This window comes from Pleomorphochaeta sp. (assembly GCF_050031695.1).
In the GTDB taxonomy this organism is placed as follows: domain Bacteria; phylum Spirochaetota; class Spirochaetia; order Sphaerochaetales; family Sphaerochaetaceae; genus Pleomorphochaeta.
Map to the genome: position 1 here is coordinate 1 of NZ_JBNAIC010000020.1, position 57,671 is coordinate 57,671.

The following is a 57,671-nucleotide window of genomic DNA, read 5'->3' on the forward strand; positions in this document are numbered from 1 at the left end:
TCATACTCATGCTTGTTGAATTTTCACTGTCTCTCATTATTTTACGAGATTTTTCATCATATAAATTTTTCATTTATTCCTCTGTTAGTTTGTTAAATTTAGATATTGTTAGTATAGACTAATAAATAACAAGGTACAATAAGGTATATTAATTAGATTATCAATTAATCTATTTTTATATAATATTTCTAATAATAATGATTGTGAATATAAGTATAAGGCTTTAAACTAAGTATCATATTTTTTAGTGAAAGGAGGGTAATAATTAATGAATTTAATAGGTCTAGATATTGGAACGACTTCTATTAGTGGAGTTTTATATTCAACAAAAAAGCATGAAATTTTAAAGATTTCTTTTATCGATAACGAATTTTTAATAAGTGGTGAAGGTGAATATATACAAGATCCTAATTTAATATTAGATAAGATAGAAAATATAATTAATGAATTAATAGATTTTTCTTTAGATAATATTATGGCAATGTCATTAAGCTCTCAGATGCATGGAATATTATATGTAGATGATAAAGGCGATGCTGTATCTCCTTTATATACTTGGCAAAACCAAAGAGGCTTAAAAATTATTGAAAATGAAAAGTTAGAAACTTATCTTTCAAATATATTAGGTTATCCAGTTTATACAGGTTATGGGATAACTACTCATTATTCCTTATTGTTAGAAAATAATATTTCTAAGTATGCTAATAAATTTTGTACAATAGGGGATTATGTATGTATGAAGCTTTCTAATTCTACAGTTCCCCTTACAGATATTACTTTGGCTCATAGCATGGGTATATGTGATATTAAAACTGGGAAAAGATCAAAAAGCTTAGAGAAATTAGGAGATGCTTGTATAAAATATATTCCAGAAATTAGTACTAAAATAGAAAAATTAGGAGAATATAAAACAATAGCAGTAATTCAAGCTATAGGGGATAATCAAGCAAGTTTTTTAGGGTCTGTAAAGAATAAAGATAATAGTATTTTATTAAATTATGGTACTTCAGGACAAATTTCTTTCTTTGATAAAGATTATAAAAATTATTTGGGTTATGAGATAAGACCTTTAGGAATTAATGAAGGTTTTATCAATGTTGCTTTTTCGCTCTGTGGTGGTAATTCTTATAAGATACTATCTTCTTTTTTTGAAGAAGTAGTTTTAACTTTTTCTGGCAATGATAATATAAATAGTATGAAAGTTATGGATAATATGGATTTGGATTTTTCTAAAAAAGAAATAAATTGTATGCCATTTTTCTTAGGACAAAGAGGGAAAGAAAGCTCTAATGCTTATTTTACGAATATAACAGAAGCTAATTTCAATTCACATAATATTGTAAAAAGTTTGGTTATGGGTATGGCTAAAGAGCTTTTTACTTTTTACACTAATTTGCCAAATTCTAAAATAAAAAAATTAAAATATCTTGTAGGATCTGGAAATGGAATTAGGAAAAACTTTCACCTACAAAAAGCTGTTGAGTCACTTTATATGAAAAAATTATATTTATTTGAATTACAAGAAGAGAGTTGTTTAGGCTCTATTATCCATGCAGGAAAAGGTATAGGTTTTTATAAAGATTATAAAGAAGGCTCTAAGGATATTGTTAAATATTAAAAACTCATTGTCTTGTTAAATAACTTATAGAAGTATATAAAATATATTATGAGTGATATAGAAAACAAAAGTAGATTCACATCTAGAGTTGAAAATTATGTAAAGTATAGACCTAGTTATCCACAAGATGCCATAAATTACTTGTTTCTAAATGGAATAAATAAAAAAAGTGTAGTAGGTGATATAGGATCTGGTACCGGTATTTTAAGTAAATTGTTAATTGATAGAGTTGAAAAATTATATTGTGTTGAACCAAATTTAGCTATGAGAGACTATGCTAATAAAATGTTATCAAATAATAATAATTTTTATTCTATTGATGCTAGCGCTGAAAATACTACTTTATCAGATAATCAATTAGATGTTATAACCGTTGCACAAGCTTTCCATTGGTTTGATTTAGAAAAATGTAAAAGTGAATTTAATAGGATATTGAAGCCTAATTCTAAAACTTTTCTTCTCTTCAATAATAGACTATCAAATACTTCATTTTTAGAAAAATATGATGATATATTAATTAATTTTTCAAAAGATTATAAAAAAGTTAATCATCAAAATTTAGGGAAGGATGAATTTAATTTCTTTTTTGATAAGAAATGGGAAAAGGTATCTTATAATAATTTCCAAATTTTTAATTTAGAACAATTTATAGGACGGGTTGCTTCTTCTTCTTATACTCCTGAAAAAGGCGATACGAATTATGAAATTTTTTATAGTGAAATAAAAAGAATTTTTGAAGAAGAAAATGTTGATGGTTTTGTGCGATTTAATTATAAAACTGAAATAATTTCATCAACATAAAAAGATAGTCTTTGCTATAAATTAATATAGCAAAGACTAAATATAGTATTAACTCATTTGAGGTTGTAATTTGATTTCAGATTGTTTATGTAATTTAATTGTGCTTTTAGATTTATTGTAATTTATTAATAACGATATTATTGAAATAATTATTGCTAATCCATCAGATAGAGGAACAGCTGCCCAAACACCCATTAATCCGAATAAATTTTGTAATATTAAAATAAACGGTATTAAGAATAAAAATTGTCTTAGTATTCCAAGAATTAATGCTTGTGTACTTTTTGCAATGGATTGATAAAATCCTATTGCATAAATATTAACACATAACAAAGGGAGCATTAACATATAAATTCTAAGCCCAGTTACTGCGATATTAATAGTAGAAGAAGTTGGATCTATGAACATACTAATAAAAGTAGTTGGAAATAGTTCCATTAATAAAAATACTAATGTTGAGAAAGCTATACCTACAATTAATCCTATTTTTAGTGTTTTATATGATCTATCTAGTCTATTAGCTCCATGATTATATCCTATAATTGGTTGCATTCCTTGTTGTATTCCCATAATTGGCATGATAAATAATGTAAATAAACTATTTATTGCTCCCATAGCTGTAATAGCTGCTGTACCACCATATTGTCCTAATCCTCTATTCATAAAACTCATAGCTATACTTGAGCCAAGTGTTGTGATAAATGTTGTAATACCTATAGAAACTATTGAAGTAAAAATATTTAGGTTTGGTATAAAATCCTTAAATGAAAGATGTAAAATACTTTTTCCTCTAATATAGAATGATAAAAGTAGTACTAATCCAACAAGTTGCCCTGAAATAGTAGCTAATGCTGCACCTTCAACGCCCATGTTTAATTTAGCAATAAATATATAATCTAAAATAATATTGGTAATAGCTGAAAGCATCATTGCCATCATTGATAATATAGGTTGATTTTCTGTTCTAACAGCACTATTTAAGTTAAATGAAATCATTTGGAATATAAAACCATATATAATGATGGTAATATAACTTGAAGCATATTCAATTGTATCTAAAGATGCCCCAAACAAATAAAGAAGTTCATCTAAGTTTATTTTCATAATAATTTAAATGATTACTGAAATTAATACCCCAATACTTAACATATTTCCAAAAACATTGCTTGTTTTCTTAAGATCTTTTTTGCCTAAATTAATTGACATTAAAGATGCACCACCAATACCAATAAGAGATGCAAATGCAAAAATAATCATCATAATAGGAAAAGCTATTGTAAGTCCTGCTAAAGCTTCTTCTCCTGCAAAATTACCAATAAATATTCTATCGACTACGTTGTATATTGCATTTACAATCATAGCAATTACTGCGGGGATAGAATATTGTGCTAATAATTTTCCTATCGGTAAAGTTTCTAATTCTTTTGTCTTGTCGTTTTTCAAGTAATTTCTCCAAAAGTGCTAAATAGTTGTTAGAATTAGATATTTTTGAAGAATTTTTATTATTATATTTTATTATAAATTGAATCTAGAGTTTTAAGAGCTATTTCTAAATCTTTTATATCTTTAGAATCTAAATTATTTAAAAGAGAATTAAAATGAATATTTAATTCATCAATCATTTGCTTTGCAATTTCATATCCAAATTCAGATAAACAGAGAGTTGTTTTTCTTTTATCTTCTAAAGATGTTTTTTTTAATATAATATTTTTCTTTACTAATTTATCAGTTAAATAAGTAAAAGAACCACTTTTCATATCAACAGCATCAATATAATAATTCATGGTTTTATTTGGAGTGTGATAAATTTCCATTATTGCTTTAACTTCATTTTTTTTAATTGGTATTTCAGAATTAGGTTTAAATGAACTTAATACTTTGTGTAAAAATCTAGGTAATGTATTAATTGACATACCAAGGTTTTTTAAATCTAGTGTTTGAGGCATAATAATCTCCAAAAAATATCTTGAATTCTAACTAATATATAAAGTAATTGTATAAACAATATAAGTCAATAGAAAATTGTTAGAATTCAAGATATTTTATAATTTAAAAAGCAACTATGTAAATAGTTGCTACTATAACAAGATGAAAGTAAATATTAAATTATTCAACGTAATAATTTATAATGTTTGTACTTGTATAATCACCTGCGTCTAAATCAGATTCACCATTCCAAGAGAAATAAAAAGTACAAAGTGTTTTTGGATTATTCAAATGGTTACCATTATCCAAACCAACAGAATATGGGAAACTTATATTACCTTGACCAATAACGCTAGGAGTAATTCCAGAATCATTTCCATTTTCATCATTATTTATAAATTCACCAGGTTCAATGTTTACTTTTAAAGTTAAATCATTTCTCTTGTTATATCTTGCATCAATAGTATAATCCCCAGTTGTTCCGTCATTTGTAATATCAACAACTACTGTGTCTTCTCCAGCATCTGCTATTTCAACTCCTGAACTATTTTTAAGGGATAATTCAACGGATTCAGAAGCAACACTAGTTGATAATATTACTTTACCAGTTTTTGCAAATAATCCTACACTTGCTATTAGAATAATAGCTAGAATTGTTAATAGTTTTTTCATAAAACACCTCCAATAACAATTACAAATACATATAAATACGTAAGAAACACATGTAAATATATGTAAAATACACATAAACACATAATAAGCACACTAACAATAATAAATCCTTAGTATTCTACTTGTCAAATTGAAAAAGGTAAATTTTTGCAAAAAAGATGTATTTTTAATTAGGAAACATTGTCTATTTAAATAATAGTATGGTTATTATTATTTTTTAGAATTTATTATTAGACCTGTGAAGATAAGTATAATTCCTATAATAGTATTAATTGTATATGCTTCGTGTAGGAAAAGAATTCCTAATAAAGAAGCACTTAGTGGTTCTGCTAAAGTATAAGTAACAGTTTTTGCTGCAGAAGTTTTTTTAATTCCTAATGCAAAAAGAGTGTAAGCTAAACTTGTTGCTATTATTCCAAGATATAAAAGAGGTATAATTTCATTAGATGTGATAACAAAATCATTTCTATAAATCAATAATATTGGAGATAGACAAATTGCCCCAAAGAAGAAGATTATACCATTTGTTTTTATTCTTGAATTATTAGCATATGCTTTTTTAGAATTAATTACAAAAAGAGCATAACTAAAACCTGCAGAAAGAGCACATATTATTCCAAGTATATCTGTTTGTGTTTGATTATTATTATAGAAAATAAATATACAACCTAAAATTGATATTAAAGTTGCAAGTACCCACTGTTTACTTAATTTGACTTTAAATATTTTATTTATAATGCCAGTAAAAATAGGGGCACTTGATATTGCTAGAATTGTTCCAAGGGCTACCCCTAATCTAGAAACACCAATAAAGAAAAAAGGCTGATATATAGAAATACAAATAGATGAAATAAATATTGATTTTTTGTTAACTAAATTCTTAAAAGTTGATTTCTTTTCTAAAAAAGAAGTAAAGAATAAAAAGCTTCCTCCAATAATCATTCGAAAGGTAGCAACAACTAATGGTGGCATAGCTGAAGATAAAAAAGTTTGAGAAGTTCCAGTTGTTCCCCACAATATGGCACCTAAAAGAATTAAAAAAGGATAATAGTTCATAAGTAATTCATATTACTATATATGATATAAAAAAACCATATAAAATCTTAAATTGATTATTTGCCCTTTAGTTTTATTTTTTTGCTAGGTATGTTATAATAATTATTTGAAAAATAACTTTTTAATTATTTGGGGGATAAATGAAAGTTAATACTTATCATGGGGCTGGAATGCTATTATGGCACAAAGAAGAAGATGGTAATATATCTGTACTATTAGGCAGAAGAAGCTTTAATCCTTGCAAAAATCTTTGGAATATCCCTGGGGGAGGGTTTGAAGATAAAAAAGATGGATATGATAATAATTTGAGAGCCTATTATAAAACTGCAATAAGAGAAACTTATGAAGAATTTGGAATAGAAGTTGATAATTTAGATAAAAGACCATTGTGGAAAATGCATGTTCCATTTTTTAATTGGGAAGTTTATGAATCTGAAATAAAATCAAAAATAAACCCGTCTTTTAATATGGAATTTTCAACTGTTAATTGGTTTGATATTGAAGATTTACCATCAGATTTAGGACTTTTTGTTAAATCTCAAATTAGAAATTTAAAAAAGAAGATTAGTAGTTAAGGATTATTTCTTTAGTAACTATGAAACTAATCCATTCATCACTTGGTTTTTTATCTGTAATAACATAATTAATTGGATCATAGTTAGAAATTTTAGTTAAGCAAGATTTTCCCAATTTAGTATGGTCAACAATTAAAAAATTAGTATCACTATTTTTTATCATCTTTTTTAATATTTGAGCTGCAGCTTCATTATCATGACTAAGGCCAAAATCAGTAGATATTGCAGTAGGACTTATAAAAGCTTTATCAGCATGTAAATTGTCTAAATTAGATAATGTCGTATTTCCCCTAAATGCATTAGAGTTTGAAATTAATGTTCCACCTAAACTTATTAGCTTTATAAATGGTGAAGAAGATACTATATTCATAATAGAAAGTGAATTAGTAATAACTGTAGATTTTACTTTGTTTTGTTTTAATAATTTAGCAATGCAAAAACTAGTTGAACTAGAATCTAACATTAATACATCTCCATCATGAATGTACTTTATAGCAATTTTAGCTAAGGATTCCTTTTCTTTTACCATAACTTGTTCTCTAAGTTTAATTGGTATAGATTTATCAAACGTATCAATTTTGTAAGCTCCACCATGAACTTTTATAATACCAATATTTTTCCTAGATAAATAATCTAAATCACTTCTTATTGTTTCCATTGTTACATTAAGTTTTTGCGCTAATACTTTTACTGTAATAGTCTTTTCTTTATCTAAAATCTTTTTTATTTGGTTTCTTCTTTCATTAGCAAGCATTTTTTACCTCAAAACAAAATTTAATATCTTTTTTATTAAACTAACACTAATAGTATGTTATGTAAAGAAATATATAGAGATAATTTTGTTTTATTTTTCTTGACTTTTGGTTTTTTTCGTGTTTATATGATAAAAACAAGTGAAAACAAAATAAAAAAAGGTGTTGTATGAAAAGATTAGATGATTCTTTAGCTTTTATATTAAAGCATGAGAATATTGCCTGGTATAGTGAAGGTAAAGTTAGAATTCTTGATAGAAGAATTTATCCTATGGAAGTTAAATTTGTTGAATGCACGTCTCATAAAGAAGTAGCAAAAGCTATTACTGATATGGTAACTCAAAGCTGGGGGCCTTATTTTGCTGCTGGTATGGGTATGGCATTAGCTGCTTATGAAGCAGATAAACAAAATGAAAAAGATTTTATAAGTTTTATGCATAATGCTGGTATAGCATTATATACTGCAAGACCTACTACTTCAGCTTTTATGAAAGAAATTGTTGAAAAATGTGAAAATGCAGCTATAAAAGCAAAAGTAAAAGGCGAAAGTGCTATTGATGCAGCATTTAATACAACTCTTGAATATTATGAAGAAATTTATTCTTCATGCCAAATAATGGGCAGACATTTAGTTGATAATTTTCCACAAAAGGGAACTGTAATGACTCAATGTTGGGCAGAAACAGTTGTTGGAATGATGCTTAAAGCTATTAGAGAAGATAATAAAGATATAAAATTTATATGTCCTGAAACTCGACCTTATTTACAAGGAGGAAGATTAACAGCTAGTTGTATTAAAGACATGGGTTTTGATGTAACTGTAATTACTGATAATATGCCAGGATATGTTTTAGAAAAGAAAAAAGTTGATGTATTTACATCTGCTGCTGATGTAATTTGTATGGATGGTCATATTGTAAATAAGGTTGGAACATTTCAAATTGCTTTAGCTTGTAATTATTTTGATATTCCTTATTATGTAACGGGGAAACCAAATTTATCTCATCCTGATAAAGCTTCAATTGTTATAGAAGAGAGAGATCCAGAATTAGTGTTACATGCTCTTGATAAGAAATTTACATATGAAGGAGTTAAAGGTTACTATCCTGCATTTGATATTACTCCTCCATCTCTTTGCGCTGGTGTTATTACAGATAAAGGTAAATTAGATCCAGATAAATTAGAAGATTATTATAAATAAAAATAAGGAAATATAGAGAAATGGATAAGTTTTTAAAAGAAAGAGAAGAAGTTGCTCAAACCATGAATAGATTATTTGCAAGAGGTTTAACAACAGTATCAGGTGGAAATATTAGTTTAAGAATAAATGATGAATTATTTTGTATTACTCCATCAGCACTAGATAAAAGTTGTTTAACAGCAGATAAAATTGCTATTGTTGGTTTTGATGGTACTAACCATACTCCTGAATTTAAATTAAGTATTGAAAGTGAAATTCATAGATTATTATTAATTAATAGACCTGAAATGAATGCTGTAGTTCATTCTCACCCAATTTATGCATCAACATTTAGTGCAATTGAAGGGGAGAAATGTAATATTTTAACTAAATTAACTGCTGAAGCTTATTATTTTATGGGTGATGTTATTAATGTACCATATCATTTAATGGGAACAGAACCGTTAGCTCATGAAGTTGCAAAATATGCAAAAGATTATGATGTAATGTTAATGAGAAATCATGGTGCTATTGTTTTAGCAAAAGATTTATTAGGTGGATTTGATAAAATGGACCTTTTAGAAAGAGCTGCAAAAATGACTGTAATTGCAAAACAATTAGAATCTTGTGGTGTAAAATTAAGTGAATTAAATGAAGCTCAATCTAAAGAGATTGAAGCTTTATGGTAAGGTAGAGTTTATTTATGTCTGAGTTAAATTTTTTAGAAAAGGTTAATGCAAGTGCTGCCTATATAAATGAGAAAATTAATTGTGATATCGAAATTGCTTTAGTTTTAGGTAGTGGATTAGGTGAATTAGCAAATGAAATAGAAAATCCAACTATTATTGATTACAAAGATATACCATTTTTTCCAAGTTCTACAGCTCCAGGTCATTATGGAAGATTAGTAATCGGAAAATTAGGTGATAAAAATGTTGTTTGCATGCAAGGTAGATTTCATTATTATGAAGGCTATGATACAAAAACAATTTGCTATCCAATTTTTGTGTTCAATCAGTTAAAAATTAAAAAATTAATTTTAACAAATGCAAGTGGTTGTTTACATGATGAATGGAATGTAGGTGATTTAATGATTATTAAAGATCAAATTAAATTGATTGCTGAAAATCCATTAAGAGGTGAGAACTTTGAAGAATTAGGCCAAAGATTTTTCGATATGTCTAACACTTATTCTTCAAAAATGGTACAATTAGCGAAAAATTGTGCAAAAGAAATAGATTTGCCAATTAGAGAAGGAGTATATCAATTTGCCAGTGGTCCAAGTTTTGAAACTGCTGCAGAAGTACAACTATATAAAAAATTAGGTGCTGATGCTGTTGGAATGTCTACAGTATTTGAAGCAATAACTGCAAGTTATTTTAATATGGAACTTTTAGGTATAAGCTGTTTGACTAATATGGCAACAGGAATAAGTAAAACTTTATTAGATCAACAAGAAGTAATTGATGCAGGTAAAAAGGTAAAACCTCAATTTATTAAATTATTAAAAAAAATAATTAATAAATGGGATTAATATAAGAATTTCTAAGGAGAAAAAGTTATGAAAAAATTGTTGTTAATCGTAATGTGCATGTTTAGTGTAACATCATTAGTTTTTGCTGGTGGTAGTAGTGAAGAAGTTGCTCAAGAAGAAGGCTTAAATATTACTATCGTTACTACTCCATCAGGTGTTGATGATGGTTCTTTTAACGAAGAAAACTATAACGGTATTTTATCATTTATTGAAAAAAACCCAGGTGCTAGTGTAAAACCTTTAAGAGAACCTAGTGGTGATGTTGCAAAAGCTTTAAAAGTAGCTTCTGATGTTGTAGCTGATTATGATGTTGAAGTATGTACTGGTTTCCAATTCGCAGGTATTTCTCAATTAGCTATTGATAATCCTGATACAAAATTTATCTTAGTTGATACTTTCCCATCAGATCCTAATGATCCTTTTAGTACTGTTGTTTTAGATAACGTTTATGCTATGCAATTTGCAGAACAAGAATCTGGTTTCTTTGCTGGTGTAGCAGCTGCTTTAGAAACAAAAACTAACAAAGTAGCAGTAATCAATGGTGTAGCTTATCCTTCAAATGTTAACTACCAATGGGGTTTTGAATGTGGTGTTTTATATGCTAATGCAAAATATGGTACTGATGTAGAATGTGTTGAATTAGCTTCTCAAGCTGGTACTGATGTAACAGGTGCTAATGTTGGTGGTAACTATGTTGGTTCATTTGCTGATGAAGCTACTGGTAAAATCGTTGCTAATCAATTAATTGCAAAAGATTGTGATATCTTATTTGTAGCTGCAGGTGGTTCTGGTAATGGTGTATTTACAGCTGCTAAAGAATCTAACGGTAGTGTAAAAGTTATCGGTTGTGATGTTGACCAATGGGATGATGGTACAGTAGGTGATGATAACATTATTTTAACAAGTGTATTAAAAGTAATGGGTGTAAATGTTGATAAACAATTACAAAAAATCAACGATGGTACTTTTGTTGGTATGAACGAAGTATTAAACGCAACTACAGATTCAACAGGATTCGTAAAAGCTGATGGTCGTCAACAATTAAGTGCTGATACTATCGCTAAAGTAGATCAAGCTTATGAAGCTGTAAAAGCTGGTACAATTGTTCCTGCTTCAAACTTCGGTGGATTTACACCTGAAGGTTTTGTAATTAAATAATTAATTTATTCTAGTTCATTACTCTTAATTGAGTAATGAACTATTTGGGGAAAATAAATGAATAATAACTTTGTTGAGCTTAAACATATTAGCAAAGTTTTTCCTAATATTGTAGCAAATGATGATGTTTCATTAGATGTAAAAAAAGGCGAAATATATGCAATTTTAGGTGAAAACGGTGCTGGTAAATCAACATTAATGAGTGTGCTTTTTGGTTTGTATGAGCCAAGTGCAGGTGAAATATTTATTAAAGGAGAAAAAGTAAATATTACTTCTCCTCTTGATGCTAATAAACTTCATATTGGTATGGTACACCAACATTTTAAACTTGTTGATAACCAAACAATTGCTGAAAATATAATATTAGGTATTGAGCCTATAAAAAAGAAATTTGGTTTTATTAGAAAAGTTGATATTAAAAAAGCGAACGAAGATGTAGCTTTATTATCAAAGAAATATCATTTGGAAGTAAATCCTACCGATTTAATTCAGGATATAGCAGTTTCTACAAGACAAAGAGTAGAAATATTAAAAATGTTATATCGTAATGCTGAATTATTAATTTTTGATGAACCTACTGCAGTTTTAACACCACAAGAAATTGAATCTTTATTAGAAATAATAAAATCATTAAGAGATAGTGGTAAAACTATAATTATTATTACACATAAATTAGATGAAATTAAAAAAGTCGCTGATAGATGTGCAATTTTAAGAAAAGGTAAATTAGTTGATGTATTAGATGTAAAATCTACAACAACTAAAGAAATGTCATCATTAATGGTTGGTCATGATATTTCTTTGGAAATAAAGAAAGAAGATATTGCTTATGGTGATACTGTTCTTTCAGTAAAAGATATTAGCAGTATAAATAAAGATGGCGTTCAAGTATTAAAAAAAGTTTCTTTTGATGTAAGAAGTGGAGAAATTTTAGCTGTTGCCGGTGTATCTGGTAATGGACAAGTTGAAATTGCTGATGCAATTACTGGCTTAATAGATATTAGTGAAGGAACAATTTCTGTAAATGGTAAAGAGTTAAACAATTTATCAATTAGAGAAAGAAGTGAATTAGGTATTTCTTATATTCCTGAAGATAGACATAATGTAGGACTATTATTAGATTTTACATTATCTGAAAATTTATGTCTAAAACAATATTATAAAGAGCCATATTGCTCAAAACATGGTGTATTAGATTTTTCAAAATTTGATTCCATTAGTAGTGATTTAATTGATACTTTTGATATTAGATGTGGTGAAGAAAGAGAGAAAACTATAGTAAGAAGCATGAGTGGAGGAAACCAGCAAAAAGCAATTATTGCTAGAGAAATCCATAGTGACGGTGAATTAGTTATATTTGTTCAACCTACTAGAGGTTTAGATGTTGGTGCTATTGAAATTATACATAACCGTATTGCTCAATTAAAAAATCAAGGGAAAGCTATTTTATTGATTTCACTTGAATTAGATGAAGTAATGTCTTTAGCTGATACAATTCTTGTTATCTATAATGGTGAAGTTCAAACTATTGAAGATGCAAAAGGATTAACTAAAGAAAAAGTCGGGGAATATATGATGGGAGTTCACCATGCTTAAAAAACAAAATTTATTTAAAAGAGCTTATGTGGGCTTTTGTGGTCCGGGCAAACATCAATTACTTAGAGTATCTTTATTTTGTCTTTTATTAAGTTTATTAGGTGGAGCTATATTATTATTATTATTAGGTAAGGATCCACTTGTAGCATACAGAAGCTTATTACAAGGTTCAGGTATTTTGCCAAAAGCTAAATATCCAGGTAAAAAATCACAACTTACTGATTTTTTAACACTATTAAATTATACAGTTCCTATGATTTTTGCATCTCTTTCAGTAGCCGTTGCCTTAAAATGTGGATTATTCAATATTTGTGTTTCAGGTATTATGGTTTTATCAGGATTTATAGCAACAGTATTAGTTGGTTATAGTGATATAACATCAATAGTTGCAAAGATTCTTGTTATACTAATTGGAATAGGTGTTGGTGCTTTAATGGGAGCATTAATTGGTTTTCTAAAATATAAATTCAATATGAATGAAGTTGTTGTTGCAATCATGTTTAACTATATAATTAGCTATGTTGCAAGCTTTTTTATTCAAACAAAATTTGTTGACCCTGTTACTAGACAGAGTGTTGAGATTAATGAAAATGCAAGATTAACTTTAGTAGATGTTGAAATGTTTAATCTAAGAATGAATATTACAACAGTTTTTATTTTAGCTTTAATTTTTGTATTTGTAATTAAATTTATGCTAGATAAAACAAAATTTGGTTTTGAATTAAAATCTGTTGGTGCAAATCAAAAAGCTTCTAGATATTGTGGTATTAAGGTTGGAAGTACAATAATTAAAACAATGATAATTTCTGGATCTTTAGCAGGTCTTGCAGGTGTAACTTATTATTTAGGTGCTTATGCATCTATTCAACCAAGAGTAGTTCCATCCTTAGGATTTGATGCTATTGCTGTAGCTTTACTTGGAAATATGACTCCAATTGGTTGTTTTTTAGCTTCTATATTAGTAATGATTTTTGAAACTGGAACAGCATATTTATCATCAAGAATTGGTGTATTAAGAGAAATTGCAGCATTAATAACAAGTATATTATTATTATTTAGTGCAAGTAGTGGTTATTTTAGATTAATTGCAAACAGATATAAACTCGAATTATTAGATAATGGAGGTAAAAATGAATAATATTATAATTGATTCAATGGCTTTTACTTTGCCTTTATTTATTATTTCTATTGGTGGTATTTTCTGTGAAGGTAGTGGAGTTACTAACTTAGCTTTAGAGGGTTTACTTGGAATGGGTGCTTTCTTTGGTGGTTTATTTGTAGCTTTATTAACTACTTCTTTTGTTGACTCTCAATCTTCATTAGTTTATTTATCCCTTTTTGCTGCTATGGCTGGAGGTGCTTTATTCGCAATGCTTTTTGCTCTAATGGCACTTAAACTTAAAGCAAATCAAGTTATCAGTGGTGTTGTAATTAATATGTTATCAGTATCCTTAACTGCATTTTTAACTAACCAATTAAATATTTCAATTTTCGGAGAATCCTCAAATAAGTTTATGTTATTTGTTTTTCCTAAAATTACAGTTCCTTTTTTAAGTAAGATTCCATTTCTTGGTGCATTCTTTACTGATGCTTATGGATTTGAATTTGTAATAGTAATTGTTGCATTAATAATGGCATACATATTATATAAAACACCTTTTGGTATGAGACTTAGAGCTTGTGGTGATAATCCTCACTCTGTTGCAGCAGCTGGTGGAAATGTATTAAAAATTAGATTTATTGCTATATTAATTAGTGGAGCAATGTCTGGTCTTGGTGGTATGTGTTTTGCATATTCTATTTCAACAAATTTTTCACCAAGTATTTATGTTGGTTATGGATATTTAGCTATTGCCGCATATATATTCGGTAACTGGAAAATTTCTAATACTTTATTAGCTTGTTTAATTTTCGGATTCGCAAGAAGTACAGGTTATTTCTTTATTCAAAAATTAGGCTTGCCAAGTAGTTTTAGTGATTTAGTATTAACTTTCCCATATATTTTAACTTTACTCTTATTGTTGTTCTTCTCTAAAACAACAAAAGCTCCTAGAGCTTTAGGTGAAGTTTATGATAAAGGAAAGAGATAAATAGATAAGGTAAATCTTTAAGATTTAATTATATAAGAAGAATAAATGAAAATTTATGGAGAGAAATTATGAAAAAAAGTAAATTAATTTTAACTGTATCATTAATTGCAGTATTATTAAGTTCTTGTGCAACTCAAGAGGTGATGATTGAGAGTGATGTTATCTCTGATAGTCTTTATTTGTCTACAACTTTAGATGTAAACATTGAAGATTCAATTTCAGAAGATCAATTAATTGATGAAATTGCAACTATTAGTGAAATGGATTTATCAACTGTTAGTGATGTTTTTGTTGCTTTAGTAAAAGCTGGTGAATTTGAAGAATTAGCATTAACTTATACTGAAGAAAAAGCTCAAGCTAGATTAGACTATTATGGTATTTCTGATGTAAAAACTTCAGATGCTAAATACGTAGCATGTGCTTTAGATGCACATATGATAGATATAGATTGTGCAAAAAGTGTATTAGCTGATTCAATTTCTAGTGATGTAGCAAATACTTTAGTTATGAATGTTGCTCAAGTTTTAGGTGTTGCAAGACATTATGTTGGTAAAGTATCAGATAGTGATATTATGAATAAAATTGCAACTACATTTGATTCATACTATATCTTTAGTGATAATAATTTAGATATAGTTGGTAAAGAATTAGTTAAAGCAAAAGCATCTACAGGTTATAATTTAAAGAAAGAAGGTGAAAATGCTAATTTCATTTCAGATTTAACTATTAAATATGGCCATTGTGAAGAAAAACATTTAAAACAATTAGTAGCTTTATTAAACAGTGAAGGTATTGATGCAAAATTACAAATCGAACCTAAAGTGTCTGTTTATCAATATATGTTAGAATGGGGCCCAATTCCTGAACCATCATATTCATATTTTGTAGAACAATACAGTGATGATTTTTATTTAGTAAATGCTTTAGAATATGATGCATTATTTGAATTTGAAAATGAAGCAGATTTATTAGATTTTGATAGAATTATTAATCAATATTCTAAGAAAAATAGTGAAAACCAAGCTGAAGGAAGTGATGTTAAATTAATTTCTGGTGCATGGTGGCAACCACTATATAGCACAGAAGATATGCATGATGAAGATGCTTATCAAGCAATTTATGATTGTGTAGCATTAGATGGTGGATATTCAATTCACCCATTTACTTTAGTAGAAACTAAAGATCAATTAGCAAGTGATATGAGAATATTAACTGATGCAACAATTGATTTAAGAGAATTCTATGTAAATAATGCATTCTATCGCTATTTAACAGGTGAATCTTGGGAATAAGAGATATAGATTAACAACTTTTGGGATTATTGATTTTCAATAATCCCATTTTATTTTTTATTTATTATTAATTATGTGCTATCATTAGTTATTAAATGAGGAGATAATTGTGGATAGATTTGTTAATGAAAATTATAGTTTTAGATTTGCAACAATTAATGATATGGATTTAATTATTGATTTTATTACAAAATTAGCTAAATCTAAAGATAAGATGCATAAATTAGATTTAAATGAAGAAACTTTAAAGTATTGGATTTTTGATAGACATTTAGCAAATGTTTTTTTCCTCATAAATGATAATAAAGAAGTTGGTTTTGCTCTTTATTCCTTTAACTTTTCCATATTCAAAGGCAAAGGTAGTATATTTTTAGAAGATATTTATATTCTAAAAGATTATAGAAATCAAGGATATGGCAAAATTATGCTACAGAAATTATGTCAAATAGCAAAAAGGAATAAGCTTAATAAAATTGAATGGACATGCCCAAAAAATAATGAAGAATGTGTAAAGTTTTTTAAATCTATAGGTGCTAGAGAAATTAATAAAAAAAGAATCTTTAGATTAGAAGATCAAAATTTAGAAGCCTTGATGCTTTAATAATTATTTTTTATTTTTATTAATTATTGTATCTGCAGCATATTTTCCTGTTAATATAGAAGTTGGTATTCCAGCTGGGCTATAAGCCCATTGGCCTGCTTGATATATATCATTTATTGGAGTAATAACTGCTTTCCCTATTTTAAATAATTTATTTACAACAGGTGTCTCCCTTTCATATGTCCAGCCTGTTATTGCACCTTGTGAAGTGTTAACACGTTTTTGGATTGTTAATGGGGTGTAGGAAAATTTAAATAATATATGATTATTTAAACCTAGATATATAGAGGATGATAAAACTTCAATTATTTTATCTTCCATAATTGCTTTAAATTCATCATACCAATTAGCTTCTTCTATTTTTTTTATGAAATCATATTCAAATAAAACACTTGCAATTAATCCTGTTTTTCCATTAGGAGATAACTTTTCATTTCTTATAGAGGGAATTGATATTTCAAATGTGTTGAATTCAAAGAATTGATCAATCCAATTAATAATTTGCTCTTTACTATAACTTTCAAAATTAATAATTATATCATTGAGTTTTGATGTGTGGATATTGTTTAATCCTTTTTTATTAGGAGTATAGAAAAAATGTCCATTAGAAATGTCTGAAAAATAGGATACAGGTTTATCAATGCCTAAATAAATTGAGAAAACAGAATCACCACCACGGCTTTTTAATAATTTTTCTTTGGTAATTGTGAATTTATTATATACCTTTTTATTTAGTTTTTTCGTATTCATTAGTGAATATAAATCATTTAAATTTGATGCCCATATCAAATTTGAATATGAATATATATTACCTTTATCATCAATTACATTGTGATCTATTGGGTTAATTTTGACTATTGTAGTATTATTTTTAATTATTAAACCATCTATAAGTGCTTTTTCTTTTAATTTTTTTGTTACTTCTCCTGTTCCGTTTTTTGGATAGATGTAATCTTGATATACATAAAAGTAACCTAAAGCAAAAAATGTAGATGTGTTTTTAAAAAAATGTTGGCTTATCATATCGATTAATGATTGATTTTTTGTATATTTTTGTAAAAAAAGTTCAACAGGTTTATTTAATCTATTCATATGTAATACAGATTTAACAAATTTAGGGAACCATGGAAGTAGTTCATGAATTAAATATTCTTTATCTTTTGTAAAATCTTTCTTAAATATTGGATTGTCAAACCCATACATTATTTCCATACTTTTTGTAATTTTGTATATTTGCTTAAAAATTATATCAATATCATTAATATTATTAGGAAATGTTGTAATTAATAAATCTTTAAATGATTTTATAGATTCTAAATTTGTAAAAGAAATTACATTATCTTCTATTCCTATAGAAACAAGACTATCTTCAAACTCGATATCAATTCCCAAATCTTTGAAAAGTGGTTTAACAATACCTGAGTTTTCAATTGATCTTGCGCCTACATCAAAAATAAAATCTCTATAATTAAAAGAATTTAGGAGGCCACCACAGTCTTCATTTTTCTCAATTAGTGTAACTTCATATCCTTCTTTTGTAAGGTATGCTGCGCTTGTAAGTCCTGCAAGACCTGCTCCAACTATAACAATAGGTTTGTCATTCATTATTTTAACCCACTTAAACTAATAGATTTGTCCCACAGTTTAAAAGCCATTTCCTTATCGAGTGCATGAGGGGCAGGTATCTCTTTTTCTGTCAGATTGAAAAAATAACCATTATCTTTTTCAACTTCTTTTGAGATTCCTAAATAATAAAGTGCTTTTCCTGCAATTTCAGGAGGTCTTGATGATGGTAATACCAAAAGATGTTTAAAGATTCTATATAGTTTTCCGTTATTTTCACCCATATTACTTTTTACATTGCCAGGATGCATAGAATTAATTGTAATATTTAATCCTTCATAATATTTAGATAATGTTGTCATTGACAATATTTGAGCAGTTTTTGCATTACCATATCCTTTTAATCCTGTATAATGATGCTTTTTCCAATCTAAATCATCGATTAGTACTCCCGATAATGCAAATCTATGTCCTTCAGAATTTACAAATAAAATCTTAGTTTGTTTTTGTTTTGCAAACTTGTCTTTTAGCATATAATTTAAGATAAAAGAACTTAAATAGTTTACTTGAAATACTGTTTCTATATTATCTTTAGTAAATTGTTTTGTAGTGAGATAGGTGCCAGCATTATGGATAAATACATCTATATTTTGCTCTATTTTACTTAGTTTTAATCCTAAGTCTTTTACTTGATCTAAACTTGTATAATCGCAGATTAAATAATCACATTTAATATTATATTTATCTCTAAATTCATTACATAGTTTTATTGTTTTCTCTTCATTTCTGTTAATAAATAATAAATCAGATCCTTTAGTAGCATATTCAACTGCTGCACAGTATCCTATTCCAGAAGTAGTTCCTGATATAACAGTAAATTTTCCTTTAGCTGAATCATTACAGACTTTTGGATCATTTTTATTATTTCTCATCATGTCAAAAATGTTAGACCATTTGTATTCTTTTAAGTATTTATTCATATAGTTTATCCAAATTTCTTTCTCATAAATTTTCTATAAGATTTACAAAATCTAGGAATATTATCAAAAATATCACCCCATAAATCATAGTAATCTCTTTGTTCAATTATCATTCTATTTTCATTGAGTAGAACTCTACTCATTCCAAAGATTGATGAGTTTGGATATTTTTTAAAGCTTAAAGTCATTTCCCATTCTAAAACAATGATATTTCCATCTTCACAAGAGTTTTTGATTTTCATCTTTAAATCGTTAGATCTATCTGTGAGCCTTTTAGTCATTTCCTGAAATTCTTTTTTCCCATGAATTTCTTGAACAGTATCTTTAAAAAATATATTATCGTCATAATATGGAATAATATGAGACCAATCGGGTTTACCTTCAGTATTGTAGATATCGGTCCAAAGAGTACTGAGGTGCTCTTTATCTTTTATTTTATATTCAATAATATTCCTCCTTTTTCAAAAGGGTTAAAAAAGTATTTTAGTAATTTATGGAAAAACTTCTTTTAGCTTTTGTAATTTTAGTATCGTATATTTATATATTACCATAGTTCATTTAAGTGTCAAATGTAAAATATTTATCTAGGTTACTATAAAGAATAAAAAAATATCAAAAAAAACTACCACAATATATGTAGTAGCTTATTAAATGTTAATAAAGGATTATAATATAAAGATTTATTTTTCACACATTTTAAGTATGTTTTTTACATCTTCTGGATAAAGAGTTTTAAATCCTTTGATTTTGTCATTTTGGCAAGCTTTTTTGCTCATAATATCAAACTTTGAATCATCTATTTTTAAATCTGTTAAATTATCAGTTAATTCTAAATCTTCAAAGAAGAATTTTTTTAATTTCTTGATTGATAATTTTGCAATTTCCATATTGCTTAAGCTATCATCGATATTAAATACGTTTATACCAAATTGTCTAAATTTATAAGCTGTTGATTCATCTAGAGTATATTCAAGCCAATTAGGAGTAATTATAGCTAATCCTAGTCCATGAGTAATATCATAGTAAGCAGATAGTTCATGCTCTATTGGATGACAAGTCCAATCATGAGTTTTCCCTCCAGCTACAAAACCATTAATAGCCCAAGATGAAGCCCACATTAAATTTGCTCTAGCTTCATAATTATCTGGGTTATTATAAGCAATAGGAGCATATTTTATTACAGTTTTCATAAGGCCTTCCATAACTGTATCTAACATGTATAATCCATCATCTGTATTAAAATATACTTCCATTATGTGGTTTAATATATCTGCAGAGCCACAAGCTGTTTGATATTTATTAACACTGAAGGTTGAACTTGGATCTAGAAAAGAAACCTTTGGTCTTAAAGGTTCAAAAGCCATACCGATTTTATCATTAGTTTCTAAATTAGTGATAACTTCATTAGCATTCATTTCTGTACCAGTGGCAGAAAGAGTTAATACTGTGATTAAAGGGAGTGCTTTTTTTACATCAACTTTATTTAACATAATATCCCATGGATCATTATCATAATAAGTACCTGCAGCAATTACCTTTGTGCAGTCAATAACTGAACCACCACCTACTGCAACTAATACATCAATATTTTCTTTTTTACAAAGCTCTACACCTTTTCTAACTGATGTAATTCTAGGGTTTGGTTTAATACCTGATAATTCAAATATTTCTAAACCTTCTTTTTCTAAATCTTTTATAACTTTTTGATATAATCCACTTTTTTTAATACTACCACCACCATATGTGAGTAGTACTTTATTTCCATAAACTTTAGTTTCTTTGCCTATATTATTGTTTAATTGATCTGTACCAAAATAGACTTTTGTTTTAATATCATATATAAAATTATTCATATTTTGCTCCTCTTTTATTATGATTTATTGTATATATAATATTAAACTAATTAGTTGAAATTAAAATGCCTAATAATTGATAAGGTTTTGCCTAATCCTATACAAAAGTTATAAATTGATATAATTAAGCTTGTTTTTCTTTCAATATTCTATATTCTTGAAATAAGAGGGAATTATGAATTGTCAAGAAGTTATTAATTATATTGAATATTTTAAGTTACAAGAAGGGTTTAATGAAACAATAGTTAAAGGTGTAAAAATTTTTAAAAACGATTATTCATTAAAAAGACAACTGTTAGATTATAATCCAGGGATATTAATTGTATTAAATGGTACTAAACATGGTTATATTAAAAATACTCATTTTGAATATAGCAGAGATTATTATTTAGTATTACCTACTCATTTGCAATTTGAATGTGAGGCCGTTGCAACAAAAGAAAATCCTGTTTTTGGTCTTCATATAGAATTAGATATTGAAATATTACAAAACATGATCTTAAAAATGGATAATATAACACCACCTGTTGTAAATGTTAATACCTTTAAAGCAAATCCACTAAAGATAACAAAAGAAATAGAAGATGCTTCAAAAAGATTATTAGAATCATTAAAGAGTATAAATACTGCGAAAATATTAGCTCCATTAATTGTTAATGAAATTTTTTATTATGTTTTAAATGGTGAAAATATCGACATATTATATTCTCTTTGTATAAATGGTAGTGAGTATGATAGATTAGCTAAAGCTTTGAAGATTATTCATACAAATTATTATAATCATATTAGTGTAGATGAGCTTGCTAAAGAGTGCTATATGAGTCCTTCTAATTTTTATAAAACTTTTAAAAATGTCACAGGGGAAACTCCAATTCAATATTTAAAAAAGATTAGGTTAAAAAAAGCTAAAGATATGTTAGTATATAATAATAAAAAGGCTTATGAGGTTGCACTCTCAGTTGGCTATGAGAGTAATTCTCAATTTTCTAGAGAATTTAAAAGACTTTATGGTAAATCTCCAGCCGCTTATAAATTAGATTAAACTATTAAGGAAATATTTATGCAAATAGTAGATATGCACTGTGATACTATAGTTAGAATGTTTAAAAAGAATCAACATCTTGATTCTAATAATCTTCACCTCGATGTGCAAAAAATGAAAAAAAGTAATTATTTATTACAAAATATGGCAATATTTTTAGATTGTACTAAAGAAGAAAAACCTAATGTTTTAGCAAAAGAAATAATTAAATTTTATGAAGAGGAAACTTTTATTAATGATATTAATAAAGTTAAAAAGTATAGTGATATAGATTTTAATAAAATTAATTCTATGTTAACTATAGAAGATAGTAGTATTGTTCCTTTTAATGAATTAGAAGACTTTTATAACTTAGGAGTTAGGATGATAACACTAACATGGAATTACCCAAATTTAGTAGGTTATCCTAATTTAGATGGTTATAATCTTAATACCCTTAGTGATATGTATAGAGTTGATAATGAAAATGGCTTAACAGAATTTGGGAAAAAATATGTTAAGAAAATGAATGATTTGAATATCATTGTTGATGTATCTCATGGATCTAATAAATTAGTTGAAGATGTTTTATCTTTAAGTGATATTCCTTTTGTAGCATCTCATTCAAATTGTTTTAGTATATCTCCAGTTGGAAGAAATCTAAATGATAATCTAATTAGAAAAATGATTGAAAAAGATTGTGTTATTGGGATGAATTTACTAACGGAGTTTGTAAATGATAAAGCTACAATTTCAACAATTGATGATATAATTAAACATGTTGATCATATTTTAGATTTAGGTGGAGAAAACTCTATTGGATTTGGATTTGATTTAGATGGTATAGATTCTACAATTGAAATTGTTGATTCTTCAAATGCCAAATTGATAGTTGATAGGTTAAATAAAAGATATAGTAAAGAAATAGTTAATAAAATAACTTATGAAAATGTACTAAATTTGTATAAAAAAATATTGAAGTAAAGCTAATTACTTCAATATATATTACTTCTTAAATTATTTGTTTATAGCATGTACAGGGCAATTTTTAATTGCCTCTTTTAATTTTTCTTGATCTATATCTTCAAGATCTTTTAATTTAGCTTTTTTATTATTAACTTCAAATAACTCAGGATATTTTTTACTACAAATACCACATCCAATACAGGCTCTAATATTAATATCTACTTTTCCATCATAGAATGCTTCATCTACTTTTAAATCTTCATCTTTGATAAAGCTGTTCATAATAGTTGCAAAAATTAATATAGCTATTATTGTTAAAATCCATCTTATAGCCATAAATTGAAGACCTAAAAATTTTACTTCGTTAATTAGCATTGGAACTTTTACTACAGCCCATGTGCTTAATATAATAACAATATTTTTAACAGAAGCACCTTTTTTATGTAACATTACAGTTATTGGAAAAGCCGCATAAATAGGTCCTGCTGAAACACTTCCTAATACAAAAGCTAAAAGGGTACCTTTTGCCTTAGATTCTTTTCCTAAAAACTTCATTATAGTTTCTTTATCAACCCATGTGTCTAATAATGCAGTTAATACAAATATAATAGGCATAATCATTAGCATTTCTTTTATATAATATCCACTGTTTTTAACACTTGTTATAGCCATTGGTTTATAGAAAATAAATAATAGAACATATACTAATATAACGATAACAGTTAATATATTGTTTTTAATCTTTTTAATCATAATATTGCTCCCATTACTAATGCAATTAATATTGCAAATATAAAACTAAGTACATTTCTAGAAATTGCAAACTTAAGTCCAAATTCTTTTTTTTCAAGTGGAAATGTAACTATTCCAACCATTGTTAAAGTTGTTAAGAAAGCAACAGCTGCTACAATATTGATTGATGCATCTACTAGTGTTCCAACAAGTGGAAAAGCTATAAAAGCTGGTATCAATGTTATTGCTCCAACTAGTGCTGAACCAACAGTTGCAATGATTGGGTTTTGACTTTCAATAAAACTAGCTATGTTTTCAGCTGGTATAAATGCTAAAACTAATCCAATAATTAATATAACTGTTAATATGTTTAATACCATTGATCTTCCCATTCTAACGGCATTTTTTAGTGCGTTTATAGTTTTATCCTTGTCTCGAATAAACGAATATAAAGCAAAAATTATTGTAATTATCCACATTGCTAATGTAAAAATATCCATATTCTTTTCTCCTGTATGGTTGCTAGTATTAACTAAAATCTAGTATAATAAAAGACACAGATGTGACTATTTAAAATAAAAGGTGTATAAATGTTAAAAGAAAAATTACAAAAAATATCATTTCTAGAAAGTTATGATGAGATAGATACATTAATTGAAATGAAATGTTTAAAATATAAAGAATATGAAAAAAATCATACAATTAGAGAGGCTCAAGAGGCCTGTGAATGGGTAGATTTTGTAATAGAGGGAACTGTTATAGCTTATTCTTTAAGTGAAAATGGTAATGCTACAACAATGTTTGAGTTTAATAAAGATAGTATTATTGGAGCAAATTTGATCCTAACAGGAGGTATTTATCCATTAACTTTTTATTCTAAAGGTTATACAGAAATAATTAGCATAAAAAAATGTGGAATTTATAAACTTCTACATAATTATGATTTTACACTAAATTTTTTTAAATCATTATCAATTAACTCACAAAATCTTAATAAAAAAGTTTTTGTTTTCCATAGAAAAACTATTAGAGAAAATTTGCTTAATTATTTTGAAGAACAATCAGTTATACAAGGTTCTACTCTTATAAAATTACCAATAAGTAAAAAACAATTAGCTGATTATTTAGGTATACAGAGGCAATCTCTTTTTAGAGAGTTAAAAAAGTTAAGTGATGATAAGCTTATTGAGATAAATAATAGAGAGATTGAAATATTATAATTTCTCATCAATTGATGAAATAAAAATAGTAGTTCGAGAAAGTGAACTACTATTTTGTTTGTTGATTGTTGTTTTCTGTTTTTATTAATAATAATTGTTATTTTATAGCTGAATCTACCATACCTTTAATAAAGTATTGTTGAAGGGCTAAGAACAATATTACTACTGGGAAAATTGCAATTAAAGCTGCTGCTGCTGCCGCATTTAGATTAGAAGTTTCTTGTGAGAAGAAAGATGAAATTGCAACAGTAATTGTTTTCATAGCTGTTTTTTGCATAATATAGAGTGAGAATTGATAGTCATTCCAACAATGAATACCAGTTAAAATTATTACAGATGCTGTAACAGGTTTTAATTGTGGTAAAATAATTTGATAGAATGTTCTAGCAGGTCCAGCTCCATCTATTTGAGCTGCTTCATCTAATGCATTAGGAATCGCTCTAATAAAGTTTGTAAACATGAATATACTCATAGGTAATTCGAATGTTAATAAAGTTACCACAAGTCCCCAATATTTATTTATTCCGTGATAATCTACTAAAGTTGCATATAAAGGAACTAAAATACTAAGTGGTGGAACCATCATTATAGCAAGTGAAAAGTTTCTAATAAATTTTGTAAATTTAACATTCTTTCTAGCTAATGGATAAGAAGTTAATGCACCAACTAAAACTATTAAAGCAATTGAAAAAACTGTAATAATAATTGAGTTTTTTATGGATGTAAAAATGTGTCCTTTTTGAATTGCATATAAGAAGTTATCCATTGTTATATTTGATGGGAAATGCCAATAAGAACTTAAATCACTTTGTGGTTTAAATGAAATGCCTACTAAGACATACATTGGAATTAAATAGATTACTGATATAAGTATTACTAGTGGATATCTCCATGTATTTTTCTTGTTTATCATGTCATGTTCTCCTGGAATTTGTTTAAGGCATTAGTTGTTATAAAACTGATTACCATTATTAATACAAATGCAACTAGCCCAATAGCTGATGCAAACCCAGCATTTTCACTTCCAAAATATGTTCTATTAACTAAAGTTGAAAGAGAATGTGAGTCATAACCTGGACCACCTTTAGTTAAAGCCATAATTACATCAAATAATTTTAGACCACCAATTAAGTTGATAACAACAGCTGAATTAATTGCTGGAGCTAATAATGGTAATGTAATATATTTGAATAATCCCCATCCATGTACACCATCTAAATTTGCAGCTTCATAATACATTGCTGGAATACCTTGTAGTCCTGCTAAATATATAACCATTGAAATACCAACAAATTGCCATGAGTTTATAAGTGTCATAATAGCAACACCACGTTTACCATTTGCTAGCCAATCAAGACCTTCTTTTGCAACATTCCAAGGTAATTGGTTAATAGCACCATCAAGTGTGAAGAAGAAATACATAATATAACCCATAAGTAATGGTGCAATCATTACTGGAAGATATATTATTGTTCTAGCTGTGTCTCTGCCTCTAAATTTATTATTAAGCAATAATGCAAAAGATAAACCAAATATATTTTGTAAAAGAGTTGAACCAATACCATATACTAAAGTATTTAATAAAGCTCTTCTTACATTTTGATCAGTAACTAATCTTACGAAGTTGGAGAAACCGACCATTCTATATGATTTTGAATATCCATTCCAGTTTGTAAAAGATAAGAAAATACCTCTTGAAAATGGAACTATTACAAACATTGTGAATAAAATTACAGCAGGGATTGTAAAAGAATACATAGTGATATCTTGCTTTTCTCTAAATGATAATTTTCTCATTTTCCCCTCCTTGTTTTTAGGAGTAATATGCCCATTTTATTGGGCATATTACTTATTTTATTAATATTTGTCGTAATAGTTTTGAGCCATTGTTTTAGCTGCGTTTTCTACAGCGTTTGGTTTTTTAGCTAGGATATCAGCCCCTGTTGCACACATAACATCCCACATACCACTAGGTAAGTATTCTCTATCGAAATAAGGGAAAGTTTTTGTATCTGCATATTTATCATAGAAAGGTTTTAATTCGCCTAAGTCAGGAGATACGATTGATAAACCTGCAGGAGATCCACTTGCTTCAGCAATTCTTTTAATGTTTTCAGCTTTTGCTAAGAAGTTTAAGAATTCAATTGCAACATCTTTATTAGGAGATTCATTGAATACACCAATAGCTGTTCTTTCTCCTGAGATAAGAGTAGGTTCATCACTGCTTACTCTTGCAGGAATTGGCATCATACCTAAATTAACATCTGGGTTATAGCTCTTAACAGCGTTAAATGCATAGTTACCATAGAATCCGAATGCAGCTTCACTAGCAGCTAAAGCTTTTAAGTCTGAAAGATAATCAGCTGTTAAAGCATCTCTATTAAAGTATCCTTTTTCAACCATGTCAGCCATAAGTTGAGCTAGTTCTACCCATAGTTGTTCGTCAAATGTTCCACTCTTTAAAGCAGCTCTTTGGTTATTAGATTCATCTGTGATATAGAATGAAGGAGCTGCCCAGTCAAAGAATTGTCCAATTGGCCAGTTGTCTTTACCACCCATGTGAATAGGAGTTACACCATTATCTTTTATTTTTTGACATGCTGCATCGAAGTCATCCCAAGTTTTAATATCATCAACATTAACACCAGCTGCTTCTAAAACATCAGCATTATAAATAATACCAGCAATATCTACATCCATTGGAAGAACAAAAGTTTCGCCATCTTCGTTTGTGATAACTTCTTTAATTTGTGAGTTAATATCACCATACCAAGGAGTATCATTAATTGGTTCTAGATATTCGCTATATCTTAATACTGACCAACCGTGTGTTGTGAAAAGATCAGGAAGTTCATTAGCACTCATCTTTGTTTTCATTAATTCTTCATAAGAACTACCAGGAGCTGAGAATTCTACAATGTTTCCACTTTCAGCTTCATATTCTGTAGTAATTTCTTGTAATAGATCAGCGTGAATATCTGTCATGTTTGTCATAAATGTTAATTCAACAGGACCATCAGCTTTTGCACTTTCACTTTCTCCACCTGCAACTAAAGGAGAAACTACAAATAAAGTAGCTAATAAAATAGTTAATAATTTTTTCATTAAAATAACCTCCGTGTTTTGTTATTTGTTTTGTTTTTTATTTTATTATGTTTGTATCTTATTACTCATTTCAAATTTGCAAATAGATAAAATCCAACAAAATATGTACAGAATTCAACAATAGTATGATATATTTATCTACATATGAATATGAAAAAAAGAAAAAATTCCATAAGACTTACATTATATATAAAATTTATAATTAGTATAATTATACCTACTATAATTATCTCTATTGGTTATTCTTATTATTTTAATTCAGAGTATATTGAAAGGAGTGAAAGAGAAGCTAATAATATATTAATTACTACTGAAATGAAAGTTGAACAAGTATTAATTAATTTAAAAGAGGCTTGTGATGCTCCATACATTTCATCTGAAGCTTTTAAGGCTTTACCTTTGTTTATAAATCCAACTTTAGAAGTTGATCAGCTTCGACTAAATGAAATAGAAAGAAATTATGAAGAAATATTATTAAAAATAATGTTTCAATCTTCCCTTTCTATTGAATCGTTAACTTTTTATGGATATGAAGGCTTATCAAGTTTTGTTGTAAGTAGAGCTTCTGAAGGAATAAGTGAAAGTGATTACACCTTTGAGAGTGAATCTTGGTATAATTTAGTAAAAGAAAATCACGAAACTATTGTTTATTATTCGCCAACTCTTCCTCCATATTATAAGAAGTATAAAAAGTCTTTTCCAACTTTATCTTTAGTTACTAATGTTAGAAATTCAAATACAAATAAAGATATTGGTATGATGGTTGCAACCATTAGAGCTAATAAATTAAATAATGCAATTAATTCAACATTAATTGATAAAAAAGATAATTTATTATTAATGTTTAATGACGAAGTTATCAGCTCTAGTCGTGATATTAGTGAATCTGATTTAAATATACTAATCGATACAAAATATGAAAGCTTAGATGGATTTGATATCTTTGTTGAAAATATCAGTGATACAAATTTAAAGATTGTTTATTTATCTAGTACTACTAAAATGTATAAATCACTTATTTATTTTTTACTTATTTGTATTTCATTATTATTTATTGAATTAATCATTGGGTTATTAATATATCGTGCAAGTTCTAAAGAAATGGTAGATGATATTAATTTAATTTTAGATACGATGCAGGATATAGCTCATGGTGAATTAGATGTTGAAGCTCCTGATTCAACATTTGAATATTTGCAAGATTTTTCTGATGCCTTAAATTCCATGACAAAGCAATTAAAAAAGACAATTGATGATAGATATGTAGCTGTTATTAGTCGACAAAAGGCTGAATATATGGCCTTGCAATCTCAGATTAATCCACATTTTTTATATAATACTTTAAATGGATTTATTGGTTTAAATAGAATGGGAGAGCAAAAGAAACTTGAAAAATCTATTATCTCATTAACTAAATTATTTAGATATACATGTACAAATAATGATTTAGTACCTCTTCAATTAGAGTTAAATTTTGTAAAGGACTATTTAAAATTACAGCATATTAAATATGAAGATAGGTTGAAGATTGTATATGAAATTGCTAATGAATCAAAAAATATAATAATTCCTAAACTGATTTTACAACCATTAGTTGAAAATGCTATTGTTCATGGACTTGAGCCAATTTCTGAACAAGTTACTATAACTATTAAAACAATTGTAAATGAAACAATTACCGGTAATTCTTTATTCATAAGTATAAAAGATAATGGGGTTGGGTGTAGTAGTGATAAACTACAATTAAGTAATAGTGTTGCATTAAATAACATTAACGATAGAATAAAATTATTTAAAGCAGAAAGTATTATTAATTATAGATGCAAGAATAATGATGGCGTTGAAGTAATGATAATTATTCCAATAAGTGAGGAAGATTTATGATAATTGTAATAGCTGATGATAACTCTAATATTAGATTTGCCTTAAAAAGTATGTTGTTAGATATTTTAGATGAAGATGAAACAATCTTTTTTGAAGCAAAAGATGGTGTTGAGTTAGTAAGTGTTTTTTCAGATATTGATGCAGATTTAGCTTTTGTTGATATAAAAATGCCTAATATGGATGGCCTAAGTGCAATTGAAGAGATAAAAAAGAATAACGAGATGACAAGTTTTGTCATTCTTTCAGGTTTTAGTGATTTTAAATATGCAAAGAAAAGTATTTCTCTAGGCGTTAGTGATTATTTATTAAAACCCGTTGATGAGGATGATTTAAAAGAGTTGATTGAAAAAATATATGAAGAGAAAAAGCAAAATTCATATTTAGAAAATAGTACTTTTCAATCTCAGGTTTTTAATATTAATTCCTATCTCCCTCTACTTGGTGACTCTTTTAGCTTTAATGAACCTAAAATTGATAAGAATTTTGATTATTTATTAGTCGATTTTGTATTTTTTTATCCTAAAGATTTTAATGAAAGAAAAGCAGAGTTTAGATATACTAAGCTTATCAATATGCCAAAGAGATTAAGATCTGCTATTGATGAAGATATAATTATGTGCCATCTTGGAACTTCATTAAATTCTGTACAATGTTTAATTAAATGTTCTAAAAATAGAATTGAATATATCTTATCCATAATAGAGAAAAGTGTTTTGCATATTGAAGAATATCCAAATGTGATATTAAAATCTTTGTATTTGACAAATCATTCACTTTTAAAAATTTTAAAAGAAAATGAATCTTTGCAGTCTAAAATTTATTTATCATTAGATAAAAAGCCATATTCCTCAACAGCTATAACTAATAGAAGAGCTGATGTGGATATTTATTTAAATTATCTACAACAGTTGTTTGAAAATGCTCAAGAAAAAAATGGGTTAGAATATATTTCCATATTAGATAGGTTTGAGAAGGAATTTAAAACAATACCTAGTGATATTAATTTAGATAATATAATAAATTCTATTGGAACTGAATTAAACTTAGACCTATCTATTAAAAATCAGAAATCTTTAATTAAAAAGCTTAGAGAAAATAAGATATTGAGTGTTGAAAATACTAATGATTTAATAACACAAATGAAAGATTATGTTGAGAAGAATTATATGAACAACTTTGGGATTAATGAAGTAGCTGAGTATTTAAATTTTTCACCTAATTATTTAAGTACACAATTTCATAAAATAACAGATATTTATTTTGTAAATTACTTAAATAATTATAGATTAGAAAAAGCAAAACATTTATTATTAGCTAATTCTTCAGCATCTATAAAGGATATAGCTATGTTAGTTGGATATTCAAATGCTAGATATTTTAGTACTTTATATAAACAAGCCTTTGGGATATTACCAACTGCATACAGAAAGAAACATATTAATAAGTAAATGAGGATAATGATGAGACGTAATGATAGAGCAGTAAAAGATATTAATGAAATTAAACAAATATTAGATAATAATGATGTTTGTAGAATCGCTTTTAAAGATGATAATGGAATCTATATAGTTCCATTGACTTATGGATACTCTTTAAGTGAAGATGAAAAACTAACTTTTTATTTCCATGGTGCAAAGGTTGGAAGAAAAGTTAAGGCTTTTGAAGAAAATATGGAAGTTGGTTTTGAAATAGATGAGAAGAATGAATTAAAAGCTACTCTTGATACTAAAGCTTGTACATATACTTATTTATATAAAAGTATAATTGGAAACGGGATTGCTTCTATAATAGATGGATATGACGAGAAATTGTCAGCTTTAAGAATATTGATGAAACATGTAACAAAGAAAGATGATCTATATTTTAATGAAGCTTCAGTTAGAAATGTATTAGTGATGAAAATAGAAGTTTCATCTTATAGTGCAAAAAGACATTGAGGAAATAATTGCATAAAGTAAGAGCAAAAACAATTCTATCAAGTAATAATAATATGAACATATATAGAGGATGTACTCATGGATGCATTTACTGCGATTCAAGAAGTAATTGCTATAATATGAATCATGAATTTGAGGATATTGAAGTTAAAGAAAATGCTCTAGGATTATTAGAAGAAACTCTTAAGAAAAAAAGAAAGAAATCTATGATATTTACAGGGTCAATGAGTGACCCTTATATACCTATTGAAAAAGATTTAAAATTAACTAGAGGTGCACTTGAACTAGTTTATAAATATGGATTTGGAATTACTCTTTTAACAAAGTCTGATTTAATTCTAAGAGATTTAGATATTATCAAGAAAATTAATGAAAAGACGAAATGTGTTGTTCAAATGACTCTAACTAGTTCAGATGATCAAATTTCAAAAATCATTGAACCTAATGTTGTCCCTAGTTCAAGAAGATGTGAAGTATTAAAAATCTTTAGTGAAAATAATATACCAACGGTTGTATGGTTAGGTCCTATTCTTCCATATATCTTAGATACAAAAGCTAATATAAATCAATTAATTGATATGATGATTGAGTCTAAAGTTAAAGGTGTTTTATATTTTGGAATAGGTATGACCTTAAGGGAAGGTAACAGAGAATATTATTATAAAAATCTTGATAAATATTTTTATAATTTAAAAGAATTATATATCAATAAATATAAAAACCATTATTCAATTTATAGTGAAAATTCCAATGAATTATCCACACTTTTAAATAGAAGATTAAGGGATAATAATATAATGTATAAAGTAGAAGAAGTTTTTGCATATTTAAAAAAACTAGAGAAAAAAGAATATGTTCAATTAAGTCTCTTTTAATTAACTTTATTATTTATTAAAATATCCTTAATCAATTTTCGTTGAGGTGAAATATGAAATGTGTTATTCAACGTGTTAAAGAGGCTTCTGTAACTGTTGATGAAAAAATAGTAGGTGAAATCGATCATGGACTTTTAGTATATTTTGGTGTAGCTAAAGGTGATAAAGAAGAATATGTCGATTACGTTGTAAACAAGATTTCTAAACTTAGAATGTTTAGAGATGAGAATGATAAAATGAACCTAAGTGCTTTTGATGTTAATGCTAAAATATTAGTTGTAAGTCAATTTACTCTTTATGCTAATCTTAGAAAAGGCAATAGACCTTCTTATGATAATGCAGAAGTTCCCAAAAGGGCTAATGAACTGTATGAAATGGCTGTAAAAAAGTTTAGAGATTTAGGTTTTGTAACTGAAACTGGAGTATTTGGTGCACATATGGATGTTAGATACTTAAATGATGGACCAGTTACAATGATATTGGAGAAAATAGAATAGATGAATTATGTAGCCTTAGATTTTGAAACTGCAAATTCTAATAAAGGTGGAATAGCTTCAATAGGAATGGCAAAGTTTAATGAAGAGGGAGAAGTAATAGATACTTATTATTCATTAGTTTGTCCTAAAGTCGAATATTTTAGCCCAGCAATGACTAGAGTCCATGGGCTAGATTCTTCTGCTTGTTTAGCTTCTCCTACTTTTGACTTAATTTGGCCTGAAGTGAATGGTTTTATGGCAAATGATATAGTTATTGCTCATAATGTAAATTTTGACTATTCAGTTTTAAAAGGAAGTTTAGAAACTTATAATTTAGATTTCCCAACTAATGTTTTTTATTGTACTCTTCAAATTAGTAGAAAAAAATGGCCAAGTATGAAAAGTCATAAATTAACTTATTTAAGTGAACAATTTGAGTTAAATTACCGAGCCCATCACGCTCTTGATGATGCTATTAATTGTGGTAAGTTATTTAAAATAGCTTGTGGTGATAAAACTTTTGAAAGGGAAGTTTTAATTAATTATTTAGATTATGATTTAAAAGTTAAATCTAAAAAAATGGTTGAAGATGGGTATTTATTTTAATAAAGGCATTCAAACTTCTGAAAGTTTTGTTTTAGGGGGCTTATTAGCTTTAGTAGGTGGATATTTAGATACTTACACTTATTTCGGGCGGGGTGAAGTTTTCGCTAATGCACAGACCGGCAATATGGTATTAGTTGCAATAAGTATTGCTGAAAAAAATTATATAAATACAATTAAATATATCATTCCTATTATATGTTTTTTCTTAGGTGTAATTGTTGCTGAGTTTTTTAAACATAATCAAAAAGTAAATACCTTACATTGGAGACAAAATGTTTTATTAATTGAGATATTAGTATTGTTTTCAGTTATGTTTATAAAAGAAAGTGATATTTTAAATATCCTCGCAAATAGTTTGGTTTCTTTTGTATGTGCTCTTCAAGTTGAGAGTTTTAGGAAAATTCACTCAACCACTTTTGCAACAACAATGTGTACAGGAAATTTAAGAACTGCTAGTGAAAATTTATTTTTGTATAAAAAAAATAAAGATAAAACATTTCGTGATAAATCTATTAGATCTTTTTCAATAATTTTGATTTTTATAATAGGTGCAATACTAGGGACAGTGTTGACCTTGAAATTTAATACGTTCTCGCTCTTTGTTGTAATTCTATTATTAATTGCTTCTTTTGTGTTGATGAATAGAGAAAAAATATAATTTACTATAAAAAATAAGTATTGACCAACAATGACTTTAATGATAATTTTATTTCATATTTATTGGGGCTGTAGCTCACCTGGTAGAGCGCTTGAATGGCATTCAAGAGGTAGTCGGTTCGAGTCCGATCAGCTCCATTTCTTAAAACTTTTTTACCTATTTTCTTTTTTATTAATATGTTAAAATACTATTAATAGGAGTCTAAAATGGATAAAAAATATATTGATTCTACGAAAAATCTTCTAGATTTTATAACAAAAAGTCCAACTTGTTTTCAAGCTGTTGATACTATAGAAAAGACCTTGATTAATAATGGTTTTAATAAATTAAAAGAAAGTGAAAGATATAATATAGTAAGTGGTAAATCTTACTATGTTAAGAGAAATAATTCTTCTTTAATAGCATTTAAAATTCCAGAAACTTATAAAGGGTTTTCTATAATTTCTTCTCATACAGATTCTCCAACTTTTAAGATAAAAAGTAATCCAGAAGTAATTAAAAATAATAGTTATACATTATTAAATACAGAAGGTTATGGTGGTATGTTGTTAGCCCCTTGGTTTGATAGACCTCTTTCTATTGCAGGTAGAGTGTTTGTAAAAATAGGTGATTCTTTTGAAGAAAAACTTTTAACTATAGATAGGGATTTATTAACAATAGTAAATTTAGCTATACACCAAAATAAAGAAGCTAATAAAGGTATTGAGTATAAAAAGCAAGTAGATATGCTTCCTTTATTTGCTCTAGGTGATAAAAAAAATGTATTAAATGAGTTGATTGCTGAAACATTAAGTGTTGATGTAAATGATATATTATCAAGTGATTTATTTTTATATAATAGAGTAGAAGGTAGAATATGGGGATTAAATAATGAGTTTTATTCATCTCCAAGAATAGATGATTTACAAGGTGTTTATACCTCTATGACTGCATTAATTAATACAGAAGCTACTTCTTATATTAATATGGCATTATTTTTAGATAATGAAGAAGTTGGTAGTGGCACAAAGCAAGGTGCACTAAGCGACTTCTTAAAAATCACAATTGATAGAATTGCAAACTCTTTAGATTGGGATGTAGAAGAAAAATCCATTTATCAGGCTAATAGTTTTATGCTTTCTTGTGATAATGGACATGCTCTTCATCCAAACTATATGGAAAAAAGCGATATAGTAAATAAACCAATTATTAATGGTGGAGTATTAATTAAACATTCAGCAAATCAAAAATATACAACAGATGCATCATCTTTTGCATTATTTAAGATGATTTTAAAAAAGAATGATATAGAATATCAAGAATTTTTTAATAATTCTGATCAAGCTGGTGGTTCAACTTTAGGAAATCTAATTAACTTTTCCTATTCAATAAATACAATTGATATAGGTGTTGCTCAACTAGCAATGCATTCTCCTTATGAAAGTGCAGGTACTAAAGATACCTATAAACTGACTAAAGCAATGGAAGCTTTTTACTTAAGATAATAATTAATCCCTCATTTAGAGGGATTTGTTTTCTTTCTATGGAAAAAGTTTTTTAAATATTAATGGGAAAAGTGCGGTTAACCATAAACCCACAATTAAATATCTTATAAAAGCTCCAATATAATAAATGCTTTCTACAAATATTAATTTTAATCCATATTGAATAATTAGCATACCAAGTACTAAAACTAATACTCTCAACACTTTTTGTATTCTAGAGCCTTCAACACTAAAATTAATTTTTTTAATTTCATAAGCAATACCGATAAAACCACCAGCACTAAAAGCCATAGTTTTCATAAAATCAGAAAATGCTGTTTCATCAATTAAATTTAATTGTAAAAGTATTGCGAAAATAAAAGATAAAACAAAACTTAATATTGCATAAATAATACTTATTTTATATTTCTTATTTTCATCTTCACTGGCTTTTTCTAATTTAGGATAAAAAATAAGTGATAAAACAATACCAATAATTAAACCAGTTGCTACATCAAGAGGCCAATGAACTCCTAAATATATTCTACTAAGTCCAACTAAAACAATTACAATAGCACATAAAATAGAGACCTTTCGCTTACGTATAGAAAAAGATAGAGAACTATACATAGACGCAGCTCCTGTTGTATGGCCTGATGGAAATGAATATCCAGTAGCTGTAGCTAGTCTTTTACCATCAATTTCTTTTAATACCGTAAATGGTCTTGGTGCTTTAAATATTGCTTTTAAACTGCTCATTGTAAATAAACTTATTACAAGAGATCCACAAATAGCAAAACCTTTATTTTTATCAATAGTATACATTACTATTGCAAGTAAAAGTATTAATACAGTTTGTTCTCCTAGAAAGGATGCTATATTAGAAATTGAATCAAAAATCGGATTGCTGATATTAGTAAAAAAAATTAAGATTGCTTCTTGCATATAAATATCTCCTCTTTAACTTTATCTATTATATGATAAAAAGAGTGATAAAACTATATAAAATGAAAAAAAGAGATATTACATAAAGTCTAATGAAATATCTCTTTCAAAATTGAATAAATATATGATGATTATTTTACAACTTCATATGGCCAATCAATAATGCCACCAAAATCGTAGATATTATAATATCCATTGTTCATTAATATTCTTGCAGCTTGTGAGCTTCTATTCCCAGATCTACAATAAAGATAAAGTGTTTGATCTTTGTTTGGGTATTGTTTTAATACTTCTTCTTCTATTGTTGATAAAGGAATGTTAATTGCATTAGGAATGTGAGATGAATTAAATTCTTCTTCTGTTCTAACATCAATAATTATAGCTTCATTATTAGAATCAAAAATGGATTTTGCTTCTTCTGCACTGATTTTATTATATTTTATTTCTATTTGAGTTTCATTTTCATTTGTGTTTTTTTCTTGATTACCGGATGCAAAAACCGGTGTTAATATTATAATAAATATAATTGAAATTAATATAAGTGTTTTCTTTTTATCCATAAATTACTCCTTGCTATTATATTTAAATGATAATACTAATTTGAATAATTACAAGTGATTATGTCACAAAGAATTAAGGCTTGTTTTTTTTGCGTTATTTTTTATGTTAAGATAAATTAATAAAGCCTATCAAACTGGCTGAATTTGTATAAAAATATACACAATGTGTTATAATAAATTAGGTTGAATTATTTTTTTATAAAGAAATAATAAAATAAATTTTATTAGTTATAACTAAATTATTATTAAAATTTTAATGTATATATAAAATATTATAAAGTATAATTGTTTTTTAATAAAAAAAATGAGTTAATTGTAAAATAATAATTTTTTAATAATTTTCTAACAAATTGACATACCCATAATTCTTTGTTTATTCTTTTAATATTCGCAATATTAGGAAGGGTAGAAGAGTGAACGAATCTTTTAGCATTATCTTTGGCTTATTAGGTGGACTTGCTATATTTATATATGGAATGAACTTAATGAGTGAAGGTTTACAAAAGGTCGCAGGTGAAAGAATGCGACAAATTTTGGGAATCCTTACAAAAAATGTATTTTTTGGTGTTATTGCAGGTGCAATTACTACTATGGTATTACAAAGTTCAAGTGCAACAACTGTTATGGTAATTGGGTTTGTAAGTGCAGGGTTAATGAACTTACCTCAAGCTATTTCAGTTATATTAGGTGCTAACATTGGTACTACAATGACAGCACAATTAATAGCTTTTAAGCTAAGTGATTATATATGGCCAATATTGTTTTTCGGTTTTTTATTACATTTCGTACCAAAAAATGAAAAAACAAAGAATATAGGTTTAACAATATTCGCTTTTGGACTGTTATTTGTAGGTATTGATACTATGGGTGATTTAATGAAACCTTTAGCAAAATCACAAATATTTGTTGATATGATTACTCAAGTATCTCATATTCCTGTTTTAGGTGTTTTAGTTGGATCATTGATGACGGTTGTTGTTCAAAGTTCTTCTGCAACAATTGCAGTTTTGCAAAATTTTGCAAGTACGCCAGGACCTGATGGGATAACCTCAATTATAGGACTACAAGGTGCTATTCCAGTATTATTAGGTGATAATATAGGTACTACTATTACAGCTTTATTAGCATGTATAGGTCAGTCAAAAAATGCAAAAAGAACAGCTATAGCACACAGTATCTTTAATGTAGTTGGGGCAGTCATATTTATATTCCTTATAAATCCTTTTGCTGCTTTTGTACAAATGATTTCACCTAAGGGACCTGAATTAGAAATTATTTCAAGACAAATAGCTAATGCGCACACATCTTTTAATATCTTAAATACTTTATTATGGATGCCATTTGTATGGTTGATGGTTAAAATAGTTACAACTATTGTCCCAGGTAATCCAGTCGAAGAGGCTAGTGATAAGACAAATGCTATTTATTTAGATCCTCATTTGATAAATCAACCTGTCTTTGCTATGACTCTTTGTCAAAAAGAAGTAATTCAATCTTGTGAAACAATTTTACATGGTTTAAAAGATTCAAGATATTCTTTAGTACCTTTTGATAAAGAAGCATCAGTTGAAATGAAGGCTATGTGGAAAACTCAAAGAAATTTACAAAGAGAAATTCAACACTATTTATCTAGTATGATTTCTGTCGGTAATTCTACTGAAGAGCAAACAAATGCAATTACTGAATTGTTATTAGTTTCTTCAGGATTAGAGAGAATTTGTATTCAAATGAATAATATCTTTGAACAAATGATTGAATTAGATGAAAAGCAATTATGCTTCAGCGATGTGGGTGAAAAAGAATTTAGAAACAGTATGGATGCTGTTTATGAATTGTTTAAATCATCTATTGAAGTATTAAAAGACGGGGATGATGTAAGTATTGTTATGGTTATTGCATTAAGAGAAAGATTGACAGATATGGAAAAAGATATGCAAGATAATCACTTAGATAGATTAAACTCTGGTGTATGTAATCCAAAAATGACTCCTTATTTCAATACAATCTTAAATGACTTAACTAGTATTGGTACATATTGTTTAGACATTTGCCAATCTTTAAGTTATGGAATAAGTGTTTCTGTTGAAGATAGATAATATAATTTTATATATATTAAGAGCTAAGGCTTTATGCTTTAGCTCTTTTTTGCTATAAGAGTATTAAATATATTTGGAGAAAAAATATGGAAGATAAAAAATATCAAATTGTATTAATAAGACATGGTTATTCTTTGGGTAATGCTCTAAAAACATTAAGTGGTCAAAGTGATGTCCCATTAATGGAAAAAGGTAGAAAAGAATTAGTTGAATATAGAGAAAAATATAATTACATAGATACCGATATTTATTATAGTTCCGATTTAAGTAGATGTACTTCAACTTTTGAAGCACTGTTTGGTCCTGAAAAGAAACTCGATGCAACTTTTAAAGAGTTAAGAGAAATTAATTTTAAATCAAGGGAAAATGATACTTTTGTTTCAAGAGATCAACTTATTGAAATGTTTGAATTGTGGGTCAGAGATGATCCTAGTACAAATGATGTTGAATCTTTTTCTGAAATAAGGGATAGAATGGTTAAAATGTTCTATAAAACAATTGATGATTTGAAATCTAATAATAAAAAATCAGCTACTATTGTAACCCATTCGTGTGCTATGAAATGTTTATTAATTGGTCTTGGCCTTTATGAAAGAGAAGAATATAGAAATATTAGTGTGAATAATGGTCAAGGATATGTAATAAACTTAGAATTTGATAATGATTTGAAAATAAATGAATGCGTTAATTTATTTGATTATATTAAATAATATTGTTTAATTATTATTATTTTGATATTATAAATATAATAATTCTAATAGTGAAGATTTGTCTGAACTTGAAGATATTAATAATAAAATACTTCTGAAAAATTAGGAATTTCCCAAGAATAAGAAGATTTTTTCTTTTCTTTTCCTTCTTTTTCTTTTGGAGAAAAAATGGAAACTCGCTTAGCTATTATAGCAATAATAATTGAATCACCAGAATCTGTAACACAAGTAAATCATATTTTACACAATGCTTCTTCTTATATTATTGGAAGAATGGGAATGCCTTATTCTAAAAAAAATGTTTCAATAATTACCATTGTAGTTGATGCTCCACAAGATGTTATTAGTAGTTTATCAGGTAAATTAGGACAAATTTCATCAGTTAGCATTAAAACTACGTATTCAAAGGTATAACAATGAGCAATTTAAATTCTAGTCCTAGAAGTGTTAGGCTTCATATTGGTATTTATGGAAAAACTAATAGTGGTAAATCAACATTATTAAATGCACTTACTAAACATTCAACTTCTTTAGTATCCTCAGTTAAAGGGACAACTACAGATCCTGTTTATAAATCTATAGAATTATATGGGCTAGGGCCTTGTGTACTAATCGATACAGCAGGTTTTGATGATAGTGGAGAATTAGGTTCATTAAGAGTAAAAAAGACTAAAGACGCTTTGAAAAAGACTGATATTGCTATTTTATTATTTGATGCTACAAGTAGTGATATTGAAAAAGAAATCGAGTGGGCTAAGAAGTTAAAAAAATCTAATAAACCATATTTAGCTGTAATTAGTAAAACTGATTTGAATTCAGATACATCTTATTTAGAAAATGAGATTAAAACTAAATTAAATACTGATGTTATAAAAGTAAATACTGAAACTAAAGACTTACAGCATTTATTAAGAAAAGAGTTAATTAAAATAAATAAGAATAAAGTTGTACAAAAAAGTATAGCTGGTCATTTAGTAAATAAAAATGATGTTGTAATGCTAGTAATGCCTCAACAAATTAATGCTCCTGAAGGGAGGCTTATTTTACCACAAGTTCAAACTATTAGAGATTTATTAGATCATCACACGATTATTATAAGTGTTACAACAGATGAATTTGATAGTGCATTACAATCTTTAAAAGAGCCTCCAAAACTAATTATTGTTGATAGCCAAACATTCTCTATGATTTATCCTAAAAAACCTAAAGAAAGTATTTTAACTTCTTTTTCTATATTATTATCAGGCGTAAAAGGTGATGTTGAAGCTTTTGCAAAAGCAGCAAATCAAATTGATAATTTAAAAGAAAATTCTAAAGTATTAATAGCTGAAGCTTGTACCCATGCTCCTCTAGATGAAGATATTGGCAGAGTTCAAATCCCTAGGTTATTAAAAGAAAAAGTGGGCGATAATTTACAAATAGATTTTGTAAGTGGATCTGATTTTCCTGAAAATATAAGTGAATATGATTTAGTTATTCATTGTGCTGGGTGTATGTTTAATAGAACTTATATGATGAATAGATTAGAAGAATGTAACAATCATAATGTATTTATGACAAATTACGGTATTGCAATAGCTAAATTAAATAATATTTTAGATAACGTAAATTATTAGAGGCATAATGCCTCTAATTAATTATTCAATAAAACTAGTTAAGATATCCCATTTTTTATCCATATCTTTAATTAATTCTATTTGTGTTCTAGTCCTATCTAAATTGTGATTTTCTCTTTCAGTTTTATAATATATATCACCATTTATATAATCAGTTAAGAATCTAACTGCCATTATTTGTGTTATATTTCTTCCAGCTTCTATTAATAAAGACTTTTCTTCTTTTGATATAAAAGAATTAGCTACTTGTAAATATCCTTTTATCAAGGCTCTATAATATTCAACATTACATTTCATATTCTTATAATTTATTTCATCTTCAAGTGCTGTAGAAGTTGCTGTTCTAATCATATCTCCTACATCAAAAAGAATGGTACCTGGCATAACTGTATCTAAATCAATAATACAAAGAGCTTCATCACCACTGTTAGAAAATAATACATTATTTATTTTAGTATCATTGTGAGTTACATGGGATTTTATTTCTCCACTTTTGAATTTGTCCCAAATTATTGATCCTCTTTCTCTGTTATCGAGTAGAAAATTTATTTCATCTTGAACATCTTTTACTCTATTTTTTGGATCATTTTCAAGTGCTTTATCTAATTGATTATATCTAAATCCCATGTTATGGAAATCTTTAATTGTTTCATTTAAATTATTCCCATCTAAATCAGATAGTTGTTTTTGAAAAGTACTAATTGCAATTCCTAACATATATGCTTGTTGAGTATTATTAACCTTTTGATAAGTTTTGACATTGTCTATAAACTTATAAGTTCTCCAGTAGCTATTATTTTCATCAATATAAAATAATTTATCATCATTAGTATGTATTATTTCTAAAGATCTGTACTCTCTGTCATTGTAATCTTTTACTTTATTTTGGATATGGCAAGTTACGATATTAATATTATCCATTACTTGTTCAGGCTTCGTAAATACATATGTGTTTATTTTTTGGTGGGTATATTTTTCAATTTTCCCATTGTTATCAACACTAGAAATAAAAGTTGAGTTAATATGACCTTCTTTGTTGGCCTTATAGCTAATTAATGTTCCTTTTATGTTAAATGCTTCAAAAATTTTTTCGAATTTCATATAATTTTCCTTTTGAGATTAGTATATAAAATGCTTTATCATATGTATTGATTCAAAAGTTTATAAAATTTGCACAATTAGAAATCTTTATTTTTATTGTTATCACCTAAAATCAAAATAGATTTTGAATATTCACTAGGGCTCATTCCAACTATCTTCTTAAATTGTCGAGAAAAATAATGGATTGTTGAATAGCCAAGATTATCTGCAATTTGAGTAAAATTAATAGTTTCTTCTCTAATTAAATGTTTAGCTTCTTCTATTTTTAGTCTATAGAAATATTCCATTACACTCCAACCTGTCTCATCTTTAAATAATTTTTGAATTAAAGATCTACTCATTGAGCAATGAATACAAATATCTTCAAGAGTAATATTCTCTTTTATTTTACTTTCTAAAAATTTTATTACTAACTGAACTCTTCTTGAGTTTTCTTTTTCATGAATAGAAATTGTATTTGTTCTTTCATTGTTTGTTATCATTAGTTTAATTAAAAAAGTTTCTAAAGAAAGTCTAATTAAATCTAGTGAAAATTCAGGATAATTGGTTTTAAGAGTTAACTCTTTATAATATGGATCAGCTAAATTTGTTGAAAAAGCTTTATTTGATTCACTAATTATTGTATTTAAATAACTAGAAGTTTTTTTGTCAACTTTTAGAATTTTATCTTTAAAAAAATTCATACATTCGTCATTGGTATCAAATGCTATTACAAGTAAATTGGGAGAAATTTTCCCATTACAAACTACATCATGGAATTGATTAGGTTTATGGAAAATAATATCACCTTGTTTTAGGTTGTATTCTAACTTTCCATTAGTTATACCAACTTCTCCCTTATCTACATATAAAAACTCCCAAAAGTCATGGGATTCACCTTTGAATAAAAAGGTGCTTGGATATTCAAAATAATGTACTGATATTAAATTTTCAATATTTAGCTTTTTTTCTAGTGGTGTTAAAGTAAATCCGTTTTTTATCTTTTTCATAAGTATAATATACTAGATGTTTATTAACAGTTCTAGTAAAAAATATAAAAAAATAACATGAACAATTTTGTTAGAAAGGTAATATATTTTTTATACATCTATGTCATATAATTACGATTGTTAATAAATTAAATTTTAATGTAAAATTATATATAGTAATAAATTATAAAATATTGTTATCGATGAAACATTCTACAATTAGCCATGATTTATATTTTAATAATGGCTATTGTCATATCTTGCATGTTGACAATTCGCACTTTCTATGTTATTTTATTCTTGTCTGGCAGTGGGTTCGGTTGATTATATCCCGTTAATATACTTTTTAGTTTTTTTGTTCACCCACTGTTTGTTTCGGCATTGTTTTCCCCCTCAATTTGAGGTGATGACTGAAACACCCCTGTCGTTAAATCGACATCCCCTTTGAGAGTGCAAGCTTAGAGGGGAATTTTTTTATATATTTGCGTTATAAAATATTATTGTTAATGAATAGATATCATGATATTTTATATATATACAAATGTAAATTAATTAAATTATTAGGAGCCATAAGTGAATATAATTATTATTGGAAATGGTCCAGCAGGAAATACATTAGCATCTAAACTAGATTCAAAAGGATATAAAGTTGAAGTTTATTCAAATGAAGATGTCAGTTTTTATAGTAGAATAAGATTACCAAGTTGTTTAGGTAATTTAGAAAAATTGGACTCTTTATGTTCAAAAAATGAACCGTCCTACATTAATCATGAATCAGTTGTTGCAATTCATAGAGAAAGTAAATCTATTTTACTATCTAATGGAGAAGCAAAGCATTATGATAAATTAGTTTTAGCTACAGGCTCTAATCCTTTAGACTTTTTTAGTCACACAAAACTTGATGGGATTTTTACTCTTAGAACATATTTAGATGCAAAAAAAATAACTGAGCAAATTGAATCTCCTGTTTGTATTGTTGGGGGAGGTTTGTTAGGGCTTGAGAGTGCGCTTGAACTTAATGCTTTATCTCATGATATTACAGTAATTCAAGGTGAACCTTATGTTTTAAATAGACAATTAAATGAAGAAGCTGCAAAAATTGTTGAAGACAAATGTCTTCAAAGAGATAATTTTAAAATTATTTGTAATCACTTTGTTGATAGTGTTAATGGTAATAAGAGAATAGAAAAAGTAATTTTAGATGATAATAGAGAGATAAAGTGTAATAGTTTATTAATGGCAGCTGGGGTAAAACCTTCAGTTGCTTTAGCAAAAGCCTGTAATTTGGATGTAGCTAGAGCTATTACAATTAATGAATATTGTCAAACAAGTGATATGAACATTTATGCAATTGGAGATTGCGCAGAATATAAAGGACAATGTCCTGGCTTATTGCCTATTGCTTTAGCTACTGCTAATACTGCATTTAATCATATTATTGGTGAAAAAGTATCTTATGTAGCTCCCTCAAGTCTTCCAACTAGATTCCAAGCAGATGATTTAAGTGTCGCAAGTTTTGGAGTTTTAGAAGGGGAATGCCATTCAAAACAAGTTGAAGATAGATATGAAGCATGGTATATAAAAGATAAAAAAGTAGTAGGAGTAATTATTGTTGGATCAAAATCACACCTACCACTTGCAAAAGCTTCTTTAAATAAAGAAGTTGATAATATTGATGTATTATTAGATTTCTAGTTTTTTTAAGACATATAATCTTGAACCATAATCGCCTAGAACTCTTGTGATTTCGTTTTCATATTGAGTTCCGCCAAATTCTTGGTTTAAAACAAGTCCAGCTTTACTTAGTAACTCACCATAAACCCTATGGTGGGTTATTTCTATATTAAGTTGTAATATTTTAGATATCTCTTCAACTGCTTTACCTTGTAATAATTTGCTTGGTAAGAAGTGGTTGATTAAGTCTCCAAATACTGATAAATCTAACTTTTGTGGTCTGTTAAATAATTCATAAAATGCTTTATTATCTACAATAGGAATATATAATCTCTCAAGTGGAGGGTTTGGGATACTTCTAGCTCTAAAATCTAGTACTATTATTTCACTCTTATCGGTATTCATTACTGCCCAAACAGCTCTTTCTTTAGACTTGCTCATGGTTTGAATTCTAGCAAGGGTACCAAATTGTAAAGTATTTCTATAACGTTTATAGAAGTTTATTTGTTCTTTGATTTGCTCAATTTCATTTTTTGTAGCTGTGTTTAAATTTATTTCATATCCTAAGTTACCTATAGAGGCAACATTGAATCTTGATTCAATATCACTCTTTCTTAATGTTTGATGATTAGGACTAGCACTTACATGATTAGTCATAGCACTAAGAGGATATCCAAAACTTGTTCCTTCTTGTATGAATAATCTCTCATATACATCTGTACAATCACTTGTCCAGTTTTGTGGCATGAAACTTAGCATACCCAAATCATATCTGTTTCCACCAGCTGCGCAAGATTCGAATAATATTTTAGGAAATTTTTTAGTTAATCTTTCTAAAAGTTTATATAGACCTAAATAATATCTGTGATAGAATTCACCCATATTAGAAATTTCATTATTAATAGAATATAAATCACTAAATACTCTGTTAAAATCCCATTTTACATAGTCAACTTCACCTAATTCAAATATGTTTGAAAGAACGTCTTCTAGATATAGAATAACATCATCTCTGCTTAAATCTAAAATAAATTGGTTTCTGCCAACACTAGGTCGTCTACCTGGAATCATTATTGCCCAGTTTGGATGTTTATCAAATAAATCACTATTTCTACTAATCATTTCAGGTTCAACCCAAATCCCAAATAGCATTTTCATTTTATGAATTTGATTGGATAAATTACCTAAACCTTCTCTTAGTTTTTTAGTATTTACGATCCAGTCCCCAAGAGAAGAGGTATCATCATTTCTAGCACCAAACCATCCATCATCTAAAACAAATAATTCAGCTCCAATTTCTTTTGCTTTTTTTGCAAGATTGATAACTCTCTTATCATCAAAATCAAAATAAAAAGCTTCCCAAGAGTTTACTAAAATAGGTCTTTCTTTATTTTTCCAAAAGCCTCTTACTATATTATTATTTGCAAAATAATGTAAGTTCCTACTAACTGTACTAAAACCTTTTTCACTATAACTAAGGATTGCTTCAGGAGTTGAAAATCTTTCATTAGGATGTAAAATCCATTTAAATGAGGAATCATTTATTCCAGTTAATATTCTAGTTTGATTATAAGGAGTAACTTCAACTATTTCTTTGTGATTTCCACTATAAATTAGGTTCGTTGCATAACATTTACCATTTAATTCTTCACAATTTTTTTCACAAACATATATTAATGGATTATGATAAGCACTAGATGTTCCAACCTTTGAATCATTTACTAATATTCCAGGTTTAGTCTCTCTTCTATTAATATGTCTTTCTCTTGCCCATGCGCCATCAAAAGTAACTACATCAAAGCCACAATTATCTATGTCTAATTGTAAGGAATATATACTATCAATTGTGATATTTTTGCTAGCATAGTTAAATAATTCAACTTTTCTAGTTATAACATCACAAAAATTAAACACACCATATGTTAATAATAGTTTAATATCTAATTCACGGTCTTTTAATGTTATTTTTAATGTATCACATTCTTCTCTATCACCATAAGATTCAGGAAGATTAGAAAAAGATTTTGGTTTTGCAGGAGTAATTTCAAAACCTTGATAAACAAAGTCTAAAGTTTGCATTCCTCCATTATAACTAACTTTAATAGAGGGTTCTCTATAATCACCTTTACCAACTGTAGATATTTCTTGTTTAATTAGTCCTAAATCTAATTTACTATCTTCTTCATAAAAAGTTGCAGTTCCAGCCTCTTGTTTATACTTTGTAGATAATAGACTTGCATTTATGCTTCTCTCATCTAGGTGAGAACCATAATATAAATGCTCTAGGTGTTCATTGAGAGTTGTTTGAAATAAATAAGTAGTATTAGCTGTTGATAAATTAAATAACCCATTTTTTTGACTAATCATTAGAAATCTCCTTGTACTAATAGCTTTCTTGATTATAATTATAGTAGAGATATTAAAAATGTTCTATGTTTTTTTTTGATTATAAGAGGAATGATTAATGGATATAAGAAGAGTTAGGATTAAAGATGATGAAAACGCTACTGTATTAAGCAACGATTTAATTAGAGCTGTAGTCCAAGATTATAATGGGAGATTGATAGAATTAAGTGCTATGAATATCCATGGGGGATGGGTAAATTGTAATAAATTACATAGATTCCCCTTTTCTAAAGATACTGTTGATCAAAATATTAAACATAAAGATATAGATCCTTTATTAGAAAAATTATATGGTTATCAAGTTCAATTAGTTAATGACGAATCAAAAGAAAATCCTAATGCGAAGTTTGAGGGTTCTGATTTAGTTTTTAATAATATTCATAATTATGAAGATCTATTAATAAAAAGTGAAACCTTAAATCGTGATGAGAATAATGATTACATTAATGCTATTTTCGAAACAAATAGAGTTAAATGGGTAGTTCAACGTTATGGTAGCGACGAAGCAACCGGGGGCGTTTGGGTATTATCAAAAAATTCAGATAATAATAATAAAATATGGGCAACAAAAAGATTAGATGTTGTTCTACCAAATCAACCTGTTATTTATTCTGCCCTTTATATAAAAAATATTAGTTCATCTCCAATTAATTTAAATGTTGGTTTTGATAATACTTTAGCACCTCCTTTTCTAGAATCTAATTGTTTAATTAATACAGGCGCTAAACAATGGATGAAATACAGTGATTTAGATAAAAATATGATTATTGAGAGAATAGCTGATACAAAAAAACCTTTTCCAATCGAAAAAGCTCCATTGATTTCAGGTGGTAACTGCGATGTTAGAACAGTTAGTGGAATCATCGGTTCTACTGATGTACTGTATGCTAAAAATGATTTAGATAAATCTTCTCATATATGGTTTAGTGTTATAAATCCTAGATATCAGTTAGTATATTTAACTTTTGCTCCTGGTAAAGAAATTATGGATGATATAGATTTAAATCTTGATTATTCGACAATGGTTTTAGACTATGGTGGAAGAAATCAACCACCTTGGTCGTTATATCAAGGTGGACCTAGTAATGAATTCTCAATACATATGGGTGCTAATACATCTTATTATGGCCAAGGTAAAGGTGTTGAATTTAAACCTGGTGAAGAAAAAAGATTATTATATGCTAGAAGTTTAACAACTTATGATAATCAGAGAATGGGGAATAACTTTTCATCCTTTGAATCTTTTAACCATAATGTTGTTTTAAAAAGAACAAAAAGCACTATAGTTATTCCATCAGATCCTAAGTTTGAAATAATTAAAAAATTCTGTGACAATTTAATCCATTTTTAATTCTTAATAATATAATACTAAATGGAGATATGATGATATTTGATGAAATAAAAGATTTTACAATAATCGATACAGAAACTACTGGTTTAGGATGTTATTCTAAATTAGTAGAATTTGCTGCAATGAGAATTAGAAATGGTAAACCTGAGGCAACTTTTAATATATTAGTTAATCCTAAAATGATTATGAGTGATGATGTTATTAAAATTCATAAAATAACTAATGAGATGGTTCAAAATGCTCCTACTATAGATGAAGTAAGTAAAGATATTTATGAATTTATTGGTGATGACATTTTAGTAGCTCATAATGCTCCTTTTGATATGGATGTTTTAAATAGGCGTTTACTTTTCGGTTTAAAGAATAAATATATTGATAGCTTATCTATATTTAGAAATAGTTTAAATTTACCAAGCTATAAATTAGATAACATAAGATTATATTTTAATATAACTATAAAACAAACTCACAGAGCTTTAGATGATGTTAATATGTTATATTCTTGTTTAAAAATGATAAATAAACCATATGAAATTGAAATTAGAAATATTGGTCAAGTTAGAGGTAGTTGTAGAGCTACTCAGATAACAAAAACAAAAACCTTGGGTAATGAATTAAAAAATTGTCATTGTGTAGTAACTGGAATTATTCCTAATATGGCTAGAAATGAACTTTGGCAAATTATTGTAAATCATGGCGGACTTGTTGGTAGTTCTGTTATAAGAAAAACAAGGTATTTGGTTTTAGGTGCTGAAAATGTTGGAAACTCTAAAATTTATAAAGCTAAACAAAAAATAGCTGCAGGCGATTTAATTGAAATTTTATCCTATAAAGACTTTTTTACGAAATTTAATATTTTATAATAATAAATCTCTAAAGTAATTGGTTTTACTTTAGAGATTTAATTCTTAGTTATCAGTTTCAATTTGATTAATAGTAATGAATTTATTATTTTTCTTAAATTCCCAAAATTTATTTCCTATCTTTTCCATAAAATTAACATCATGTGAAACACAAATAATTGCACCCCTATAAGATAATAAAGCTTTTGTTAAAATACTTATTGAAAAAATGTCTAAGTAATTGGTAGGTTCATCTAATAGTAGAATATTGGAATTAGAAAATATTGCAAAGCCATAAAGTAGCTTTTGAGTTTCTCCCTGACTTAATAAAGTGGTTGTTAGTAAAGAAGTAGGATCAGCACCGAGTCTAAAAGAAATTGATAATATTTGAGATTGAGTATCTTTATCTAAGTGAATAAGTTTATCTTTTATTTTAATCCTATCTTTTTCACTATAGTCTTGATGGATATACCAATATGGGGAATTATATTTTATTAGATTTTGTTCAATAATATTTACAAAAGAGGTTTTGCCAGAACCATTTTGGCCTCTAATTATTATTTTATCATCTTTCTTTATTTCCATATATGGGTGTGAAACTTTATAAATATTATGTAATTGAGAAATCTCGTCTTTTTGAAAAGATATGATTGTATTCTTTTTTGATTGTATATTATTAAAAGAAATTCCTAGTTTATTTTTTTTAGGTATATTTATCTTTGAAAGTTTGTCTGATTCTCTTATTATTTCATTATTTATGGAAGTTAACCTTAATCCAGGTTTTTTATCTTTAGAAGTAATTCTTGCTCCATCAATTTTACTTTTTGTTGAAAAGTCTTTTTTATCTAAATTTTTCTTTGATAATTTGTTTTTAGATTTTTGAATTATTTGATACTCTCTTTCTTTCATTTTTTTTAATTTTGAAATATCTGAGACTTTGGAAATTTTTTGTTTATTTAAAAATTCAATTTCTTTCTTTCTTTGTTTAATAGCTAGTGAAGGCTTGCATTCGTAATTTAGAATATTAGTAAATAAGTGATTATCCTCTAATATTAATGTTTTAGAGCATAAAGAATCTAAAAAATCTAAATTGTGGGAAATAATAAGTCCAATTTTATTGAATTTTTTTAGTTCATTAACTAATAAATTTATTGAATATGAGTCTAAATGATTTATAGGTTCATCAATTAATAGTAGTGTTGGAGATCTCAATAATGCATCAGCTACCATGCATCTCTTTTTTTCTCCACCACTTAATTTATCATAATTAAATAACCATTCATCTTTTATCTCAAGTCTACCTAATAGACTAACTGCTTCACTATTATTAATTATTTCTGGATCATAAAAGCTGCTAGGTATTTCATCTAAGTTATCTTGTTTACATAAAAATGTTTCAATTTTTGGGGAAATCGTACCTTCTTGAGGCATTAAAGTATTGTTCAAAAGATTAAATAGTGTGGATTTGCCACTCCCATTAACTCCTATTATTGCATACCACCCATTATTAAATGTTTGATTCAAAGAAGAAAAAATTGGATGTATAGAAGATTCATAACTGAATGAAAGATTGGATATATTAATAAAGGACATATAGTTTAATTCCTAAAATGATTTTGATTGGGGGAAGAATCTATGTAATATAAATATAAACGGATATACCCACCTGGGCAAAATAAAGGATAATCAACGATTTCTTTAAATGTTTCTTTTTTTTCCGTTTAATTAAATTCTCACCAGCTTTTCTCCTATATGTCGTTTAAATAAAATCATATTCTTAGGTGTTTTGTCAAGAAATAGCGTTTAAAACAAAAAAGCTCATTAATCATATTTGACTAATAAGCTTTATATTTAAAAATTGTAAAGTAAAGGTGCCAATCGGATTCGAACCGATGCATCACGGTTTTGCAGACCGTTCCCTTACCGCTTGGGTATGGCACCAAATCAACGTTTGAGAGATTACCAAATTTATAACTTATATTCAAGTAAAAATTTAAAAAAACTTGTAAAAAGTGTATATTTTTTATCTTTGAATAATAATTAAATAAATTAGTGTTGTAAGAAATTTGTATGAATTTAATAAAAATTGAACATTATTGATAAAAGTATATGTTTTTTTGAACTTTTTTTTGTTGACAGTTAATGTATTTGAATGTATTATAAATTCAAACATACAAAAACATTCAAGAGGAATAATAATGTTACCTGTAGAAAGACAAAGATATATTCAAGAATTAGCTATGAAAAATAAAAGTGTAAGTGTTAGTGATCTTGCTAGTGAATTAGAAGTAAGTGAATTAACTATTAGACGTGATTTAGATGGGCTTTGTTCAAAGGGTGTGTTAGAGAGAACTCATGGTGGGGCAACGCTTCGACGTAATTTGAACGTTGAACCTGATTATTTACAAAAAGCTTCAGAATGTTCAAAAGAAAAACAAGCAGTAGGAAAATTAGCAGCTTCTTTATTAGAAGAAGGGGATACTGTTTATGTAAATAGTGGATCAACAACTTTAGAAGTAATAAAGGCAATCCTTGAGAGAAATATAGATATAACAATTGTTACTAATAATATAGATGCAATGTGGTTATGTAAAAGTGATGGGAATGTAAAAATCATTTTTGTAGGTGGTTATTATAGAGCTAAATCACATTCTGTCTCAGGTAGATTAGCTTTTAGTTTAATTGATCAAATTTATGCTAATAAAGCAATTATTGGTGTTGATGGTTTTTCTCCGATAGCGGGGTTAACAACTCCTGTATTAGAAGAAGCTGATACAACAAGAGCTATGATAGATCATAGTATTGGTTCAAAAATAGTTGTTGCTACAGAAAATAAGATTGGAGTTGTTTCCAATTTTAAAACTGCTCCTATAGAGAGAGTAGATGTGTTAGTAACAGATGAAAACGGTGGTAACTTATTAAAGAACACAGAAATAAGTAAACATATACAAGTATTGATAGCAAAATCATAGGAGGATAGCTATGAAATTTGAAGAAACTTATGCAGACAATTACAAAGATTGTGCATGGATCCCATTTGAAGACTTAGAAACATTTATGAGAGAAGCATTAGTAAATGCAGGTATTCCAGCTGATGATGCAAAAACAATTGGTGAGGTATTAATTGAATCAGATAAGAGAGGTATTGATAGCCATGGTATTGGTAGATTAAAACCTATCTATATTGATAGAATTGATAAAGGCATTATGAATCCAGTTACTGAAATTGAAGTAATTAAAGATCAAGATGCAACTGCTGTATTAGATGGTCACAATGGTTTAGGTCATGTAGTTTCTAAAAAAGCTATGGAAATGGCTATTGAAAAAGCTAAAAAATACGGTATTGGTATGGTAGCTGTTAGAAATTCAACTCACTATGGTATTGCTGGCTATTATCCATTAATGGCAACTAAAGCTAACATGATTGGTATCACAGGTACTAATGCTAGACCTTCAATTGCTCCAACTAACGGTGTTGAAAATATGATGGGTACTAATCCTTTAACTTTTGGTATTCCTACAGATGAAGAATTCCCTTTTATTTTAGACTGTGCAACAAGTGTATCACAACGTGGTAAAATTGAAGTTTATGGTAGAGCTGGAAAAGATTTACCAGCAGGTTGGGTAATTGGCCGTGATGGTAAAACAAGAACTGATACACAACAAGTATTAAAAGATTTAACAACTGGTAATGCAGCTTTAACACCATTAGGTGGTATTGGTGAATTAACTGGTGGTTATAAAGGTTATGGTTATGCTGCTGTTGTTGAAATCTTATCAGCTGCTCTACAAGATGGTGCATTTATGAAATCATTAAATGGTTTTGATGCTGATCATAATCCAATTCCATATCCACTTGGACACTTCTTTATTGCAATTGATCCTGAACATTTCATGGGAGCTAATACTTTCAAAGCAATTGCTGGAACAATTTGTAAACAATTAAGAAATAGCCAAGTTGCTCCTGGTGAAGATCAAATCTTTACAGCAGGTGAAAAAGAATATATTTCTTATAACTATAGAAAAGAACATGGTTGTCCTGTTCCTCCATCTCTACAAAAAGTAATGATTGAATTAAGAGACAGATGGAATATGGATTATAAATGGGATTTTGAAAAATAAAAAAATAATAAAAGGAAATTATAAAATGGCAACTTTAAAAGAAAGAGCATTAGCATATCATATGTTAGATAATGAACCTGGTAAAGTTAGTGTTGTACCAACTAAACCTTGTAAAACTTCTGATGATTTAGGCTTAGCTTACACTCCAGGTGTAGCTCAACCTGTATTAGCAATTGAAGAAAACCCTGAAGATGCATATAAATATACTTCTAAAGGTAATTTGGTAGCAGTTATTTCTAATGGTACTGCTATCTTAGGATTAGGTGATAGAGGTCCTTTAGCTTCAAAACCTGTTATGGAAGGTAAAGGCGTATTATTTAAAAGATTTGCTGATATTGATGTATTCGATATTGAAGTAGACGAAAAAGACCCTAAGAAATTAATTGAAATCGTTAAGAAATTAACTCCTACTTTTGGTGGTGTTAATCTTGAAGATATTAAGGGACCAGAATGTTTTGAAATTGAACAAGAATTAATCAAACAATGTGATATCCCAATTTTCCATGATGACCAACATGGTACAGCTATTATTGCAACAGCTGGTTTAATGAATGCTTGTGAAATTGTTAAAAAAGAACTAAGTGATATTAAAGTAGTTGTAAATGGTGCAGGTGCTGCTGGTGTTTCTTGTGCAAAAATGTTTGTAGCTGCTGGTGTTAAACCTGAAAATTTAACAATGTGTGATAGCCGTGGTGTTATTTTCAAAGGTCGTACTGAAAGAATGACTAAAGAAAAAATTGAAATGGCAGTTGAAACAGAAGCTAGAACATTAGCTGATGCATTAAAAGGTGCAGATGTACTTATGGGTCTTTCTGTTGCTGATTGTGTTAGTCCTGAAATGTTATTATCAATGGCAAAAGATCCTATTGTGTTTGCAATGAGTAATCCTAATCCTGAAATTGATTATCACCTAGCTATTGAAACACGTAGTGATTTAATTATGGCTACAGGTAGAAGTGACTATCCAAACCAAATTAATAATGTATTAGGTTTCCCTTTCATTTTCCGTGGTGCACTTGATGTAAGAGCTACAAAAATTACTGAAAAGATGAAAATGGCAGCCGCTCTTGCTTTAGCTAAATTAGCTAAAGAACCAATTGTAAAAGAAGTTGAAGATGCTTATGGTAGATCATTTACTTTTGGAAGAGAGTATATTGTTCCTAAACCATTCGATCCTAGAGTAATCGAATATGAAGCAGTTGCTGTTGCAAAAGCTGCATGTGAAGAAGGTGTTGCACAAAAACCAATTACAGATTGGGATGCATATACTAAATCTTTAAATGATAGAATGAAAAAATACTGGGATTAATTTTAATTAATTTTTAAAAAAATAAACTCTAAGAGAAATGTAAATGTAAAATACAATTCTTCTTAGAGTTTTTGTTTTTTATTACTTGATTCTATATTTCTCTTTATTTGGTTAAGCTTTAAATACTTTTTTGAGACGTCAATATCTACTTATTTTTTAAAAACTCTCTCTTGCCTTAGCTGTTTCAGTTTGTACTATAATTTTTAACTGGTCTGCACACTAAAAAGTTAACACTGCCGTGATTACTGTATCTGAAATAGTTTTCAACTATTTCCTTTTTTTATTAATCAAATTATAATTATATTATAACTATTTAGAAGAAGGAGAAGAAATTTATGAATGATTATGATAATAACTCTCATCCTTACGATGAAGATACTTGTGTAAAGAAGACTACTAGTGATGATGCTTCTTCTGTTGTACTAATTTTAGGAATAATTTCAATTGTTAGTATATTTTCTTGGATTTTCTCTTTTGTGGGATTAGTCTTAGGAATTATTGCCTTAGTTAAGGGTACAAAAATTAGACATAACTCTTCTGCCGCAATGGCCGGTTGGGTTCTTTCGATAATATCTATTTCAATATTTGCTTTGGGTGTTATCTTTTTCATTGGCTTTTTAATGCCTCCTTTTTGGTGTTTTATTTAGTATCTTTGATTTGATTGTATAAATACCTTATCTTTTTTGATGAGGTGTTTTTTTATGATATTAATTTATCATATTGGTATTTTATGATAAAAATAAATCATTTTTTAAAAATATGATAATAAATTGACATATTATTAATATATGATATAATTTAATCATAATTAGAAAGGATATATTATGGAAATAAGCCAAAATGAAAATTTAATAGCTATAATTGGAGATATTATTGACTCTAAACAAATACCAATTGATAAAAGAAATTTATATCAAGACAAGTTGAAAAAAGTCTTATCTCAAATTAATAAAGTTTATGAAAGTGAAATTATCTCAAATTTTATTATAACTTTAGGTGATGAATTTCAGGGTGTGATAAAAAATGCTAGCCATTTATTTGAAATAATAGAGATGATAGAAATTGCAATGGAACCTGTTGAATTGAGGTTTGGAATTGGTGTTGGAATCTTATTAACTGAAATAGATAGAAAGGCTTCTCTTGGATCTGATGGACCTGCTTATCATAGGGCTAGAAAAAGTATAACGCTTTTAAAAAATAATAAAGATAATATTCAAAATATTCTTATAGACTCTAGTAATACAATATTTGATAAAGAAATAAATTCTCATTTATATTGGGTGTGTCGAACTTATAATACTTGGAGTATGTTACAAAGAAAAATTGTAAAATATAAGATGTATGATAAAACCCTTACTCAAAAAGAAATTGCTAAAAATTTAGATATTGATCAGTCTCTTGTAAGTCGGACTTTAAAAGCCTCTTTGTATGATAATTATTTTAATTCAAAACAATCTATCTCTCTTCTAGTAGAAAAAGTACGGAGTAGTGAATGTTAACCCCTTTATTAATTATATTGCTTTTATTACATATATTAGCTGATTTTTATTTTCAGACTCAAAACATGTCAGACAGTAAAAAAGAAAATTATAAATATGTTATTTATCACAGCATTTTTTATTTTTTAACAATGTTTCTTATTTTTATATTTTACAAATTTGATATAGCTTTATTATTAGCTATAAGTGCACTTGGATTATCTCATTTTATAATTGATATAAGTAAATACTACTTTTCAAATAAAAAAGATATAAAAGAAAGTTCTTTGTTTCTAGTAGATC

56 protein-coding genes, 2 tRNA genes and 1 pseudogene (1 of these 59 running past the window's edge) are annotated in these 57,671 nt (G+C 27.4%); 37 read left to right on the plus strand and 22 right to left on the minus strand.

Annotated features, from left to right (window positions below; genetic code table 11):
* Positions 1-268: 268 nt before the first annotated feature.
* Positions 269-1,618: a sedoheptulokinase gene (locus tag ACPKM0_RS03995; RefSeq protein ID WP_472473530.1), complete on the plus strand. Its 1,350-nt coding sequence runs from the start codon at positions 269-271 to the stop codon at positions 1,616-1,618.
* A 48-nt stretch (positions 1,619-1,666) separates the two neighbouring features.
* The gene (locus tag ACPKM0_RS04000) at positions 1,667-2,419 is read left to right on the plus strand and encodes a class I SAM-dependent methyltransferase (RefSeq protein ID WP_472473532.1); all 753 of its coding nucleotides are present in this window, start codon (positions 1,667-1,669) and stop codon (positions 2,417-2,419) included.
* A gap of 48 nt (positions 2,420-2,467) precedes the next feature.
* Here the strand turns inward: ACPKM0_RS04000 and ACPKM0_RS04005 are convergent, their stop codons facing one another.
* From ACPKM0_RS04005 to ACPKM0_RS04025, 5 genes and pseudogenes are all read right to left on the minus strand, one after another.
* On the minus strand, positions 2,468-3,346 hold the full coding sequence (locus ACPKM0_RS04005) for an MATE family efflux transporter (RefSeq protein WP_472473716.1): 879 nt from the start codon (positions 3,344-3,346) through the stop codon (positions 2,468-2,470).
* Positions 3,320-3,862: pseudogene (locus tag ACPKM0_RS04010) on the minus strand (MATE family efflux transporter); the annotation flags it as partial. The gene ACPKM0_RS04005 and the pseudogene ACPKM0_RS04010, both read right to left, overlap by 27 nt.
* Positions 3,863-3,924: 62 nt before the next feature.
* Positions 3,925-4,365 carry a MarR family winged helix-turn-helix transcriptional regulator gene (locus tag ACPKM0_RS04015; protein ID WP_472473534.1) on the minus strand — a complete coding sequence of 147 codons (441 nt, stop codon included), beginning with the start codon at positions 4,363-4,365 and terminating at the stop codon, positions 3,925-3,927.
* Positions 4,366-4,525: 160 nt separating this feature from the next.
* Positions 4,526-5,017, minus strand: coding sequence for a hypothetical protein (locus ACPKM0_RS04020; RefSeq protein WP_472473536.1), 492 nt, complete (start codon positions 5,015-5,017; stop codon positions 4,526-4,528).
* A gap of 210 nt (positions 5,018-5,227) precedes the next feature.
* Positions 5,228-6,073, minus strand: coding sequence for a DMT family transporter (locus tag ACPKM0_RS04025; RefSeq protein ID WP_472473538.1), 846 nt, complete (start codon positions 6,071-6,073; stop codon positions 5,228-5,230).
* 140 nt (positions 6,074-6,213) lie between these two features.
* Here ACPKM0_RS04025 and ACPKM0_RS04030 point away from each other — a divergent pair, with 140 nt between their 5' ends.
* On the plus strand, positions 6,214-6,648 hold the full coding sequence (locus tag ACPKM0_RS04030; protein WP_472473540.1) for an NUDIX hydrolase: 435 nt from the start codon (positions 6,214-6,216) through the stop codon (positions 6,646-6,648).
* Here the strand turns inward: ACPKM0_RS04030 and ACPKM0_RS04035 are convergent.
* A complete protein-coding gene (locus tag ACPKM0_RS04035) occupies positions 6,638-7,402 on the minus strand; it encodes a DeoR/GlpR family DNA-binding transcription regulator (protein ID WP_472473542.1) in 765 nt (254 codons plus the stop codon). The two genes, ACPKM0_RS04030 and ACPKM0_RS04035, sit on opposite strands and share 11 nt — an antisense overlap.
* A 167-nt stretch (positions 7,403-7,569) precedes the next feature.
* Between ACPKM0_RS04035 and ACPKM0_RS04040 the strand changes: the two genes are divergently transcribed.
* The 9 genes from ACPKM0_RS04040 to ACPKM0_RS04080 all read left to right on the plus strand — a co-directional run bounded on the left by ACPKM0_RS04040 (position 7,570) and on the right by ACPKM0_RS04080 (position 16,851).
* Entirely contained in the window at positions 7,570-8,601 is a 1,032-nt protein-coding gene (locus ACPKM0_RS04040; protein ID WP_472473544.1) for a s-methyl-5-thioribose-1-phosphate isomerase, read from the plus strand.
* Between the two features lie 20 nt (positions 8,602-8,621).
* Positions 8,622-9,269, plus strand: coding sequence for a class II aldolase/adducin family protein (locus tag ACPKM0_RS04045; RefSeq protein ID WP_472473546.1), 648 nt, complete (start codon positions 8,622-8,624; stop codon positions 9,267-9,269).
* 14 nt (positions 9,270-9,283) lie between these two features.
* Positions 9,284-10,114 (plus strand): purine-nucleoside phosphorylase, encoded by an 831-nt coding sequence (locus ACPKM0_RS04050; RefSeq protein WP_472473547.1) that lies wholly within the window; start codon positions 9,284-9,286, stop codon positions 10,112-10,114.
* A gap of 27 nt (positions 10,115-10,141) precedes the next feature.
* Positions 10,142-11,272: a BMP family lipoprotein gene (locus tag ACPKM0_RS04055; protein WP_472473549.1), complete on the plus strand. Its 1,131-nt coding sequence runs from the start codon at positions 10,142-10,144 to the stop codon at positions 11,270-11,272.
* 57 nt (positions 11,273-11,329) lie between these two features.
* Positions 11,330-12,868, plus strand: a complete 1,539-nt coding sequence (locus tag ACPKM0_RS04060) for an ABC transporter ATP-binding protein (protein WP_472473550.1) — start codon at positions 11,330-11,332, stop codon at positions 12,866-12,868.
* A complete protein-coding gene (locus ACPKM0_RS04065) occupies positions 12,861-14,006 on the plus strand; it encodes an ABC transporter permease (protein WP_472473552.1) in 1,146 nt (381 codons plus the stop codon). The genes ACPKM0_RS04060 and ACPKM0_RS04065 overlap by 8 nt, the downstream gene beginning before the upstream one ends.
* Positions 13,999-14,958, plus strand: a complete 960-nt coding sequence (locus tag ACPKM0_RS04070; RefSeq protein ID WP_472473554.1) for an ABC transporter permease — start codon at positions 13,999-14,001, stop codon at positions 14,956-14,958. The genes ACPKM0_RS04065 and ACPKM0_RS04070 overlap by 8 nt, the downstream gene beginning before the upstream one ends.
* A gap of 68 nt (positions 14,959-15,026) precedes the next feature.
* Entirely contained in the window at positions 15,027-16,250 is a 1,224-nt protein-coding gene (locus ACPKM0_RS04075; RefSeq protein ID WP_472473556.1) for a hypothetical protein, read from the plus strand.
* 109 nt (positions 16,251-16,359) lie between these two features.
* Complete coding sequence (locus tag ACPKM0_RS04080) at positions 16,360-16,851, plus strand: GNAT family N-acetyltransferase (protein WP_472473558.1); 492 nt, start codon at positions 16,360-16,362, stop codon at positions 16,849-16,851.
* A 3-nt stretch (positions 16,852-16,854) separates the two neighbouring features.
* On the opposite strand, the gene ACPKM0_RS04085 is transcribed toward ACPKM0_RS04080, so the two are convergent.
* From ACPKM0_RS04085 to ACPKM0_RS04100, 4 genes are all read right to left on the minus strand, one after another.
* Positions 16,855-18,456, minus strand: a complete 1,602-nt coding sequence (locus tag ACPKM0_RS04085; RefSeq protein WP_472473560.1) for a phytoene desaturase family protein — start codon at positions 18,454-18,456, stop codon at positions 16,855-16,857.
* The gene (locus tag ACPKM0_RS04090) at positions 18,456-19,394 is read right to left on the minus strand and encodes an SDR family NAD(P)-dependent oxidoreductase (RefSeq protein ID WP_472473561.1); all 939 of its coding nucleotides are present in this window, start codon (positions 19,392-19,394) and stop codon (positions 18,456-18,458) included. The genes ACPKM0_RS04085 and ACPKM0_RS04090 overlap by 1 nt, the downstream gene beginning before the upstream one ends.
* 5 nt (positions 19,395-19,399) lie before the next feature.
* On the minus strand, positions 19,400-19,843 hold the full coding sequence (locus tag ACPKM0_RS04095) for a nuclear transport factor 2 family protein (RefSeq protein ID WP_472473718.1): 444 nt from the start codon (positions 19,841-19,843) through the stop codon (positions 19,400-19,402).
* A 231-nt stretch (positions 19,844-20,074) separates the two neighbouring features.
* Positions 20,075-21,247 carry an iron-containing alcohol dehydrogenase gene (locus ACPKM0_RS04100; RefSeq protein WP_472473563.1) on the minus strand — a complete coding sequence of 391 codons (1,173 nt, stop codon included), beginning with the start codon at positions 21,245-21,247 and terminating at the stop codon, positions 20,075-20,077.
* A gap of 175 nt (positions 21,248-21,422) precedes the next feature.
* On the opposite strand from ACPKM0_RS04100, the gene ACPKM0_RS04105 reads away from it, so the two are divergent.
* Both ACPKM0_RS04105 and ACPKM0_RS04110 read left to right on the plus strand, forming a co-directional pair.
* A complete protein-coding gene (locus tag ACPKM0_RS04105) occupies positions 21,423-22,289 on the plus strand; it encodes an AraC family transcriptional regulator (protein WP_472473565.1) in 867 nt (288 codons plus the stop codon).
* A gap of 18 nt (positions 22,290-22,307) precedes the next feature.
* Positions 22,308-23,252: a dipeptidase gene (locus tag ACPKM0_RS04110; protein ID WP_472473567.1), complete on the plus strand. Its 945-nt coding sequence runs from the start codon at positions 22,308-22,310 to the stop codon at positions 23,250-23,252.
* A 33-nt stretch (positions 23,253-23,285) separates the two neighbouring features.
* Here the strand turns inward: ACPKM0_RS04110 and ACPKM0_RS04115 are convergent, their stop codons facing one another.
* A complete protein-coding gene (locus ACPKM0_RS04115; protein WP_472473569.1) occupies positions 23,286-23,987 on the minus strand; it encodes a permease in 702 nt (233 codons plus the stop codon).
* Positions 23,984-24,466 carry a permease gene (locus ACPKM0_RS04120; protein ID WP_472473571.1) on the minus strand — a complete coding sequence of 161 codons (483 nt, stop codon included), beginning with the start codon at positions 24,464-24,466 and terminating at the stop codon, positions 23,984-23,986. The genes ACPKM0_RS04115 and ACPKM0_RS04120 overlap by 4 nt, the downstream gene beginning before the upstream one ends.
* Before the next feature lie 90 nt (positions 24,467-24,556).
* Here ACPKM0_RS04120 and ACPKM0_RS04125 point away from each other — a divergent pair, with 90 nt between their 5' ends.
* Complete coding sequence (locus ACPKM0_RS04125; protein WP_472473573.1) at positions 24,557-25,186, plus strand: Crp/Fnr family transcriptional regulator; 630 nt, start codon at positions 24,557-24,559, stop codon at positions 25,184-25,186.
* Between the two features lie 97 nt (positions 25,187-25,283).
* Here the strand turns inward: ACPKM0_RS04125 and ACPKM0_RS04130 are convergent, their stop codons facing one another.
* From ACPKM0_RS04130 to ACPKM0_RS04140, 3 genes are read right to left on the minus strand one after another with little or no spacing between them, the layout of a single operon-like run.
* Positions 25,284-26,099 (minus strand): carbohydrate ABC transporter permease, encoded by an 816-nt coding sequence (locus ACPKM0_RS04130; protein WP_472473574.1) that lies wholly within the window; start codon positions 26,097-26,099, stop codon positions 25,284-25,286.
* Complete coding sequence (locus tag ACPKM0_RS04135; RefSeq protein WP_472473576.1) at positions 26,096-26,983, minus strand: carbohydrate ABC transporter permease; 888 nt, start codon at positions 26,981-26,983, stop codon at positions 26,096-26,098. The genes ACPKM0_RS04130 and ACPKM0_RS04135 overlap by 4 nt, the downstream gene beginning before the upstream one ends.
* Positions 26,984-27,043: 60 nt before the next feature.
* Positions 27,044-28,291 carry an ABC transporter substrate-binding protein gene (locus ACPKM0_RS04140; protein ID WP_472473578.1) on the minus strand — a complete coding sequence of 416 codons (1,248 nt, stop codon included), beginning with the start codon at positions 28,289-28,291 and terminating at the stop codon, positions 27,044-27,046.
* Between the two features lie 150 nt (positions 28,292-28,441).
* Here ACPKM0_RS04140 and ACPKM0_RS04145 point away from each other — a divergent pair, with 150 nt between their 5' ends.
* The 9 genes from ACPKM0_RS04145 to ACPKM0_RS04185 all read left to right on the plus strand — a co-directional run bounded on the left by ACPKM0_RS04145 (position 28,442) and on the right by ACPKM0_RS04185 (position 36,211).
* Positions 28,442-30,175, plus strand: coding sequence for a sensor histidine kinase (locus ACPKM0_RS04145; protein ID WP_472473580.1), 1,734 nt, complete (start codon positions 28,442-28,444; stop codon positions 30,173-30,175).
* Positions 30,172-31,623, plus strand: a complete 1,452-nt coding sequence (locus ACPKM0_RS04150; protein WP_472473582.1) for a response regulator transcription factor — start codon at positions 30,172-30,174, stop codon at positions 31,621-31,623. The genes ACPKM0_RS04145 and ACPKM0_RS04150 overlap by 4 nt, the downstream gene beginning before the upstream one ends.
* A 12-nt stretch (positions 31,624-31,635) precedes the next feature.
* Positions 31,636-32,112: a pyridoxamine 5'-phosphate oxidase family protein gene (locus tag ACPKM0_RS04155; RefSeq protein WP_472473584.1), complete on the plus strand. Its 477-nt coding sequence runs from the start codon at positions 31,636-31,638 to the stop codon at positions 32,110-32,112.
* Positions 32,113-32,120: 8 nt separating this feature from the next.
* On the plus strand, positions 32,121-32,987 hold the full coding sequence (locus ACPKM0_RS04160) for a radical SAM protein (protein ID WP_472473586.1): 867 nt from the start codon (positions 32,121-32,123) through the stop codon (positions 32,985-32,987).
* Between the two features lie 53 nt (positions 32,988-33,040).
* Positions 33,041-33,484 carry a D-aminoacyl-tRNA deacylase gene (gene dtd / locus ACPKM0_RS04165; RefSeq protein ID WP_472473588.1) on the plus strand — a complete coding sequence of 148 codons (444 nt, stop codon included), beginning with the start codon at positions 33,041-33,043 and terminating at the stop codon, positions 33,482-33,484.
* A complete protein-coding gene (locus ACPKM0_RS04170) occupies positions 33,485-34,069 on the plus strand; it encodes an exonuclease domain-containing protein (protein ID WP_472473590.1) in 585 nt (194 codons plus the stop codon). It abuts the gene before it with no gap.
* Positions 34,053-34,727: a YoaK family protein gene (locus ACPKM0_RS04175; protein WP_472473592.1), complete on the plus strand. Its 675-nt coding sequence runs from the start codon at positions 34,053-34,055 to the stop codon at positions 34,725-34,727. Before ACPKM0_RS04170 ends, ACPKM0_RS04175 begins: the two co-directional genes overlap by 17 nt.
* A gap of 64 nt (positions 34,728-34,791) precedes the next feature.
* Positions 34,792-34,864 (plus strand) — tRNA-Ala (locus ACPKM0_RS04180).
* A gap of 69 nt (positions 34,865-34,933) precedes the next feature.
* Positions 34,934-36,211: a M18 family aminopeptidase gene (locus ACPKM0_RS04185; protein ID WP_472473594.1), complete on the plus strand. Its 1,278-nt coding sequence runs from the start codon at positions 34,934-34,936 to the stop codon at positions 36,209-36,211.
* A 36-nt stretch (positions 36,212-36,247) separates the two neighbouring features.
* On the opposite strand, the gene ACPKM0_RS04190 is transcribed toward ACPKM0_RS04185, so the two are convergent.
* Together ACPKM0_RS04190 and ACPKM0_RS04195 are read right to left on the minus strand one after the other, a co-directional pair.
* Entirely contained in the window at positions 36,248-37,135 is an 888-nt protein-coding gene (locus ACPKM0_RS04190; RefSeq protein WP_472473596.1) for a phosphatase PAP2 family protein, read from the minus strand.
* A 131-nt stretch (positions 37,136-37,266) separates the two neighbouring features.
* Positions 37,267-37,695, minus strand: a complete 429-nt coding sequence (locus tag ACPKM0_RS04195; protein ID WP_472473598.1) for a rhodanese-like domain-containing protein — start codon at positions 37,693-37,695, stop codon at positions 37,267-37,269.
* A gap of 413 nt (positions 37,696-38,108) precedes the next feature.
* Here ACPKM0_RS04195 and ACPKM0_RS04200 point away from each other — a divergent pair, with 413 nt between their 5' ends.
* The 4 genes from ACPKM0_RS04200 to hydF all read left to right on the plus strand — a co-directional run bounded on the left by ACPKM0_RS04200 (position 38,109) and on the right by hydF (position 42,117).
* Positions 38,109-39,791, plus strand: coding sequence for a Na/Pi cotransporter family protein (locus ACPKM0_RS04200; protein WP_472473600.1), 1,683 nt, complete (start codon positions 38,109-38,111; stop codon positions 39,789-39,791).
* A gap of 86 nt (positions 39,792-39,877) precedes the next feature.
* A complete protein-coding gene (locus ACPKM0_RS04205) occupies positions 39,878-40,501 on the plus strand; it encodes a histidine phosphatase family protein (protein WP_472473602.1) in 624 nt (207 codons plus the stop codon).
* Positions 40,502-40,669: 168 nt separating this feature from the next.
* Entirely contained in the window at positions 40,670-40,915 is a 246-nt protein-coding gene (locus ACPKM0_RS04210; RefSeq protein ID WP_472473604.1) for a TM1266 family iron-only hydrogenase system putative regulator, read from the plus strand.
* A gap of 2 nt (positions 40,916-40,917) precedes the next feature.
* Positions 40,918-42,117: a [FeFe] hydrogenase H-cluster maturation GTPase HydF gene (gene hydF, locus ACPKM0_RS04215; protein WP_472473606.1), complete on the plus strand. Its 1,200-nt coding sequence runs from the start codon at positions 40,918-40,920 to the stop codon at positions 42,115-42,117.
* A gap of 21 nt (positions 42,118-42,138) precedes the next feature.
* Here the strand turns inward: hydF and ACPKM0_RS04220 are convergent, their stop codons facing one another.
* Together ACPKM0_RS04220 and ACPKM0_RS04225 are read right to left on the minus strand one after the other, a co-directional pair.
* Positions 42,139-43,218, minus strand: coding sequence for a phosphotransferase enzyme family protein (locus tag ACPKM0_RS04220; protein WP_472473608.1), 1,080 nt, complete (start codon positions 43,216-43,218; stop codon positions 42,139-42,141).
* 77 nt (positions 43,219-43,295) lie between these two features.
* Positions 43,296-44,207, minus strand: a complete 912-nt coding sequence (locus ACPKM0_RS04225) for an AraC family transcriptional regulator (RefSeq protein WP_472473610.1) — start codon at positions 44,205-44,207, stop codon at positions 43,296-43,298.
* A gap of 552 nt (positions 44,208-44,759) precedes the next feature.
* Here ACPKM0_RS04225 and ACPKM0_RS04230 point away from each other — a divergent pair.
* A complete protein-coding gene (locus ACPKM0_RS04230; RefSeq protein ID WP_472473612.1) occupies positions 44,760-45,881 on the plus strand; it encodes an NAD(P)/FAD-dependent oxidoreductase in 1,122 nt (373 codons plus the stop codon).
* On the opposite strand, the gene ACPKM0_RS04235 is transcribed toward ACPKM0_RS04230, so the two are convergent.
* Complete coding sequence (locus ACPKM0_RS04235) at positions 45,870-48,227, minus strand: alpha-galactosidase (RefSeq protein ID WP_472473614.1); 2,358 nt, start codon at positions 48,225-48,227, stop codon at positions 45,870-45,872. The two genes, ACPKM0_RS04230 and ACPKM0_RS04235, sit on opposite strands and share 12 nt — an antisense overlap.
* 97 nt (positions 48,228-48,324) lie before the next feature.
* Here ACPKM0_RS04235 and ACPKM0_RS04240 point away from each other — a divergent pair, with 97 nt between their 5' ends.
* Positions 48,325-49,617: a hypothetical protein gene (locus ACPKM0_RS04240; protein ID WP_472473616.1), complete on the plus strand. Its 1,293-nt coding sequence runs from the start codon at positions 48,325-48,327 to the stop codon at positions 49,615-49,617.
* Positions 49,618-49,649: 32 nt separating this feature from the next.
* Entirely contained in the window at positions 49,650-50,480 is an 831-nt protein-coding gene (locus tag ACPKM0_RS04245; RefSeq protein WP_472473618.1) for an exonuclease domain-containing protein, read from the plus strand.
* A gap of 45 nt (positions 50,481-50,525) precedes the next feature.
* Here the strand turns inward: ACPKM0_RS04245 and ACPKM0_RS04250 are convergent, their stop codons facing one another.
* Both ACPKM0_RS04250 and ACPKM0_RS04255 read right to left on the minus strand, forming a co-directional pair.
* Positions 50,526-52,052 (minus strand): ATP-binding cassette domain-containing protein, encoded by a 1,527-nt coding sequence (locus tag ACPKM0_RS04250; protein ID WP_472473620.1) that lies wholly within the window; start codon positions 52,050-52,052, stop codon positions 50,526-50,528.
* A 276-nt stretch (positions 52,053-52,328) separates the two neighbouring features.
* Positions 52,329-52,400, minus strand: a tRNA-Cys gene (locus ACPKM0_RS04255).
* Between the two features lie 257 nt (positions 52,401-52,657).
* Between ACPKM0_RS04255 and ACPKM0_RS04260 the strand changes: the two genes are divergently transcribed.
* The 6 genes from ACPKM0_RS04260 to ACPKM0_RS04285 all read left to right on the plus strand — a co-directional run.
* Entirely contained in the window at positions 52,658-53,431 is a 774-nt protein-coding gene (locus ACPKM0_RS04260) for a DeoR/GlpR family DNA-binding transcription regulator (RefSeq protein ID WP_472473622.1), read from the plus strand.
* A 10-nt stretch (positions 53,432-53,441) separates the two neighbouring features.
* A complete protein-coding gene (locus tag ACPKM0_RS04265; protein ID WP_472473624.1) occupies positions 53,442-54,581 on the plus strand; it encodes an Ldh family oxidoreductase in 1,140 nt (379 codons plus the stop codon).
* A gap of 25 nt (positions 54,582-54,606) precedes the next feature.
* Positions 54,607-55,890, plus strand: coding sequence for a malic enzyme-like NAD(P)-binding protein (locus ACPKM0_RS04270; protein WP_472473626.1), 1,284 nt, complete (start codon positions 54,607-54,609; stop codon positions 55,888-55,890).
* 335 nt (positions 55,891-56,225) lie between these two features.
* The gene (locus ACPKM0_RS04275) at positions 56,226-56,537 is read left to right on the plus strand and encodes a hypothetical protein (RefSeq protein ID WP_472473628.1); all 312 of its coding nucleotides are present in this window, start codon (positions 56,226-56,228) and stop codon (positions 56,535-56,537) included.
* A gap of 177 nt (positions 56,538-56,714) precedes the next feature.
* The gene (locus ACPKM0_RS04280; protein WP_472473630.1) at positions 56,715-57,389 is read left to right on the plus strand and encodes a SatD family protein; all 675 of its coding nucleotides are present in this window, start codon (positions 56,715-56,717) and stop codon (positions 57,387-57,389) included.
* A protein-coding gene (locus tag ACPKM0_RS04285) for a DUF3307 domain-containing protein (protein WP_472473632.1) crosses the window boundary here: on the plus strand, positions 57,383-57,671 show its 5' portion. It continues 452 nt past the right edge of the window; only the first 289 of its 741 coding nucleotides appear in the window; its start codon is at positions 57,383-57,385; the stop codon falls past the right edge of the window. The genes ACPKM0_RS04280 and ACPKM0_RS04285 overlap by 7 nt, the downstream gene beginning before the upstream one ends.

Bases quoted from the DNA above. Each gene is read 5' to 3' on its own strand.
- ACPKM0_RS03995 (WP_472473530.1), top strand. From the start codon at position 269: ATGAATTTAATAGGTCTAGATATTGGAACGACTTCTATTAGTGGAGTT.
- ACPKM0_RS04000 (WP_472473532.1), top strand. From the start codon at position 1,667: ATGAGTGATATAGAAAACAAAAGTAGATTCACATCTAGAGTTGAAAAT.
- ACPKM0_RS04005 (WP_472473716.1), bottom strand. From the start codon at position 3,346: ATGCTTTCAGCTATTACCAATATTATTTTAGATTATATATTTATTGCT.
- ACPKM0_RS04015 (WP_472473534.1), bottom strand. From the start codon at position 4,365: ATGCCTCAAACACTAGATTTAAAAAACCTTGGTATGTCAATTAATACA.
- ACPKM0_RS04020 (WP_472473536.1), bottom strand. From the start codon at position 5,017: ATGAAAAAACTATTAACAATTCTAGCTATTATTCTAATAGCAAGTGTA.
- ACPKM0_RS04025 (WP_472473538.1), bottom strand. From the start codon at position 6,073: ATGAACTATTATCCTTTTTTAATTCTTTTAGGTGCCATATTGTGGGGA.
- ACPKM0_RS04030 (WP_472473540.1), top strand. From the start codon at position 6,214: ATGAAAGTTAATACTTATCATGGGGCTGGAATGCTATTATGGCACAAA.
- ACPKM0_RS04035 (WP_472473542.1), bottom strand. From the start codon at position 7,402: ATGCTTGCTAATGAAAGAAGAAACCAAATAAAAAAGATTTTAGATAAA.
- ACPKM0_RS04040 (WP_472473544.1), top strand. From the start codon at position 7,570: ATGAAAAGATTAGATGATTCTTTAGCTTTTATATTAAAGCATGAGAAT.
- ACPKM0_RS04045 (WP_472473546.1), top strand. From the start codon at position 8,622: ATGGATAAGTTTTTAAAAGAAAGAGAAGAAGTTGCTCAAACCATGAAT.
- ACPKM0_RS04050 (WP_472473547.1), top strand. From the start codon at position 9,284: ATGTCTGAGTTAAATTTTTTAGAAAAGGTTAATGCAAGTGCTGCCTAT.
- ACPKM0_RS04055 (WP_472473549.1), top strand. From the start codon at position 10,142: ATGAAAAAATTGTTGTTAATCGTAATGTGCATGTTTAGTGTAACATCA.
- ACPKM0_RS04060 (WP_472473550.1), top strand. From the start codon at position 11,330: ATGAATAATAACTTTGTTGAGCTTAAACATATTAGCAAAGTTTTTCCT.
- ACPKM0_RS04065 (WP_472473552.1), top strand. From the start codon at position 12,861: ATGCTTAAAAAACAAAATTTATTTAAAAGAGCTTATGTGGGCTTTTGT.
- ACPKM0_RS04070 (WP_472473554.1), top strand. From the start codon at position 13,999: ATGAATAATATTATAATTGATTCAATGGCTTTTACTTTGCCTTTATTT.
- ACPKM0_RS04075 (WP_472473556.1), top strand. From the start codon at position 15,027: ATGAAAAAAAGTAAATTAATTTTAACTGTATCATTAATTGCAGTATTA.
- ACPKM0_RS04085 (WP_472473560.1), bottom strand. From the start codon at position 18,456: ATGAATGACAAACCTATTGTTATAGTTGGAGCAGGTCTTGCAGGACTT.
- ACPKM0_RS04090 (WP_472473561.1), bottom strand. From the start codon at position 19,394: ATGAATAAATACTTAAAAGAATACAAATGGTCTAACATTTTTGACATG.
- ACPKM0_RS04100 (WP_472473563.1), bottom strand. From the start codon at position 21,247: ATGAATAATTTTATATATGATATTAAAACAAAAGTCTATTTTGGTACA.
- ACPKM0_RS04105 (WP_472473565.1), top strand. From the start codon at position 21,423: ATGAATTGTCAAGAAGTTATTAATTATATTGAATATTTTAAGTTACAA.
- ACPKM0_RS04110 (WP_472473567.1), top strand. From the start codon at position 22,308: ATGCAAATAGTAGATATGCACTGTGATACTATAGTTAGAATGTTTAAA.
- ACPKM0_RS04115 (WP_472473569.1), bottom strand. From the start codon at position 23,987: ATGATTAAAAAGATTAAAAACAATATATTAACTGTTATCGTTATATTA.
- ACPKM0_RS04120 (WP_472473571.1), bottom strand. From the start codon at position 24,466: ATGGATATTTTTACATTAGCAATGTGGATAATTACAATAATTTTTGCT.
- ACPKM0_RS04125 (WP_472473573.1), top strand. From the start codon at position 24,557: ATGTTAAAAGAAAAATTACAAAAAATATCATTTCTAGAAAGTTATGAT.
- ACPKM0_RS04130 (WP_472473574.1), bottom strand. From the start codon at position 26,099: ATGATAAACAAGAAAAATACATGGAGATATCCACTAGTAATACTTATA.
- ACPKM0_RS04135 (WP_472473576.1), bottom strand. From the start codon at position 26,983: ATGAGAAAATTATCATTTAGAGAAAAGCAAGATATCACTATGTATTCT.
- ACPKM0_RS04140 (WP_472473578.1), bottom strand. From the start codon at position 28,291: ATGAAAAAATTATTAACTATTTTATTAGCTACTTTATTTGTAGTTTCT.
- ACPKM0_RS04145 (WP_472473580.1), top strand. From the start codon at position 28,442: ATGAAAAAAAGAAAAAATTCCATAAGACTTACATTATATATAAAATTT.
- ACPKM0_RS04150 (WP_472473582.1), top strand. From the start codon at position 30,172: ATGATAATTGTAATAGCTGATGATAACTCTAATATTAGATTTGCCTTA.
- ACPKM0_RS04155 (WP_472473584.1), top strand. From the start codon at position 31,636: ATGAGACGTAATGATAGAGCAGTAAAAGATATTAATGAAATTAAACAA.
- dtd (WP_472473588.1), top strand. From the start codon at position 33,041: ATGAAATGTGTTATTCAACGTGTTAAAGAGGCTTCTGTAACTGTTGAT.
- ACPKM0_RS04170 (WP_472473590.1), top strand. From the start codon at position 33,485: ATGAATTATGTAGCCTTAGATTTTGAAACTGCAAATTCTAATAAAGGT.
- ACPKM0_RS04175 (WP_472473592.1), top strand. From the start codon at position 34,053: ATGGGTATTTATTTTAATAAAGGCATTCAAACTTCTGAAAGTTTTGTT.
- ACPKM0_RS04185 (WP_472473594.1), top strand. From the start codon at position 34,934: ATGGATAAAAAATATATTGATTCTACGAAAAATCTTCTAGATTTTATA.
- ACPKM0_RS04190 (WP_472473596.1), bottom strand. From the start codon at position 37,135: ATGCAAGAAGCAATCTTAATTTTTTTTACTAATATCAGCAATCCGATT.
- ACPKM0_RS04195 (WP_472473598.1), bottom strand. From the start codon at position 37,695: ATGGATAAAAAGAAAACACTTATATTAATTTCAATTATATTTATTATA.
- ACPKM0_RS04205 (WP_472473602.1), top strand. From the start codon at position 39,878: ATGGAAGATAAAAAATATCAAATTGTATTAATAAGACATGGTTATTCT.
- ACPKM0_RS04210 (WP_472473604.1), top strand. From the start codon at position 40,670: ATGGAAACTCGCTTAGCTATTATAGCAATAATAATTGAATCACCAGAA.
- hydF (WP_472473606.1), top strand. From the start codon at position 40,918: ATGAGCAATTTAAATTCTAGTCCTAGAAGTGTTAGGCTTCATATTGGT.
- ACPKM0_RS04220 (WP_472473608.1), bottom strand. From the start codon at position 43,218: ATGAAATTCGAAAAAATTTTTGAAGCATTTAACATAAAAGGAACATTA.
- ACPKM0_RS04225 (WP_472473610.1), bottom strand. From the start codon at position 44,207: ATGAAAAAGATAAAAAACGGATTTACTTTAACACCACTAGAAAAAAAG.
- ACPKM0_RS04235 (WP_472473614.1), bottom strand. From the start codon at position 48,227: ATGATTAGTCAAAAAAATGGGTTATTTAATTTATCAACAGCTAATACT.
- ACPKM0_RS04240 (WP_472473616.1), top strand. From the start codon at position 48,325: ATGGATATAAGAAGAGTTAGGATTAAAGATGATGAAAACGCTACTGTA.
- ACPKM0_RS04245 (WP_472473618.1), top strand. From the start codon at position 49,650: ATGATATTTGATGAAATAAAAGATTTTACAATAATCGATACAGAAACT.
- ACPKM0_RS04250 (WP_472473620.1), bottom strand. From the start codon at position 52,052: ATGTCCTTTATTAATATATCCAATCTTTCATTCAGTTATGAATCTTCT.
- ACPKM0_RS04260 (WP_472473622.1), top strand. From the start codon at position 52,658: ATGTTACCTGTAGAAAGACAAAGATATATTCAAGAATTAGCTATGAAA.
- ACPKM0_RS04265 (WP_472473624.1), top strand. From the start codon at position 53,442: ATGAAATTTGAAGAAACTTATGCAGACAATTACAAAGATTGTGCATGG.
- ACPKM0_RS04270 (WP_472473626.1), top strand. From the start codon at position 54,607: ATGGCAACTTTAAAAGAAAGAGCATTAGCATATCATATGTTAGATAAT.
- ACPKM0_RS04275 (WP_472473628.1), top strand. From the start codon at position 56,226: ATGAATGATTATGATAATAACTCTCATCCTTACGATGAAGATACTTGT.
- ACPKM0_RS04280 (WP_472473630.1), top strand. From the start codon at position 56,715: ATGGAAATAAGCCAAAATGAAAATTTAATAGCTATAATTGGAGATATT.